The 57,671-nt window shown below is 53.1% G+C and carries 47 protein-coding genes and 2 pseudogenes (1 of these 49 running past the window's edge); 25 read left to right on the top strand and 24 right to left on the bottom strand.

Features of this window, described 5'->3' with window-relative positions:
• Positions 1-236 carry the 5' portion of a GNAT family N-acetyltransferase gene (locus tag JJB97_RS09890; RefSeq protein ID WP_238713851.1) on the bottom strand. 265 nt of this gene lie to the left of the window's left edge, so 236 of the gene's 501 nt are visible here — the first part of the coding sequence; its start codon is at positions 234-236; the stop codon falls past the left edge of the window.
• Between the two features lie 148 nt (positions 237-384).
• Here JJB97_RS09890 and JJB97_RS09885 point away from each other — a divergent pair, with 148 nt between their 5' ends.
• Positions 385-1,545: a YjgN family protein gene (locus JJB97_RS09885; RefSeq protein ID WP_238713850.1), complete on the top strand. Its 1,161-nt coding sequence runs from the start codon at positions 385-387 to the stop codon at positions 1,543-1,545.
• Positions 1,546-1,882: 337 nt separating this feature from the next.
• On the opposite strand, the gene JJB97_RS09880 is transcribed toward JJB97_RS09885, so the two are convergent.
• From JJB97_RS09880 to pepA, 3 genes are all read right to left on the bottom strand, one after another.
• Positions 1,883-4,738, bottom strand: a complete 2,856-nt coding sequence (locus JJB97_RS09880) for a valine--tRNA ligase (protein ID WP_238713849.1) — start codon at positions 4,736-4,738, stop codon at positions 1,883-1,885.
• 12 nt (positions 4,739-4,750) lie between these two features.
• The gene (locus tag JJB97_RS09875) at positions 4,751-5,200 is read right to left on the bottom strand and encodes a DNA polymerase III subunit chi (RefSeq protein ID WP_238713848.1); all 450 of its coding nucleotides are present in this window, start codon (positions 5,198-5,200) and stop codon (positions 4,751-4,753) included.
• A gap of 340 nt (positions 5,201-5,540) precedes the next feature.
• On the bottom strand, positions 5,541-7,052 hold the full coding sequence (gene pepA / locus JJB97_RS09870) for a leucyl aminopeptidase (protein ID WP_238713847.1): 1,512 nt from the start codon (positions 7,050-7,052) through the stop codon (positions 5,541-5,543).
• Positions 7,053-7,328: 276 nt separating this feature from the next.
• Here pepA and lptF point away from each other — a divergent pair, with 276 nt between their 5' ends.
• Positions 7,329-8,435, top strand: coding sequence for an LPS export ABC transporter permease LptF (gene lptF, locus JJB97_RS09865; protein ID WP_238713846.1), 1,107 nt, complete (start codon positions 7,329-7,331; stop codon positions 8,433-8,435).
• Positions 8,435-9,517 (top strand): LPS export ABC transporter permease LptG, encoded by a 1,083-nt coding sequence (gene lptG / locus JJB97_RS09860; protein ID WP_238713845.1) that lies wholly within the window; start codon positions 8,435-8,437, stop codon positions 9,515-9,517. Before lptF ends, lptG begins: the two co-directional genes overlap by 1 nt.
• Positions 9,518-9,613: 96 nt before the next feature.
• Here lptG and JJB97_RS09855 read toward each other — a convergent pair whose 3' ends face one another.
• From JJB97_RS09855 to JJB97_RS09810, 10 genes and pseudogenes are all read right to left on the bottom strand, one after another.
• On the bottom strand, positions 9,614-9,907 hold the full coding sequence (locus JJB97_RS09855; protein WP_238713844.1) for a YqjK-like family protein: 294 nt from the start codon (positions 9,905-9,907) through the stop codon (positions 9,614-9,616).
• Positions 9,900-10,298 (bottom strand): phage holin family protein, encoded by a 399-nt coding sequence (locus tag JJB97_RS09850; protein WP_238713843.1) that lies wholly within the window; start codon positions 10,296-10,298, stop codon positions 9,900-9,902. Before JJB97_RS09850 ends, JJB97_RS09855 begins: the two co-directional genes overlap by 8 nt.
• 3 nt (positions 10,299-10,301) lie before the next feature.
• Positions 10,302-10,601 carry a DUF883 family protein gene (locus tag JJB97_RS09845; RefSeq protein ID WP_238713842.1) on the bottom strand — a complete coding sequence of 100 codons (300 nt, stop codon included), beginning with the start codon at positions 10,599-10,601 and terminating at the stop codon, positions 10,302-10,304.
• Between the two features lie 432 nt (positions 10,602-11,033).
• A complete protein-coding gene (mzrA, locus tag JJB97_RS09840; RefSeq protein WP_238713841.1) occupies positions 11,034-11,405 on the bottom strand; it encodes an EnvZ/OmpR regulon moderator MzrA in 372 nt (123 codons plus the stop codon).
• 8 nt (positions 11,406-11,413) lie between these two features.
• Complete coding sequence (gene yqjA / locus JJB97_RS09835; protein ID WP_238713840.1) at positions 11,414-12,076, bottom strand: DedA family general envelope maintenance protein YqjA; 663 nt, start codon at positions 12,074-12,076, stop codon at positions 11,414-11,416.
• A gap of 912 nt (positions 12,077-12,988) precedes the next feature.
• Complete coding sequence (sstT, locus tag JJB97_RS09830; RefSeq protein WP_238713839.1) at positions 12,989-14,239, bottom strand: serine/threonine transporter SstT; 1,251 nt, start codon at positions 14,237-14,239, stop codon at positions 12,989-12,991.
• Positions 14,240-14,710: 471 nt separating this feature from the next.
• Positions 14,711-15,679, bottom strand: a complete 969-nt coding sequence (locus JJB97_RS09825) for a TerC family protein (RefSeq protein ID WP_238713838.1) — start codon at positions 15,677-15,679, stop codon at positions 14,711-14,713.
• Between the two features lie 256 nt (positions 15,680-15,935).
• A pseudogene (locus JJB97_RS09820) lies at positions 15,936-16,895 on the bottom strand (Gfo/Idh/MocA family protein).
• A gap of 80 nt (positions 16,896-16,975) precedes the next feature.
• The gene (locus JJB97_RS09815; protein WP_238713861.1) at positions 16,976-17,917 is read right to left on the bottom strand and encodes a D-2-hydroxyacid dehydrogenase; all 942 of its coding nucleotides are present in this window, start codon (positions 17,915-17,917) and stop codon (positions 16,976-16,978) included.
• A gap of 81 nt (positions 17,918-17,998) precedes the next feature.
• A pseudogene (locus JJB97_RS09810) lies at positions 17,999-18,411 on the bottom strand (metal-dependent hydrolase); the annotation flags it as partial.
• Between the two features lie 104 nt (positions 18,412-18,515).
• Between JJB97_RS09810 and rlmG the strand changes: the two are divergent.
• Positions 18,516-19,646, top strand: a complete 1,131-nt coding sequence (gene rlmG, locus JJB97_RS09805) for a 23S rRNA (guanine(1835)-N(2))-methyltransferase RlmG (protein WP_238713837.1) — start codon at positions 18,516-18,518, stop codon at positions 19,644-19,646.
• Between the two features lie 172 nt (positions 19,647-19,818).
• Here rlmG and JJB97_RS09800 read toward each other — a convergent pair whose 3' ends face one another.
• Both JJB97_RS09800 and JJB97_RS09795 read right to left on the bottom strand, forming a co-directional pair.
• On the bottom strand, positions 19,819-21,834 hold the full coding sequence (locus tag JJB97_RS09800) for an oxidoreductase (RefSeq protein ID WP_238713836.1): 2,016 nt from the start codon (positions 21,832-21,834) through the stop codon (positions 19,819-19,821).
• A gap of 334 nt (positions 21,835-22,168) precedes the next feature.
• Complete coding sequence (locus JJB97_RS09795; RefSeq protein WP_317978201.1) at positions 22,169-22,756, bottom strand: PadR family transcriptional regulator; 588 nt, start codon at positions 22,754-22,756, stop codon at positions 22,169-22,171.
• Positions 22,757-23,054: 298 nt separating this feature from the next.
• On the opposite strand from JJB97_RS09795, the gene JJB97_RS09790 reads away from it, so the two are divergent.
• Positions 23,055-23,828 (top strand): siderophore-interacting protein, encoded by a 774-nt coding sequence (locus JJB97_RS09790; protein ID WP_238713835.1) that lies wholly within the window; start codon positions 23,055-23,057, stop codon positions 23,826-23,828.
• Between the two features lie 69 nt (positions 23,829-23,897).
• Here the strand turns inward: JJB97_RS09790 and JJB97_RS09785 are convergent, their stop codons facing one another.
• The gene (locus JJB97_RS09785) at positions 23,898-24,812 is read right to left on the bottom strand and encodes a LysR family transcriptional regulator (protein WP_238713834.1); all 915 of its coding nucleotides are present in this window, start codon (positions 24,810-24,812) and stop codon (positions 23,898-23,900) included.
• A 104-nt stretch (positions 24,813-24,916) separates the two neighbouring features.
• Here JJB97_RS09785 and JJB97_RS09780 point away from each other — a divergent pair, with 104 nt between their 5' ends.
• The 12 genes from JJB97_RS09780 (at position 24,917) to JJB97_RS09730 (ending at position 38,065) form a co-directional block, all read left to right on the top strand.
• Positions 24,917-25,378 carry a DMT family transporter gene (locus JJB97_RS09780; RefSeq protein ID WP_238713833.1) on the top strand — a complete coding sequence of 154 codons (462 nt, stop codon included), beginning with the start codon at positions 24,917-24,919 and terminating at the stop codon, positions 25,376-25,378.
• Between the two features lie 4 nt (positions 25,379-25,382).
• On the top strand, positions 25,383-25,865 hold the full coding sequence (locus tag JJB97_RS09775) for a DMT family transporter (RefSeq protein WP_238713832.1): 483 nt from the start codon (positions 25,383-25,385) through the stop codon (positions 25,863-25,865).
• A gap of 76 nt (positions 25,866-25,941) precedes the next feature.
• Entirely contained in the window at positions 25,942-26,589 is a 648-nt protein-coding gene (locus tag JJB97_RS09770; protein WP_238713831.1) for an isocitrate lyase/phosphoenolpyruvate mutase family protein, read from the top strand.
• A complete protein-coding gene (locus JJB97_RS18565; RefSeq protein ID WP_263457927.1) occupies positions 26,586-26,717 on the top strand; it encodes a hypothetical protein in 132 nt (43 codons plus the stop codon). Before JJB97_RS09770 ends, JJB97_RS18565 begins: the two co-directional genes overlap by 4 nt.
• Positions 26,718-26,859: 142 nt before the next feature.
• A complete protein-coding gene (locus tag JJB97_RS09765; protein WP_238713830.1) occupies positions 26,860-28,167 on the top strand; it encodes an aldehyde dehydrogenase family protein in 1,308 nt (435 codons plus the stop codon).
• Positions 28,168-28,524: 357 nt separating this feature from the next.
• Positions 28,525-28,767 carry a tautomerase family protein gene (locus JJB97_RS09760; protein WP_238713829.1) on the top strand — a complete coding sequence of 81 codons (243 nt, stop codon included), beginning with the start codon at positions 28,525-28,527 and terminating at the stop codon, positions 28,765-28,767.
• Complete coding sequence (locus JJB97_RS09755; protein WP_399198381.1) at positions 28,764-29,711, top strand: pseudouridine-5'-phosphate glycosidase; 948 nt, start codon at positions 28,764-28,766, stop codon at positions 29,709-29,711. Before JJB97_RS09760 ends, JJB97_RS09755 begins: the two co-directional genes overlap by 4 nt.
• A gap of 1 nt (position 29,712) precedes the next feature.
• Positions 29,713-30,399: an HAD family hydrolase gene (locus tag JJB97_RS09750; protein ID WP_238713827.1), complete on the top strand. Its 687-nt coding sequence runs from the start codon at positions 29,713-29,715 to the stop codon at positions 30,397-30,399.
• Positions 30,400-30,459: 60 nt separating this feature from the next.
• On the top strand, positions 30,460-31,710 hold the full coding sequence (locus tag JJB97_RS09745; protein ID WP_238713826.1) for a questin oxidase family protein: 1,251 nt from the start codon (positions 30,460-30,462) through the stop codon (positions 31,708-31,710).
• 65 nt (positions 31,711-31,775) lie between these two features.
• Positions 31,776-35,636 (top strand): amino acid adenylation domain-containing protein, encoded by a 3,861-nt coding sequence (locus tag JJB97_RS09740; protein ID WP_238713825.1) that lies wholly within the window; start codon positions 31,776-31,778, stop codon positions 35,634-35,636.
• Between the two features lie 493 nt (positions 35,637-36,129).
• On the top strand, positions 36,130-37,446 hold the full coding sequence (locus tag JJB97_RS09735; RefSeq protein WP_167610287.1) for a tyrosine-type recombinase/integrase: 1,317 nt from the start codon (positions 36,130-36,132) through the stop codon (positions 37,444-37,446).
• A 4-nt stretch (positions 37,447-37,450) separates the two neighbouring features.
• Entirely contained in the window at positions 37,451-38,065 is a 615-nt protein-coding gene (locus tag JJB97_RS09730) for a Fic/DOC family protein (protein ID WP_172665411.1), read from the top strand.
• On the opposite strand, the gene JJB97_RS09725 is transcribed toward JJB97_RS09730, so the two are convergent.
• Positions 38,062-38,220, bottom strand: coding sequence for a hypothetical protein (locus JJB97_RS09725; RefSeq protein WP_103161909.1), 159 nt, complete (start codon positions 38,218-38,220; stop codon positions 38,062-38,064). The two genes, JJB97_RS09730 and JJB97_RS09725, sit on opposite strands and share 4 nt — an antisense overlap.
• A 514-nt stretch (positions 38,221-38,734) precedes the next feature.
• On the opposite strand from JJB97_RS09725, the gene JJB97_RS09720 reads away from it, so the two are divergent.
• The 4 genes from JJB97_RS09720 (at position 38,735) to JJB97_RS09705 (ending at position 42,584) form a co-directional block, all read left to right on the top strand.
• Positions 38,735-39,481: a hypothetical protein gene (locus JJB97_RS09720; protein ID WP_238713824.1), complete on the top strand. Its 747-nt coding sequence runs from the start codon at positions 38,735-38,737 to the stop codon at positions 39,479-39,481.
• Positions 39,482-39,995: 514 nt separating this feature from the next.
• Positions 39,996-40,232 (top strand): helix-turn-helix transcriptional regulator, encoded by a 237-nt coding sequence (locus tag JJB97_RS09715; RefSeq protein WP_046694510.1) that lies wholly within the window; start codon positions 39,996-39,998, stop codon positions 40,230-40,232.
• 123 nt (positions 40,233-40,355) lie between these two features.
• Positions 40,356-41,771, top strand: a complete 1,416-nt coding sequence (locus JJB97_RS09710) for a YfjI family protein (RefSeq protein WP_238713823.1) — start codon at positions 40,356-40,358, stop codon at positions 41,769-41,771.
• Between the two features lie 192 nt (positions 41,772-41,963).
• Positions 41,964-42,584, top strand: coding sequence for an inovirus Gp2 family protein (locus tag JJB97_RS09705; RefSeq protein ID WP_050915257.1), 621 nt, complete (start codon positions 41,964-41,966; stop codon positions 42,582-42,584).
• Between the two features lie 241 nt (positions 42,585-42,825).
• Here JJB97_RS09705 and JJB97_RS09700 read toward each other — a convergent pair whose 3' ends face one another.
• Genes JJB97_RS09700 through JJB97_RS09680 form a run of 5 tightly spaced genes read right to left on the bottom strand, consistent with a single transcriptional unit; the run spans position 42,826 to position 52,773 of the window.
• Complete coding sequence (locus tag JJB97_RS09700; RefSeq protein WP_050915256.1) at positions 42,826-43,407, bottom strand: 4Fe-4S single cluster domain-containing protein; 582 nt, start codon at positions 43,405-43,407, stop codon at positions 42,826-42,828.
• An 8-nt stretch (positions 43,408-43,415) separates the two neighbouring features.
• Positions 43,416-45,272, bottom strand: coding sequence for an AAA family ATPase (locus JJB97_RS09695; RefSeq protein WP_238713822.1), 1,857 nt, complete (start codon positions 45,270-45,272; stop codon positions 43,416-43,418).
• On the bottom strand, positions 45,273-46,418 hold the full coding sequence (locus tag JJB97_RS09690; RefSeq protein WP_238713821.1) for a hypothetical protein: 1,146 nt from the start codon (positions 46,416-46,418) through the stop codon (positions 45,273-45,275). It abuts the gene before it with no gap.
• Positions 46,415-48,835 carry a PIN domain-containing protein gene (locus JJB97_RS09685; protein ID WP_238713820.1) on the bottom strand — a complete coding sequence of 807 codons (2,421 nt, stop codon included), beginning with the start codon at positions 48,833-48,835 and terminating at the stop codon, positions 46,415-46,417. The genes JJB97_RS09690 and JJB97_RS09685 overlap by 4 nt, the downstream gene beginning before the upstream one ends.
• Positions 48,835-52,773 carry an AAA domain-containing protein gene (locus JJB97_RS09680; RefSeq protein ID WP_238713819.1) on the bottom strand — a complete coding sequence of 1,313 codons (3,939 nt, stop codon included), beginning with the start codon at positions 52,771-52,773 and terminating at the stop codon, positions 48,835-48,837. The genes JJB97_RS09685 and JJB97_RS09680 overlap by 1 nt, the downstream gene beginning before the upstream one ends.
• Before the next feature lie 286 nt (positions 52,774-53,059).
• Between JJB97_RS09680 and JJB97_RS09675 the strand changes: the two genes are divergently transcribed.
• Genes JJB97_RS09675 through JJB97_RS09660 form a run of 4 tightly spaced genes read left to right on the top strand, consistent with a single transcriptional unit; the run spans position 53,060 to position 56,860 of the window.
• Positions 53,060-54,088: a radical SAM protein gene (locus JJB97_RS09675; RefSeq protein WP_050150675.1), complete on the top strand. Its 1,029-nt coding sequence runs from the start codon at positions 53,060-53,062 to the stop codon at positions 54,086-54,088.
• Positions 54,085-54,930: a histidinol-phosphatase gene (locus JJB97_RS09670; protein ID WP_019082295.1), complete on the top strand. Its 846-nt coding sequence runs from the start codon at positions 54,085-54,087 to the stop codon at positions 54,928-54,930. Before JJB97_RS09675 ends, JJB97_RS09670 begins: the two co-directional genes overlap by 4 nt.
• An 11-nt stretch (positions 54,931-54,941) precedes the next feature.
• A complete protein-coding gene (locus JJB97_RS09665) occupies positions 54,942-56,072 on the top strand; it encodes a hypothetical protein (RefSeq protein ID WP_050915251.1) in 1,131 nt (376 codons plus the stop codon).
• On the top strand, positions 56,069-56,860 hold the full coding sequence (locus tag JJB97_RS09660; RefSeq protein ID WP_050915250.1) for a hypothetical protein: 792 nt from the start codon (positions 56,069-56,071) through the stop codon (positions 56,858-56,860). The genes JJB97_RS09665 and JJB97_RS09660 overlap by 4 nt, the downstream gene beginning before the upstream one ends.
• Here JJB97_RS09660 and JJB97_RS09655 read toward each other — a convergent pair.
• Positions 56,815-57,645 carry a glycosyltransferase family 9 protein gene (locus JJB97_RS09655; RefSeq protein WP_238713818.1) on the bottom strand — a complete coding sequence of 277 codons (831 nt, stop codon included), beginning with the start codon at positions 57,643-57,645 and terminating at the stop codon, positions 56,815-56,817. The genes JJB97_RS09660 and JJB97_RS09655 overlap by 46 nt on opposite strands.
• Positions 57,646-57,671 lie beyond the last annotated feature (26 nt).

Genomic DNA, 57,671 nt, shown 5'->3' with positions numbered 1-57,671 from the left:
CCCAATAGCGGCGCGATACCGCCGCCGCCCACGACATTTCCCTCCTGTTCCACAACCCAGTAGGCGTGGCGCGGCTGGCTGTAGGTTTCATAAAGCCTGTCAAGATTAGGGTCCGCTACGGCGTAGCCCTTATCGGCGGTCAGGCCAAATTCCGCAGAAACCTGGCGAATCAGCCGGGCAATGGCTGCGTTATCTTCCATATGTAGCCGACGTAGGGATAAGGTTGTTTCAATCATAAGTAATGAAGCTGCAAAATATGTTATAAGGCACTTGTAATACCATTCCCTATCCTGTGACGCAATAACTCGCTGCCCGCCGTTTTTATGTGTGAACACGCAAGGGCGCGTGGCCTCAGGTATGATGATATGTAAAAAGGTAATATTCATGGAAGACAGGATATCCGGTGCGATAGATTCGCATACGCTGCGGTTTTCAGGGCGCGGCGCGGAGTATTTTCCCATCTGGCTGGTTAACGTTGTGTGTACTGTGCTGACCTGCGGGCTGTTTTACCCCTGGGCGGTCGTGCGCACGCGTCAATATTTTTATCGACACAGCGCGCTGGCAGGCTATCGTTTTGACTATCATGCCAGCGGTAGCATGCTGTTTCCCGGCTGGTTAATGTTAATGGGCTTTGCTGTGCTGCTGTGGGTGGCGAGCATGGCAGGCTGGCTGGTCGTTTTACCCGTGGCGTTGGCGGTGATTGCAGGGCCTCTTCTGTTAATTCGTGGTTATCGTTTTCAGCTACAGATGACGTCGCTCAATGGCACGCGTTTTAATCATTACGCCCCTGACGCTCTGGCCTGGAGGATGCTGGCAGGCATTCCGCTGTTATGCGCTGTCATTATTGCCTTATTTATTGGTCTGGCCGCTGCGAAATATATGCAGGTTTACACATCAAGCGCGCTGATTTACGGGTTGCTGTTTTGGCCGATATTACTCGTACCGCTGGTTCTGACGGCTGTTTATGGCATCTATCGGGTTCAGCGCCTGTTATTGCTGTTTTCACAGCTTCGCTATGGGGAGATGGCTTTTAGCTGTAGCCTGAGCAGAGTAAAGCTGGGGGGGATATTTATCGTCGCCGTCCTCGCCGCAGGCGTTTTATATATTATGCCTGAGTTAGCGCTGGCTGAATTCATGTATAACAGGGATAACGTGGGGGAGGAAGAAAAGGTCGCTCTGATGATTGTTACAGGGCCGCTTGCGCTGTACCTGGCGCTGTCAGTCGGTTATGGCTGGCTGTGGGCGATGACAAGACGACATGTTTATCACTCGCTGAGCCTGCAGGGCGCGATGCATTTCGCTTCTCACGCGCGGGCGGGCAGGCTGATATGGATTATTTTCAGCAATATGTTGTTGTGTGGTTTAACGTCGGGGCTTTTCTGGCCGTGGGCAAAAGTGCGTCTGGCGCGCTATTTGCAGGCAAATACCGTTGTGAACGGCGAGCTCAGCGGGTTGATGGCATTACAAAATCACGGCGAGCAGCCTGATTGCGCGCTTGCGTCGCGCCTGTCGCGCGGGTTATCGCTTCTGTCATTTTCGCTTTAAAGCGTAGGCCGGGCTTGATAACAAAGAGGGCAAAACCCCCGTTTTGCCCTCTTTGAGGCCGCTGACAACCCCCATCCTGTCGCAGACAGGATGGATGAAACACATTAAAAAATAATAAAAATCAATGCATTGATTTTAGCCTGCTTATCACAAAGAAGGAGAAACCCCGTTTTTTCCTTCTTTGACAACAAACTGAAAGAGGGCAAAAGCCTCGTTTTGCCCTCTTTGTAGCGAATGGCCTGAAACCAGCCGGTTGAATTTCCTGATGATCTTTATGATCTTTCCAGGCGCTTCAGGCCGACAGGCGTCGGCCTTTTTACCGTAATAGCGACCGGCCTTAAAGCGCCGCGATAGTCGCCTGCTGTTCAATCAGTTTTGCTTTGGCATCGTGGCAGCCCTGCAGGCGTTCGCGCTCTTTCGCCACGACCTCCTGCGGCGCGCGGGCCACAAAACCTTCGTTGCTAAGTTTGCTTTCGATTTTGCCGATCTCCATTTCAACTTTGCCGATTTCTTTGGCCAGGCGCTCCAGCTCGGCAGCTTTATCGACCAGGCCCGCCATCGGGATCAGTAGTTCAGCGCCGTCAACAAGCTTCGTCACGGAAACCGGGCCTTTATCAGCGGCGGGCAGCACGGTGATGCTTTCCAGGCGCGCCAGCGTTTGCAGAAAGCTCTGGTTAGCGCTCACGCGGCGCTGAACATCGAGGCTTGCGCCGCGCAGCAGCAGGGCGAGCGGTTTGCCCGGAGAAATGTTCATTTCGGCGCGGATGTTACGCACGGCAACGATCGCCTGCTTTAGCCACTCGGTATCCACCGTAGCGGCGTTATCCTCCTGCGCGCTGTCATACGTCGGGAACGGTTGCAGCATGATGGTATCGGCGCTAATGCCTTTTATTGCCTTCACGCGCTGCCAGATGGTTTCAGTGATAAACGGAATGATCGGGTGCGCCAGGCGCAGCAGCGCTTCCAGCACCGTCACCAGCGTATTGCGGGTGCCGCGCAATTCGCTTTCGCTGCCGCCGTTCATCACCGGCTTGGTCAGCTCCAGATACCAGTCGCAGAACTGGTTCCAGGTAAACTCATACAGGATGCCGGCTGCGATATCAAAGCGGTAGTTATCCAGCGCCTCGCGGTATGCCTTCACGGTGCGGTTGAATTCCGCCAGGATCCAGCGGTCCGCCAGCGATAGCGTCATCTCGCCGCCGCCAAATCCGCAGTCCTGCTCTTCGGTATTCATCAGCACGAAACGGCTGGCGTTCCACAGCTTGTTACAGAAGTTACGGTAGCCTTCAAGGCGCTTCATGTCCCAGTTGATATCGCGACCGGTAGAGGCCAGCGCCGCCAGCGTAAAGCGCAGGGCGTCGGTGCCGTGCGCCTCAATGCCGTGTGGGAACTGCTTCTCGGTGCGCTTGCGTATCTTCTGCGCAAGCTGCGGCTGCATCATGTTGCCGGTGCGTTTTTCCAGCAGGTCGGCGAGCGAAATACCGTCTACCATGTCCAGGGGGTCGATGACATTGCCTTTGGACTTGGACATCTTCTGGCCTTCGTCGTCGCGAATCAGGCCGGTCATATAGACTGTTTTAAACGGGACCTGCGGCTTACCGTCTTCATCTTTAATAAAGTGCATGGTCATCATGATCATGCGTGCAATCCAGAAGAAGATAATATCGAAACCGCTGACCAGTACGCTGGTGGGATGGAACGTTTTCAGCGCCTCGGTGTTTTCCGGCCAGCCGAGCGTGGAGAACGTCCACAGCGCGGAGGAGAACCAGGTATCCAGCACATCTTCATCCTGGCGTAAGGCAACGTGCGCCGGAATGTTGTTCTCGTTACGCACTTCGTCTTCGCTACGCCCGACAAATACATGGCCTTCGTCGTCGTACCACGCCGGGATGCGGTGCCCCCACCACAGTTGGCGGGAGATACACCAGTCCTGAATGTCGCGCATCCAGGAGAAGTACATATTTTCGTACTGCTTCGGCACGAACTGAATATCGCCGTTTTCCACCGCTTCGATTGCAGGTTTCGCCAGCGGCGCTACGCGTACATACCACTGGTCGGTCAGCATAGGCTCAATAACAACGCCGCCGCGATCGCCGTAAGGCACGGTCAGATCGTGTGGTTTCACTTCTTCGAGCGCGCCCAGCGCATCAATGGCAGCCACGATCGCTTTACGGGCGGCGAAGCGCTCCATACCGCGAAACTGCGCTGGGATCTCATCGCTATAAACGTTGCTTTCGACGCCGTTGGAATCAAATACTTCTGATTTATCGCGAATATCGCCGTCGAAAGTCAGGATATTGATCATCGGCAACTGGTGGCGTTTGCCCACTTCATAGTCGTTGAAGTCGTGTGCCGGCGTGATTTTTACACAGCCGGTGCCCTTTTCCATATCGGCGTGTTCATCGCCGACGATGGGAATACGGCGGTTGATGAGCGGCAGGATCACAAATTTACCGATCAGATTTTTGTAGCGCGGATCGTCCGGGTTAACGGCAACGCCGGTATCGCCCAGCAGCGTTTCCGGGCGGGTCGTCGCCACGATCAGGTAATCTTTGCCGTCAGCGGTTTTTGCGCCGTCGGCCAGCGGATAGCGAATATGCCACATCGAACCTTTTGATTCGCGATTTTCCACCTCCAGATCGGAGATAGCGGTACGCAGCTTCGGATCCCAGTTAACCAGGCGCTTGCCGCGGTATATCAGGTTTTCTTTATGCAGGCGAACAAACACCTCTTTTACCGCGTTGGAGAGGCCTTCATCCATTGTGAAGCGCTCGCGCTCCCAGTCCACGGAGTTGCCGAGGCGGCGCATCTGGCGGGTAATCGTGCCGCCGGATTGCGCTTTCCACTGCCAGATTTTATCGATAAAGGCGTCGCGGCCGTAGTCGTGGCGGGTTTTACCTTCTTCGGCGGCGATTTTACGCTCCACAACCATTTGCGTGGCGATGCCCGCATGGTCGGTCCCTGCCTGCCAGAGCGTGTTTTTGCCCTGCATGCGCTGGTAGCGAATCATGGTGTCCATGATGGTCTGCTGGAAGGCGTGGCCCATATGCAGGCTGCCGGTAACGTTCGGCGGCGGGATCATAATGCAGAAGCTGTCCTGGGTGGTATCGCCGTTGGGTTTGAAGTAGCCCTGCTGTTCCCAGTGCTCGTAGAGCGGCTGCTCGATATCTTGTGGGTTATATGTTTTTTCCATTTTTGCTATTCGTTACGGGGCCGCCCAGGTGGCCGTGGTCAGATGAAAACCGGCGATGCGATAGGCTTTGTAGCGTTCGCGCGCCAGTGGTTTCCGGGATTCGTCACAGGGGACGAAGTCTATCACTTCATGAAAAGCGGTAGCAAAATCCGCAAACTGCGGCAGCAGGCTAATCAGAAGATCGCGCGAGCTACTGCCGCGCCTGCCAGGCCAGGCCAGTTCGACCGGCGCGCCGGCGCGCGGCCCTTCGCCTGCCAGATTATGCGGCACAAAGCTGTGTGGATCCCGCGCCCATAGCGCTTCGTCGAGCCGGATGGCCTGCTGCTCGTCTTCACAGGCTATCAGAATGCGCTTGCTGTTACGCCAGTGTACTGCGGCAAGGGCGCACGTCAGTTGCTCTTCGGCGCTAAGGCCGTCTGTGACGGTATCGTTGTCCAGAAGGTAGAACGTAGCGTTTTTCATGGCCTGAATGCTTTTCATGCGATAGCGGCAGGAAGCCGCAGGAAAACGCAAACATTAGCATAAAACGACGACGCTTTCGCGTCGGCGNGGAAGCCGCAGGAAAACGCAAACATTAGCATAAAACGACGACGCTTTCGCGTCGGCGTTTGAGACTGCTGACAAACCCCATCCTGTCGCAGACAGGATAGGTGAAACACAATAAAAAATAGGGGAAATCAAAGCATTGATTTTCGACTGCTTACCACAAAGAAGGAAAAACCCCGTTTTTTCCTTCTTTGTCAACAATCTTAAACGACGACGCTTTCGCGTCGCCGTTTAAGAGGAGCCCCATCTGCGCGAATTATTCCTCGCCGCTCATCCCCGCGCGGTTGAGCAGGAACTGCGACAGCAGCGCGACCGGTCGGCCTGTAGCCCCTTTGGCTTTACCGGAGCGCCAGGCGGTGCCGGCAATATCAAGGTGCGCCCATATATACCGGCGGGTAAACCGCGCCAGGAAACAGCCGGCAGTAATCGCGCCGCCGGGCCGCCCGCCGATATTAGCCATATCCGCGAAGTTGGATTCAAGCTGATCCTGGAACTCATCGCCAAGCGGCAGACGCCAGGCGCGGTCGCCGGATTGCTCAGAAGCGCTGATAAGCTCATGCGCCAGAGGGTTGTGGTTTGCCATCAGGCCGGTAAGGTGGTGGCCGAGCGCAATAACGCAGGCGCCGGTAAGGGTGGCGACATCGATAACCACATCGGGATCGAAACGTTCAACATAGGTCAGCACGTCGCACAGCACCAGACGGCCTTCGGCATCGGTATTGAGCACTTCCACCGTCTGGCCGGACATGGTAGTCAGTACATCGCCAGGCCGATAGGCGCGCCCGCCGGGCATGTTTTCGCAGCCGGCCAGCACGCCGATTACGTTCAGCGGTAGTTGCAGTTCGGCAACCATACGCATTACGCCATACACCGCAGCCGCGCCGCACATATCATATTTCATTTCATCCATTTCCGCGGCAGGCTTGATGGAAATGCCGCCGGAGTCGAACGTCAGCCCTTTACCCACCAGCACAATCGGTCTCGCCTGCGGGTCGCTGCTACCGCGGTATTCAATCACCGACATCAGTGATTCATTCTGCGAGCCGTGCCCTACCGCCAGATAGGCGTTCATGCCCAGCTCTTTCATTTGCTGCTCGCCGATAACGCGCGTGACGGTGTTCTGGCTGTAAGCATCCGCCAACTGGCGCGCCTGTGAGGCAAGGTAGGCGGCGTTGCAAATATTAGGCGGCATATTGCCCAGATCTTTTGCGGCGCGAATCCCTGCGGCGATGGCCAGACCATGCTGAATAGCACGCTCCCCGCAGGTTAGCTCCCGGCGAGTGGGGACATTGAACACCATTTTACGCAGCGGGCGACGGGGTTCGGCGCGGTTGGTCTTCAGTTGATCGAAACTGTAAAGCGTCTCTTTGGCGGTTTCCACAGCCTGACGCACCTTCCAGTAAGTGTTGCGGCCTTTAACGTGCAGCTCGGTCAGAAAGCACACGGCTTCCATCGATCCGGTGTCGTTAAGCGTATTGATCGTTTTTTGTATGACCTGCTTATACTGTCGCTCGTCCAACTCACGCTCTTTGCCGCATCCAATCAGCAGAATACGCTCGGAGAGAACGTTCGGCACGTGGTGAAGCAGCAGAGTCTGGCCCGCTTTTCCTTCCAGTTCGCCGCGGCGCAGCAAAGCGCTGATATAGCCGTCACTGATTTTATCGAGTTGTTCAGCAATCGGGGACAGGCGACGCGGTTCAAAAACCCCTACAACGATGCAGGCGCTGCGCTGTTTTTCCGGGCTACCGCTCTTTACACTGAACTCCATGCACTACGCTCCTGAAACTTAAAGACAACAATGACGGCTGCGATTAGAATTGGCAGCTCGGTAAACTCTTGTCCGCCCAAGCGCGGACTTCGTGTTAATCTTACGCATACTGTTTTACGGGTTTCGGCCTGTTTATTAACGTTCGACCGATGCGCAACGCCGCTCAATAGCGTAATCTTAGCGGCGTTTTCGACGTCTCAAGAGAATAAATGACGTTTAAGCGTTGAAACAAGTGATTTTCCTGCAAAAAGACTCGTTTTCACAGGCGTATTTAATGTGATAATCATAAAATATCTTGTCCGGGAGACGCTCAAAAGCCAACTGGCGATTCTTTTCATCCTGTTGCTCATCTTCTTTTGCCAGAAGTTGGTCAGGATACTGGGAGCGGCGGTTGACGGAGAGATACCCACTAATCTGGTTCTGTCGTTGCTGGGCCTCGGCGTGCCGGAAATGGCGCAACTGATTTTGCCGCTCAGCCTGTTTCTCGGCCTGCTGATGACGTTCGGCAAGTTGTATACTGAAAGCGAGATAACCGTAATGCATGCCTGCGGCCTCAGTCGCGCGGTGCTGATTAAGGCGGCGATGATCCTGGCGTTGTTCACCGGCCTGATGGCTTTGGTCAACGTGATGTGGGCCAGCCCGTGGTCGGCGCGGCATCAGGACGAAGTGCTGGCGGAAGCCAAAGCGAACCCTGGCATGGCAGCGCTGGCGCAGGGGCAGTTTCGCCAGTCGACGGACGGCAACTCCGTGTTGTTTATCGAAAGCGTGGACGGCAGCCATTTTAACGATGTTTTCCTTGCTCAACTGCGCCCGAAAGGCAATGCCCGGCCGTCGGTCGTCGTGGCGGATTCAGGTCAGATTTCGGTGCGCAAAGACGGCTCCCAGATTGTTACGCTCAACAAGGGGACGCGCTTTGAAGGCACCGCGCTGCTGCGCGATTTCCGCATTACTGATTTCCAGGATTACCAGGCCGTTGTCGGCCATCAGGCGGTATCGCTCGATCCGAATGACACCGATCAGATGGAACTTCCCGCACTGTGGGCGTTTTCTGCAACCAACAACCATGCCAGGGCGGAATTGCACTGGCGCATTACGCTGGTATTTGCCGTGGCGGTGATGGCGCTGATGGTGGTGCCGCTTAGCGTAGTGAACCCGCGTCAGGGCCGTGTGCTGTCGATGCTGCCCGCTATGCTGCTGTATCTTATTTTCTTCCTGCTGCAAACGTCGCTGAAGTCTAACGGCAGCAAGGGCAAGCTGGATCCGGTGCTGTGGATGTGGGCTGTTAACCTGTCTTATCTGGCGTTGGCCGTGTTGCTCAACGCCTGGGATACGGTGCCGATGCGTAAGCTTCGCGCGCGCTTTGGGCCGGGAGGGACCGTATAATGTTTGGTTTTGGCGTACTCGATCGCTATATCGGGAAGACCATTTTCAATACCATCATGATGACGCTGTTCATGCTGGTGTCGTTGTCGGGCATTATTAAGTTCGTCGATGAGCTGAAAAAGGCCGGAAAAGGCGCTTATACGGCGCTGGGCGCGGGAACCTATACGTTGCTTAGCGTGCCGAAAGATATCCAGATTTTCTTTCCGATGGCGGCTTTGCTTGGTGCGTTGCTGGGGCTTGGGATGTTAGCTCAGCGTAGCGAACTGGTTGTGATGCAGGCTGCGGGCTTTACCCGTATGCAGGTGGCAGGTTCGGTTATGAAAACCGCGATCCCGCTGGTTTTGCTGACGATGGCGATTGGGGAGTGGGTGGCGCCGGCGGGTGAACAGATGGCGCGTAACTACCGCGCGCAAATGATCTCCAACGGCTCGTTGTTGTCCACCCAGCAGGGGCTGTGGGCGAAAGACGGGCAAAATTTTATCTATATCGAACGGGTAAAAGCGGATAATGAGCTGGCCGGGATCAGTATTTATAGCTTCACGCCGCAGCGTCGGCTTGAAACGGTGCGCTATGCGGCATCGGCAAAGTTCGATCCCCAGAAAAAAGAGTGGAAACTGTCGCAGGTCGATGAATCCGATCTGCGCGACAGCAAGCAGATTACCGGCAGGCAAACTGTTAGCGGTATCTGGAAGACCAACCTGACGCCTGATAAGCTCGGCGTAGTGGCGCTCGATCCGGACGCGCTTTCTATCAGCGGTCTGCATAATTACGTGAAATATCTCAAGTCGAGCGGTCAGGATGCGGGCCGTTATCAGCTCAATATGTGGAGTAAAATCTTTCAGCCGATGTCGGTCGCAGTCATGATGCTGATGGCGCTGTCGTTTATTTTCGGGCCGCTGCGCAGCGTGCCGATGGGCGTGCGGGTAGTAACGGGAATTAGCTTCGGCTTTCTGTTCTATGTGTTGGACAGGATCTTTGGGCCGCTAAGCCTGGTGTACAACATTCCGCCGCTGCTGGGGGCCATTCTGCCGAGCGCCAGCTTCCTGTTAATCAGCCTTTGGCTGCTGACGAAGCGTGCATAAATCGAAACTGAACGGTTCAAAAAACGCATACTGACGGTGCGCCTGAACATATCATCGCCGGCCCCAGGGCCGGCTTTTAATTTTGCAGCACGAGGCTTAAGTTCGCATATTACGTAATGCCTTACGCAGCAGCCGCCAGGAACTCCACACCCCAAGCGCGCGTTTGCCCCAGCGCATCAGGAAGCGCGGATGACGAACGCTCCAGATAGCCGCCAGACTACTGCTGGCAATAGCCCAGGTACGGACATTGAGCAACCGTTTCCAGCCGCGATCCAGCGGTGAGGTAACATATTCCCAGTCCCGACAGCCTGCGCTGAGATCGAGGCGCTGTTGCTGGATTTGGCTTAGCAGATCCGCAGTACGGCGCGCGCGTTCTTTACTGCTATTCACCGTTGTTCTCCAGCAAATCGCGATCGTTTTTTAGTTCGCGACGCGTGTGGCGCAGCAGTGAAATACGCCGCGCTTTGCGTAGCGTCCAGACGCCCAGTATCAGCGCAAGAATTAATAGCGTTGCCGTGGTGCCGAGCATGACCGTCAGGCGGTACTGGGGATCGACGGCCCAGATAATCAACACCATCAGGCTCATCAGCCCGAACGCGGTGAAAATCATGGTCAACCCCAACATCAGCATGATTTGAAGGAGGTTTGCTTTTTCTTCCTCCAGCTCCACCACCGCCAGACGCAGGCGGGTTTCCACCATCTGAATAAGAATAGTGAGGATGCGTTGTCCGATACCCAGCACGCTTTTACCGGGGCCTTCGTGTTGGCGGTATTCAGCCATAGCTTATCGACGCGCCAGCAGAACGCCCAGAACGACGCCTACCGCAGCGCCGATGCCGATACCGGTCCACGGGTTATCGTGTACATATTCATCAGCGCGCGCGGCGGCCTCACGGGTCTGGCGCGCGAGGGCGTCGCCGGTTTCACTCAGGCGCTGGCGGCTGTCTTTAAGCGCGCGCTGTGCTTTTGTCCGCAATTTTTCCATTTCTTCTTTGGATTTATCGCCAGAATTGCTGAGCACTTCCTCCAGCGTATCGGCCAGTGATTTCAGTTCGTCACGTAAAGCATCGGTATCTTTTGCCATTGTTATTTCTCCTGCTAAGTTATGGTCCCTGCGTTAGCCAGACGTGCTTCTAACGCTTCTGTTTCTGGTTCGGCCTGCGCCCGTTTGGGCGGGGTGCGTATGGATACGTTTGCTTTGGTCTTCAGGCGCGCTTTTCGGCTGACGCACGCTCACGCCGTAGATGACGCCGGGAAACGTCCTTCGTTTTACAGCCCGTTAATCCTGTAGCATCGATTATTGCGCTCAGCATAATGGCGCGGAAGTTTACTGGTCCGTGTTTGCCGCAGGCGAAAAACGTCGTTGCCGGTGTAGCTTAGCGTTTCATTAACGAAAACGCTCCTGCCCTGTTGTGCAAAAGTGCTTGCGGCATTGCGGCCAGGATGACGTTGTTAAAGCATAGCTGATTCGGCTAAAAACCCAAAAGCGGCTGAAAAAATTCAGAAAAATAGAATGCTAACCGAGACGATGACGATCGTGGCGCAGACGGGAAAGCAGAGAAAGGGCGGCGTTGTCTTCTTCCTGTTGGGCAATGATGTAGCCCTGGGGCAGAGTGCGGTTGAGCACTTCGCGCGCGGCATCGCTTTGGGCGCTGGAGTCGAACCTGATAATAAGGCCGTTGCCCTGCGGCGTAATGCTTTTGAACGGTATGCCGTTGGCATCAAGATGGTGCCAGACGTAGAAGCCGTCTGGCGAGCTGACGCCCGCCCGCGTAGCGCGAATTTCCAGCGTTGATTCCGGGTGCTGCAAGGCTGACCACAACAGCAGCGCAGCCAGCGCCAGCAGCGCCGTTAAAATCACATTACGCAGAAAATGCGGAAGTCGCATGATGGTTCTTACCCCCGGCTCGCGTGTTTCTTTTTCCAGAGCATGACCAGCGATCCCACCAGCCCGAAAACCAACAGACAGATCGGCAGCAGCATTAGCCCAGCCATCAGTTCGCCTTCATACTTAAGGAATACCGGCGTCTTGCCCAGTACATAGCCCAGCGTAGTCAGAATTAAAATCCACAGCAGGCCGCTCATCCAGTTAAAAAACTGAAAACGCGCATTGCTCAAACCAGAGATACCGGCAATGGTAGGGAGCAGCGTGCGCACAAATGCGATAAAACGGGCAATTAACAGCGCGGACAGACCGTGCTTATGAAATAGATGATGCGCTCTCTGATGATAGTGGGCCGGCAGATGTGAAAGCCATTTTTGCACAGTCCGGGTATTACCTAACCAGCGTCCCTGAACGTAACTTAACCAGCATCCCAGGCTTGCCGCAGCGGTCAGTAAAATGACGGTGAGTGGAAAACCCAGCGCGCCTTTGGCAATCAGCACGCCAACCAGCACCAGTAGGCTGTCGCCCGGCAGGAAAGCGGCTGGCAGCAGGCCATTTTCAAGGAACAGGATCATGAACAGCACAAAATACAGCATCCCTATCATCGAGGGATTGGCAAGTGTTTCGAAATCCTGGCTCCACAGAGCGCTAAGCAGTTGCGTCAAAAGTTCCATTCATTTTTCCTGGGCACATCGGGTAAAACCAACCGCAGGGAGCGGCGAAACAGGGGTACATTCGGTTGCCGTTGTCTTTGTTGAACGGATGTACTGACAAGTAAGCTGTCATACGCTGACGCCCAAAGCGTGGGGGATAAATCCAACGCCCGGAGCGAAGAGCGCGGCAGTAGCGCATCTAATTGTAACAAAGCTCTACGGCATGCGTCACAATAATTGTGGCCGCTGTAAGGATTTTGCTTGCGCGCGGCATATGTGGCGAGGCTATTTACACACAATGACACTATACAAGATTTTACTGACTCACCCGGCGGGGCGCTCTTTTCCTTGCTGCGCATGGCGCTCAGTGTAACTATCGGTTTTTTGTGCGAAAAGGACGCGGCTAAATAAAACTCTGCCTGGCGCGCGCCTGCGCCTGAAGCGTAATGAGCCTGAAGACATTCGGCCGTGCCGCCCGAAAGTCGGCAAATTTAGCGATATTGCTTTTAATCAACGGTTGCCACAGAGAAAAACAGGCTGTGGCCTTACGCCAGTAAGATATGGCTCGATAAAAAGCGCGACTGGCCCGGAAAATGTAGGGAGCTGTAAGACTGATGACAAACCCATCCTGTCGTAGACAGGATGGATGACATGCAATAAAAAATTTCGCCTGCTTACCACAAAGAAGGAAAAACCCCGTTTTTTCCTTCCCGGGCAATAATCTGCTGTCATATGCGGTTGCGGCTGCTCCACGGGCGCAGACGGTGAGCAAGGCGGACAGGTAACTTCTTTATCGTGACGTCTCTGTAAGCAATCTTTTGATTTATCTTATTTTTGTGGGGGCTACTGCTGACGTTTGTCGACAGCGTCAGCCAAAGACGCAGGCGCAGCGTTAATGCTTGCAGGCTTCGCCCGAAGGCGAAGCCTGTAACGTCAACTGCGGACTGGATTTTTTGCCAGCCGCGCTTCTTCGCCCTGGCAGACAGCGGCGGTAAATAACACATCAGTAGAGGAGTTGAGCGCTGTTTCGCACGCGTCCTGCAAGACCCCGATGATGAAACCTACCGCAACAACTTGCATAGCGATTGAGTTCGGGATGCCGAACATGCTGCACGCCAGCGGAATAAGCAGCAGAGAACCGCCAGCCACGCCGGATGCGCCACAGGCGCACAGCGCAGCCACCATGCTTAACAGAAGCGCGGTCGGCATATCTACGGGGATGCTCAGCGTATGGACCGCCGCCAGCGTCAGCACGGTAATGGTGATGGCGGCTCCCGCCATGTTAATGGTCGCGCCAAGCGGGATGGAGACAGAGTAAGTGTCAGGATCCAGCTTCAGCTTCTCGCACATGTTCATGTTAACCGGAATATTTGCAGCGGAGCTGCGGGTGAAGAAAGCGGTAACGCCGCTTTCACGCAGGCACATCAGCACCAGCGGATATGGGTTGCGTCGAATCTTCCACCACACCAGTAAGGGGTTTATTAGCAGAGCAACGACCAGCATACAGCCGATAAGCACCACCAACAGTTGTGCATAGCTAAGCAAGGTTTTAAAGCCGGTTTCGGCAAGCGTGGAAGAAACCAGGCCGAAGATCCCCACGGGCGCAAAGCGGATCACCAGCTTCACAAGGAATGTTACCGCCCCGGAGAAGTCGTTTACCAGACCTTTAGTGGAATCGCCGGCGTGGCGTAACGCAAAGCCCAGGCCGACGGCCCAAACCAGAATGCCGATATAGTTAGCGTTTATCAGCGCCTGGAAGGGGTTTGCGACCGTGCTCATTAACAGCCCCTTGAGCACTTCCACGATACCCGATGGCGGCGAGACATCGGTTGCGCCGGCTGCCAGGATGAGTTTGGACGGGAAAAGAAAGCTAAACAGTACGGCGGTCAGCGCGGCGGAAAACGTACCGATAAGATACAGAGTCAGTATCGGCCGGATATTCGTTTTTTGCCCCTGGCGATGGTTAGCGATAGATGCCATTACCAGCATCAGCACCAGTACAGGCGCTACAGCCTTCAGCGCGCCGACAAACAGCGTGCCGAGCAGACCTACGGCAATGGCCGCCTCTTTTGATGCCAGCGCAAGCAGAATACCCAGCGCCAGGCCTACGAGGATTTGTTTTACCAGACTGCCTTGCGCAAGGCGCGAAAGCAGTCGGTTGGGAGTATGTTGCTGTGTTGTCATTCCTTATTCCTGTCATTCCGTTATTTGTAGCGGCGTTGCTGCCTGCCGCTTTGGTTTATAACTTATGTTTGTAGATGTAAGAAAACGTGTTTGCCCATTCGAGTATAAAGAAATGCGCGGCGGCGAAAAGATGTAATACCGCTATTTGCGCTAAAAAACAGCTTGTTTAACCTTTTTTTTACTGTTGCCGGGTAATTGTTTGTTATTTCCCCTGCGGCTCTGACCTGAAGCGACAGGGATATAAACAAGAAAAACAAAAAGCTAAATTAGGCGCTTCTCCACACGAAGAGGGCGAAAGCCTCCACAGGTTGTTGTCAAAGAAGGAAAAAACGGGGTTTTTCCTTCTTTGGGATAAGCAGGCGAAAATCAATACTTTGATTTTCCTTATCTTTTTATTGTATTTCACCCATCCTGTTTGCGACAGGATAGGGTTTGTCAGCAGTCTCAGGGGGGCGAAAGCCCCCACTGGCGTTAGCGAATAGCTTTTTTGGCGTCGTTGCGCTTGTTGACCCACGCATTGATAAGCAGCGTCAGCACCAGAATGCCGCCTACTACGCTGAGCGAAACAGCGATGGGGATGTGGTAAAACTTAACTATCAGCATTTTGATACCGATAAATACCAGTATCACGGACAGGCCATACTTCAGCATGGAGAAACGTTCTGCAACGCCTGCGAGCAGGAAATACATCGCGCGAAGGCCGAGAATGGCGAACAAATTGGAAGTCAGCACAATAAACGGATCGGTGGTGACCGCGAAAATAGCGGGGATACTGTCAACGGCGAAGATAACATCGCTCAGCTCTACCAGAATCAACACCAGCAGCAGCGGTGTGGCGAACAGTAAACCATTTTTACGCACGAAGAAGCGCTCGTCCTCAATGCTGTCCGTCATGCGCAAATGGTTGCGAATCCAGCGCACCATGGGTTTGTCGCCAATGCCGGACTCATCGTCTTTCGCCAGCGCCATCTTAATACCGGTAAACAGCAGGAAGGCGCCGAATACATACAGTAGCCATTCGAACTGAGAAATCAGCCAGCTACCGGCAAAAATCATAATGGTGCGCAGCACAATCGCGCCCAGCACACCGTATACCAGCACCCGGCGTTGTAACGATGCAGGCACGGCAAAGTAGCTAAACAGCATCAGCCAGACGAAGACGTTATCAACCGCAAGGGCTTTTTCAATAAGATAGCCGGTGAGAAAGGCCAGCGCCTGCGGATCGGCAACGGCGCGCCCCTGGGTTGTGGAGAGATACCACCAGAAGGCGGCATTAAACAACAGCGACAGCGTTACCCACACCAGCGACCACGCGGCGGCCTGTTTCATTGACATAGCGTGGCTGCCGCGTCGTCCCTGAAGAAAGAGATCGATAGCCAGCATAATGACCACGACAACGGCAAATCCACCCCACAGCAGGGGAGTACCGACAGTATTCATAAGCAAATTCCTGTAAAAACAAAAACGGCCAACGCGGAAGGCGCCAGCCGTTTTTGCTGTGCTGCAAGCATACCTCGCCTCCCGGCAAGGTCTCACTTACAACACGGACGCAGTTTCTGCCCATATTGCCTGGCGACCGGAAGCATGCGCTTCGTAATGACGATCGGCCAGCAGATGAAGTTACTCCCCTTTGCCGTAACAAAATATGTCAGGCGCTGCGGACGGTCAAGGCCGCGCTGTCGTTATTTTGCCAAATTTACGTAAGCGGGGCCGGCGCAATAGCGTCTGCCGGGAAAATCACGCCGGTCTGGCGGCGAATGTCAGTCAACAGTTTTGCCGTGATGCGGCTTACCGACAGGCCCGGATGATCCACCTCGTTGTTTTCCACCAGACGCGCAAAAACCTCGGCTTCATACAGCATAGTATTAATATGCTGGGGCTGAGTCAGATCCTGCGCCGCCGCGCCGCGTGGCAGAAAGGTAACGCGCTGGCATTCGGAAAACTTTTCGATAACCAGCGCCCCCGCCTCGCCCTGAATTTCGCTTGCCAACGCGCAATCGCTGACTTTGAAGTGTATCAGCGTAACGTCGAAATCACCGTAGCTCAGTATGACCGTACCGTGCGCATCCACGCCGCCAGGCAAAAGGCCTGCGCTCGCCTGAACGCGATGCCCTTCTCCCCACAGCGCCGCCGCTGAGGCAGGGCAGTAAAAGCCAATATCCATCATGGAGCCGTTGGAAAACCGCGGGTTGAACGTATTGGGGTTTTCACCGTTGAGATAGCGCGAAGAATACTGGCAGTAATTGAATAGCGCTTTGCGCAGTTTGCCCACTTTCGACAGCGCCTGTTGTAGCGTAAGGAAGTCAGGCAAACAGGCGGAGTTAAAAGCTTCGAACAGGTCAACCCCATGCACCTGCGTAATGGCGCGCTCGGCTTCATACAGACTCGAGGCCAGCGGCTTTTCGCAAGATGTGTTTTTTATGGCGCAGAAACAGGCTGGTTTGGGCAAAATGCAGTGAATTCGGTACTGCGTCAACGCTATCTCAACCGGTGAGCGAGGTGAACGGGCGCTCTACAGGATAGTCGCGGGCAAAAGCCTGCGCCTGCTCAGCGGCGCGCGAGTAGACGGCGGTCAGGCGAAATTTGCCGCTTTCATGGCGGCATCAATGAACTGGCAGGTGATCCGGTTCGTGCCGACAACAGCGAAACGTATCATAACAGGGGGCGTTCTCCATACGGGATAGCGACTTAAACAAAAGCCGGTTTGCCGCGCGGCAGCCCGCGCGGCGGTAATTATCAGGCAACGCGATTGCGTACGCTGCCGGCAAACCAGCCGGACAGATTATCACTGAGACCGGCCATTAAATTTTTGACGCTGCGCCGGCTGGCCCAGCCTACATGCGGCGTCATGATAAGGTGTGGTATATCCTGCGCCAGAAGCGGCGTTGGCGAGCGCGGCGGTTCTTCCGCCAGCACGTCGAGCGCGGCGCCGCCGAGCTGCCCGCGTCTGAGCGCGTCGGCCAGCGCCGCGTCGTCAACCAGGCCGCCGCGCGCGGTGTTGATGAGCAGGGCGCCCGGTTTCATTTTACCGAACACATCGGCGTTAAAAAGCTGGTTTGTTTGGGCAGACAGCGGGCAGTGCAGCGTCAGGATATCGCTTTGCGCAAGCACATCATCAAACGGCAGATAGCCGTCACGCGCCTTTTTAGCGTCCTGTCGCTCGGCAAACAGCACTGTCATACCCAGCGCGCTGGCTTTGCGCGCTACGGCGCGGCCAATATCTCCCTTGCCGATAATGCCAAGCGTTGCGCCTTCAATATCTTCAATGGGGCTGCCGTGAATGCAGAAATGCGGCGCGCTGCGCCATTCGGTCATCGCGCGCTGGTGATATTCCAGCAGGTGGCGGCGTAAAGCGAAAATATAGCCGATGGCGGCTTCCGCCACGCTCACCGTCGAATAGCCCGGCACGTTGCTAACGGCAATACCGAGCTTGCGGCAACAGGCCACGTCCACGCAGTCATAGCCGGTGGCAGCCACGCAGATATAACGCAACTGGGGCAGATTTCGCAGCACGTCTGCGGTGAGTTTGACTTTATTCGTGATAGCGATTTGCGCGCCCTGGAGCGCATCGGCGACTTCACCGGCGGGCGTATCGCCGCGCCAGATCCATTCGTCGCATTCGTTGGGTGGGGTGAGGGAAGAAGGGAGGGTATCGCCGTCAAGCGTCACTATTTTCATTGTGCGTCCTTCGTTGTCGGTCAGACCCACTACTACACCATAAAACCTGGGGCGCGCAAAAGAGGCGGTTTCGCCTGCGCTCAGCGCCCGATGCTGCAACCACAGGCGGGTATCGAACTCCACCTGATGGTAAGCGGGTTCCATATGGCAGCAAAACGGGTAAAACGCTTATGTTGTGCTCCTTTACTTTAAGCTGTGCCAGCTTATGTATCACGAGCGTCCGCAGGAACGCTTCAGGCGTATTGTGAAATACCCTGGTTTTGCCTTCAGGCGGCTGTCCCGGACCCGGGAAATGGCGGTATGCAGTCCCAGCGTATGCTTCATTACCTTGATTTTATGGTTATCTAACTTTATTAAGCGGCGGCGCGCTACGCATATAGCGGTTTTTGAGCGCCTGCGTACAGGCCCACAGCGCGCAGTCGCAGGCGATAGCGTTTTTCCAGCATCGCGCCGGGCTTGCGTTGTTCGATAAGCGTTCGAACCTGCGCCAGCAGCGTTTCCGGCTAAGTAAGTGTGGGCACCGCAGCCTGAAAAAAAGGTTTACTGTTGCGCGTAATTAAGGGATAAAACGCGCGAATTTTAGCACCCCGGAGAGTCAATGAGCCAGTTTGAAACAGGTGGACGCACGCTGAAGTTGCAGCGTTTTCCCGTCACCGATGACGCATCGCCGCTGCAGGCGTGGGACGCGGCGGATGAATACCTGCTTTCGCAGGTGGAGGATACGCGTGGGCTGACGCTCATTTTTAATGATACCTTTGGCGCGCTTGCCTGCGCGCTGGCAGAACGCCAGCCGGTCAGCGTGAGTGATTCCTGTATGGCCCGACAGGCGACGCTCAGTAACCTGAGTTTGAACGGGTTAGCTCAATCGCAGGTGACGCTGCTTGACAGCATGGCGCCGCTGCCGGCCTCGCCGGCGCTGGTGTTGATAAAAATCCCTAAGCAACAGGCGCTGCTGGAGCAACAGTTACGCGATTTGCGTAAAGTGGCCACGCCGCAAACGCGTATTATCGCAGGTGCGAAAGCGCGCGATATTCACAACTCAACGCTGGCGCTTTTTGAGCGCATCCTTGGGCCGACAACCACAACGCTTGCCTGGAAAAAGGCGCGCCTGATTAACTGCGCCTTCAGCAACCCGCCGCTGGAAGATATGCCGCAGACGCAGTGCTGGCCTCTTGACGGTACGGCCTGGACAATCCATAACCACGCTAACGTTTTCTCCCGCACAGGTCTGGATATCGGCGCGCGCTTCTTTATGCAGCATCTGCCGCAAAACCAGGAAGGCGAGCTGGTGGATCTTGGCTGCGGCAACGGGGTTATCGGTATGATGCTGTTGGCGCAAAATCCGCAGGCGCAGGTGGCGTTTATCGATGAGTCTGTCATGGCGGTGGCCTCCAGCCGGCTGAATGTGGAGCTTAATCTGCCGCAGGATGTGGCACGCTGTCGTTTTGAGGTGAATCACTCGCTTACCGGCGATGCGTTCGATCGCTATGACGCCGTGCTGTGTAATCCGCCATTCCACCAGCAGCATGCCATTACCGATAATATTGCCTGGCAAATGTTTCACGATGCGCGCCGTAGCCTGAAATATGGCGGCGAGTTGCGCATTGTCGGCAATCGTCATCTCGACTATTACCGTAAGCTGAGGAAGATTTTCGGTAACTGCGAAACGGTGGCGTCTGACAACAAGTTTGTGGTGTTGCGGGCCGTGAAAACGCGCAAAAAGTGGTAAAAAAGCGGATATCCTGAAGCCCGCCGGATTACGCCAGCGGCGGGGGGCTGAATAAATCTATGGACGGAATAATATCGAAGTTAATTCTTCTGGCGGCGTGAGGCCCGTTGTCGCGAAAGCCGCTCAACCACAGGCTGGCAATACGCGGCGCACTTTTTGCGGCGCGTATGCGCTATATCTCCAGCGCAAGGCGGGTGCCTTGCGCAATCGCCCGGCGCGCATCCAGCTCCAGCGCGACGTCGCAACCGCCGATAAGGTGGACAGGGCGCGTATCGTCGAGCGCATCCGCCAGCGCGCGCGCGGGCTCTTGCCCGGCGCAGATCACCACGTTGTCTACTGCAAGCGTCTGTGTTTCGCCGTTGATGCTTATGTGCAGGCCTGCATCGTCGATTTTTAAATACGTTACGCCGCCGTGCATTTTTACGCCGCGCGCCAGCAGCGTTGCGCGGTGGATCCAGCCGGTGGTTTTACCTAACCCTTCGCCGGGCCTGCCGTTTCTGCGTTGTAACATCACAATATCGCGCGGGCTGCGCGGCGAACGCGCCCCGCCGGGCAGCAGGCCGCCCCGATGTTTAAGCGTTCTGTCAATGCCCCACTCTGCGCAGAAGGCGGCAATATCCTGGCTGGCGGCCGATTCGGGCTGGCTTAGAAACATTGCAGTATCAAAACCGATGCCGCCGCAGCCGATTATCGCCACGCGCTGGCCGACCGGTTTTTTATCGCGTAGCACGTCCAGATAGCTCAATACACTTGAGTGCGTTATGCCTTTGATAACGGGAATACGTGGCGTAATGCCGCAAGCCAGGATTATCTCATCAAATGCCGCCAGTTTCGCAGGTGTCGCCGTTGTGTTAAGGCGCAGTATCGCTTTGTGTTTTACCAGCAAAGTACGGTAGTAGCGCAGCGTTTCGTTAAACTCTTCCTTACCCGGGATCTGGCGGGCCAGAGTGAATTGACCGCCGATGTCGGCGTTTGCGTCGAACAGCGTAACGCGGTGGCCGCGCTGTAGCGCTGTAAGGGTAAACGCCAGCCCAGCCGGGCCAGCGCCCACAACGGCAAGGTTTTTGCGTGTGCCGGGCGGCCTGAGCGGCATTAAGGTTTCATGGCAGGCAAAGGGGTTAACCAGGCAGGAGGCGATCTTGCCTGCGAAAATGCGATCGAGACATGCCTGATTACAGCCGATGCAGGTATTAATTTCGGCCTCCCGCCCTGCAAGGGCCTTACTGAGCAAGGCGGCATCCGCAAGAAACGGGCGCGCCATCGATACCATATCGGCGTCGCCTGCGGTGAGAATCGCTTCTGCCACGCCCGGATCGTTAATGCGGTTGGTGGTAATCAGCGGTAGGTTCACATGGCCTTTGAGCCTGCGCGTAGCCCAGGTGAATGCGCCGCGCGGCACCGGCGTTGCGATGGTGGGAATACGTGCTTCATGCCAGCCTATGCCGGTATTAATCATCGTTGCGCCCGCCGCTTCCACGGCTTTTGCCAGCGCCAGCGTTTCATCAAAGCTGGAGCCGCCTTCCACCAAATCCAGCAATGACAGGCGGTAGATAATAATAAATTCGCCGCCTGCGCTTTCACGCGCTGCGCGCACCGCTTCCACAGCAAAGCGCATGCGTTTTTCAGCGCTGCCGCCCCAGTTATCTTCACGCTGATTGGTGCGTACTGCGAGAAACTGATTAATCAGGTAGCCTTCGGAACCCATAATTTCTACGCCGTCGTAACCGGCCTCCCGCGCCAGGGCCGCACAGCGGGCAAAATCGCTGATAAGCGCCCTAATTTCGCTTTCATTGAGCGCGCGTGGCGCAAAGCGGTTAATCGGCGCGCGCAGCGCTGACGGCGCTACAAGCTCTGGTTGATAGCTGTAGCGGCCCGTATGCAGGATCTGGAGCGCTATTTTTCCTCCAGCCAGGTGAACGGCTTCAGTTAACGGGCGATGATGCGCCAGTTGTTCAGGCTGGTTTAACACAGCGCCGCCCGCTACGGCTACGCCGCTGGCGCACGGAGCAATGCCGCCGGTAATGATTAGCGCCACGCCGTGGCGAGCGCGCTCGGCATAGAAAGCGGCCAGGCGGGCTACGCCGTCAGGATGTTCTTCCAGGCCCGTGTGCATGGAACCCATCAGAACGCGATTTTTCAGGCAGGTGAATCCCAGATCGAGTGGAGCAAAGAGCGATGGGTAGCGCATAGCGTCTTCCGAATAATTGTTCTGTATAAGTGGTCGGATGAGTTTACTGTAGCCGCAAGCGCCGTTTCTGGCATGGCCTGCATAGAAGTTTGTGACGGGATTCACGCGTCAACGTCTGCGTATACGCAGACGCTAAGACTGCTGACAAACCCCATCCTGTCGCAGACAGGATGGATGAAACACAATAAAAAATACGGAAAATCAATGCATTGATTTTCGCCTGCTTATCACAAAGAAGGAAAAACCCCGTTTTTTCCTTCTTTGTCAACAAACTGAACGTCTGCGTATACGCTGCGGGCCGTGCGAGGTGCCGCCGGGCGTTAGCTGGTAAGTATTAGTCCAGTTGCGCCAGCTTTAGCGCGGCATGGTCAATAATTGCGATAATTTTTTTAATCTGCGCATTGTCGATATCTTCCCGGTTAGCCTTAAGATCCAGCACCGCTTTGAAGTTATCCAGCGCGCGTTTCATTTGCGGATTTTTGCGCAACTGTAGCCCAACGGCGCGCGCTTTCATACGCTGGCGAATATGCGCCAGGTGCGCCATGCTGGCTTCCAGCCAGCGTCTGCCCTTATCCGTTATTGCCAGCCGTTTGCGCGCGCCTTCGCCTTCTTCGCTGACGGCTATCATGCCGTGTGCCTGTAGCATATCCAGCGCCGGGTAAATGACCCCGGGGCTTGGCGTATAAAGGCCGCCGGTTTGCTCTTCTATTGCTTTAATCAGTTCATAGCCGTGACTGCCGCCTTTTGACAAAATGTCCAGCACCACCAGGCGCAGTTCGCCGTGGCCAAAGAAACGCGGGCGTTTGCCGTGGCGCTCCTCGCCGCGCTCGTTTTCAGAGAAGGCGTGATCTTTGTCATGCGGGTTGCCGGTATCGTCATGGCGGGTAAAAAAACCGTGTGGGCGATGGTGTCTGTTTTGCATTAGCCTGCCTCTTTTTTAGATATATCTATTTATAACTGAGATCGGCATTTTAGCAATACGCAATATCGCCATTAAAAATGGGGTCATGAAAACAATGTGTTGTTAGCTGACTACATTTTTGGCGATTTTTCGCGCAAAAAAAGCGCTTGCGTTAAATGTAATTAAAAATCATTATCAATAATCTGCCTTTTTAGATATATCTGTTAGCGGCAGGCGTATGTTAAGCGTGTGTAATAAGCGGATAACGCTCAACTGGCCCTGAAGGGCGGCAATAGCGAGTAGAATAAAGGTGAATGAGATGACAGGTCAGAAAGAAAAATATCCGCGCCGCGTGCGTAACGCGCTGCGCTTTCGTACCCTGAGCGTGTTACAAAGCGTGCGGGTTGCGCCGGGTTTTCAGCGCGTTATTGTTGGCGGCCCGGCGCTGGAGGGGTTTAGTTCCGCAGGCTTTGACGATCACATTAAACTCTTTTTTCCGGACGATCCGGCAAGTTTTCAGCCTCCACAGGCAACAGACGAAGGCATTGTCTGGCAGAGCGATGAACGGCCGCCTTCGCGCGACTATACGCCGCTTTATGATGCCGGGCGTCACGAACTGGCGATCGATTTTTATCTTCACGATGACGGCGTCGCCAGCAACTGGGCACAGCGGGCGCGTCCTGGCGATAAGCTGTTTATCGGCGGCCCGCGCGGATCGCTTATTGTGCCTGAACAGTATGGCTGGCAGCTTTACGTATGCGATGAAACAGGCATGCCGGCGCTGCGCCGCAGGCTTGAAGCGCTGAGCGTATCAGGCCATGCAGCGCAGATAACCGCCATTGTTGCCGTGGCCGATGCAGCCAGCAAGGCGTATCTGGCCCATCTGTCCGGCTTTAATATTGAATGGGTAGTTGGCGGCGATGAGCAGGCCATCGCCCGCCGCCTGAGCCGCCTGACGGTGCCGCGGCAGGATTACTTTTTGTGGATTACCGGCGAAGGCAAAGCGGTTAAACGGCTGAGCGCGCGGTTTGAAACGCCTGCGATTGACCCGCAGCTTCTGCGCGCCGTCGCTTACTGGCATGCGAAGGGGTGAATGCCCGGCGGGCGCGGCGGCGCGGCCGGTCGTACACGCAGGCGATGCGTGGAAAAGTTGGGCCGTGCGTCAGTTTTCGTAAGTTAACCGGTATGCGGACGTTTCGTTAAACTGCTGCGCGAAGAACTCCAGCAGCAGGCGCATCTTTTCCGGCATAAAGCGGCGCTGCGGGTAAACGGCATACACGTTGTGCAGCGGCAGGTGATAATCCGGGAGCAGCGGCACCAGCCGCCCGTCTGCCAGCGCCGGGCCGATAATAAATTTTGGCATCTGGCAAATACCCATGCCAGCCAGCAGCGCTTCGTAAAGCACTTCGCTGTTATTGACCTGATAGTTGCCGCGTGGAATAAAGCGTTCCAGCCCGCCAGGGCCGGTAAAGCTCCATGCCGCGCCGCCGCGAAAATAGGAGTAAAACAGGCAATTGTGGTGCTGTAAATCTTCCAGCGTTTTCGGTTCGCCGTGCTGGCGCAGGTAATCAGGCGAGGCGCACAGCACGCTGCTGCATGGCGATAACGGACGAGCAATAAGCGAAGAGTCGCTGAGCTGGCCGATGCGTATGCCCATATCAAACCCTTCTCCGACCAGATCGACCATGCGGTCATCCATCGACATATGAACTTCTATCTGCGGATTTTCCTGTAAAAATTTCGGCATCAGCGGCGCTATGTGCAAACGGCCGAAGACCATTGGCACCGAGATTCTCAACAGCCCCTGCGCCCGGTCCTGCATACGTGAAATGGCGTCTTCGCCCTCTTTTGCCAACTGGCTGGCGGCACGTACATATTCGTAGTACTTCACCCCGGCTTCGGTCAGGCTGAGTTTGCGCGTGGTGCGGTTTAGCAGGCGGATGCCCAGATCGTCTTCAAACTGGCTGATGCGTTTACTGACGGCGGATTTGGTAATGGACAGTTTTTTGGCAGCGGCGGAAAAACTGCCTGTTTCAACAACCGCGATAAAGAACGGTATAGTTGCGAAATTATCCATTATTTTGTCAACGCCTCGTAAACAATCTGTTTCTTCCAACCCTGGTTATACCCCATTTGCCTTTTCTTTAGAATAGTAACCCTAACGTAAAGGAGTTATAGGCTATGCGTATCCATAGCAGCATTCTACTGTTGGCAGTGGGCGCTGGCGTGCTGTTAACGGCCATGATCACAACCAACAGCTACCTCGCCATGTGGAGTTCGCCGCTGATTGCGTCCTGGTTTGCCCACGGTTCCGGCGCCGTCGTTGCCTGGCTACTGTTATTGGTGAACCGGCGGCCGACGCAGGCGGGCGTCAGGCCTGCCTTTGTGAAGAAGGCGCCGCTTTGGAGCTACCTTGGCGGTATTCCCGGCGCGTTAACTGTGCTGCTGGCGGCTATTGCGGTTAACAGCCCGCTGGCGTTGGCAGGATCGCTGGGGCTGATGCTGACCGGACAAATTCTTTTTGGCCTGGTTTCCGATCTTCGCGGCTGGTTTGGCGTTATCAAATGCCGCTTTACGTTACTGGATCTGTTTTCCGTCGCCCTGATTTTATGCGGCAGCGCCCTCCTTATTATGTACAGATAATTTTATGCTTATATATATCGCTATCGCGCTGCTTAACGGCGTATGCATTAGCCTGAGTCGGTCGGTAAACGGGCGGCTGGGTATGGCGCGCAGCGCCTTCTACGCTTCGCTCTGGAACCACATCGTGGGTTTTTTATTTTTAACCGTCGTCATTTTTGCGATGAATGACGGTTTTTCTGGTTTTCACTTTAACGCGCCGTGGTACGCCTATGTAGGCGGAGCGCTGGGCGCGCTGTTTGTCACCATCAATAGCTACATACTTCCTCGTACAGGATCCACACAGGCCGCTATGCTCATTATCAGCGGGCAAATGATTTCTGGCGTGGCTATCGACCAGCTTCTTCATTCCACAGGCAGTCTCTGGATGAAATTTGCAGGCGTCACGCTAATTATCGCGGGTATTTGGGTATCCAAACTTTCGGCATTGAGAAAGGCCAGAGCGACGATACAACCAAATCCCGCGCCGCTGGCGGTGAAAAAGATTTAGGGGAGCCGGTTTTGGCCGAGTCGTTATGTGTCGTTAGTCTCAATATGCGCCAGTGGCGCATTGCAGGCAGGGTGAAATGAATAAAGTAGAAGGATTAAAGACCGTCTTCAGAAGCTCAAAAATGGAATTTCTGCCGGGCGTTTACGATGAACAATCTGCTGCGTTAGCGGAGCATGAAGGTTTTAAGGGCGTCTGGATTTCTGTTGCAGAGCAGGTCCCGTGTATTAACAGCGAGCTGGCGTGGCGCAATGTGCTAAAACGCGTTGGCGCGCTGTGCGGCATGCTGACAATTCCCACTTTGCTGGATATAGGCAGAGGATACGGCGATCTGGTCATTACGGTTCAACAACTGCGGCGGCTTGGCGTCGCCGGGGTGTGTATCGAAGACGGGGCAGAATCCGATCTGCCGTGGGCTTCGGATACAATAAATGAGAACTGCCGGCAGATACGGGCGGCGAAGGCGGCGGCGGGTAACGATATTCTCCTTATTGCCCGCTGTGGCGCGCTGGCGAGCGGCAAAGGGATGCAGGCGGCGCTCGACCGCTGCGACGCGCTGCAAAAAGCGGGTGTGGATGCGGTATTGCTGCATTCTCAGAAAGCGCACGGGCTGGAAATTGCGGAATTTATGTATCGCTGGCGTCACAATGTGCCGGTCATCATTGTCTCAAGCCAGTACTCCAGCGTGCCGCTACAGGTTTTGATAACGCAGGCGTTTCCGTTGTGATACGCGCAACAAAAACCCTGGATGCCGGTTACGGCGGCGCGCAAACGTCGGACTGGTTACATGCTGATGGCGGCTTTGGGCAGAATTTTCCAGCGATGGAGCGCCTTGCTGCGCATAGCCTGCGATGAGGCCGGCAATTTACGGCTTTTCATATTGAGGCGGGCTTCAGGAAAAAAACGTTCGTTACGATTCGCGTAAGCGTCAGGCTGTAATCAGGAATTTTCTATTCCGGCATACCGTAGAACAGTTTTCTTCTTCAGGTGAGAAGTTATGTCAGTAACGAATTCTGGCATTGCGGGTGAGATGCTGGCCCAGCAGAGTATCGTTGTGCGCAACCCGTGGAATAACGAAGTGATTACCGAGCTTGCCACTGACGGCCGCAAGCGCGTGCTTGAAAAGCTGGATGCCGCCTGGGCGTTTCGGCCCCGGTTAACGCCCGAAGCGCGACGGGAGATCCTAAGCCGCGCCCGTCAACTGCTGATACAGCGTAAACTGGATATAGCCCGGCTTATTAGCGCCGAATCGGGGCTAAGTTTGCACGATAGCGTATATAAAGTGGATAACGCCTGCGCGCTTTTGAACCACAGCATGCTGGTGGCGCTGTTCGGGCAGGAGGCGGCGCTTTGTGATGGCGTTCTTCCCGTAAATAGTTCGCTGGCGCGCCATTTCTGTGGCGCGTTGTGCGGCGTGGCGGCCGTGGTGACCTCTTTTCACCATCCGTTAAGCCGGGTGTTGTATAGTGCGGCGCTGGCTATTGCGACCAATAACCGCATTGTTGTGAAACCCTCCTCAAAAACCCCCCTCAGCGCTCGTGCGCTGCGTATGCTGCTGCTGGAAGCGGGCATGCCTGAACCTGTGTTCACCCTGGTTAACTGCGCCGATGCGCTGTTTATTGAAGTGGCGGCTGCACATTACGGCGTTGATTTCATCTCTTTTACCGGTATGGAAACGCAGGCGCGTGAAATGGCCTGCCATGCGCCTGCCGGGCGGCTGGTTATGGAGACAGGGGTCAGCGATGCCTTAATTGTTTGCGCTGATGTTGATTTACAGGCGACGGCGGCGCTGGCGGCGCGCGGCGCGTTTTTTTGTTCAGGGCGGCGCTTTGGCGCTGTGAAGCGGCTTTGGGTCGATAAGCGTTGCCATGATGAATTTGTGCGCTGCCTGGCCAAAGAGGCGCGCGCGTGGCGCGTCGGCGATCCTCTGGATCCGCAGGTAAGGCTTGGAACGATGATAGACGCCGTGAGCGCGGCCGAAACGGAGCAGCGTATCGCTCTTTCTCTGGCGTTGGGAGCAACCTGCGTTAGCGGCAATGAGCGTTGCGGCGCATCGCTGTCGGCAACGGTATTGACGCGCATTACGCCGGATATGCCGGTTATTACCGGCGAAACGTCCGGCCCGGTCGTTTCCGTTATGGCGTTTACTCATGTGGAGGAGGCTATTGAGCAAGTTAACGGCGCAAAACAGAAGCTTAATGCATCATTCATCACAGGCGATAAGGCATTACCTGTCCGCGATCCCGACGCAATGGCTGAAAATAATCTTAAAAAGCGATTTCCTGGCAGAGAACATTGCCGATAAATGCGTTAAATAATCCTCTTCGGCCATTAATAATATTCGCAGGCTGCATAAATGAAAATTTATGCAGCTTTTTTTTGGGATGAAATAGAAGCTAAAGGCATGAATTAATTTGTGGTTACCTGTAGTTTCTATGATTTTACTTAAATCTTTTTCTTTTATTACTTATATTAATTGTAAATTTGTCTCCATTATATGCCTGTATGATTTTTTGTTGTGCTTTTCATAACAACAGGTTAAGTAATATTGTTTACCGCCCGGAAACTATTATTTTCCATATTGGCGGCTGTTAAAACTATTTCAATCCTTTAACATTCCCTGCGAATTAATTCATAACCCACTGTGATTAAAGGGAATAAAGTGCCGCATATTAATATGAAACATTTTCCGTCATTAACGGATAGTCAGCGCGATCGTCTCTCTGAATTATTTGTTGAGGCTATTGTGAATGTCGTTAAATGTCCGCGAAGCGCTATTTCTGTTGCGTTCAAACCTGTTGCGCCAGAAATATGGATGACGGATGTTTATGAAAAAGAAATTCTGGGTGAAAACGCGTTTATACACACGTTTCCAGATTATAACGCCACTAATGAAACGGTATGAAAATGAGTAAATATACAAACACAGAGTTATTACAATATAGCGAAGAGGTGCTTGATGCGCTCAATTCCGGCAAACCGGTTGTTGCGCTGGAATCAACGGTGATAGCGCATGGTTTGCCTTACCCGGAAAATGTCGCTACGGCCATGAAAATTGAGCAAGCCGTGCGTAATGAAGGCGCTGTGCCTGCCACTGTGGGCATTGAGAACGGCAAATTCGTAATTGGCATGACCGAACAGGATATCGATCGCTTTGCGTCGGTGAAGGGAATTCCTAAAACTACCAGCCGTGATATTCCGGTTATCCTGGCGCGTCGCGGCATGGGGGCGACAACTGTCGCGTCATCAATTGTGGCGGCAGACCAGGCGGGCGTGGCATTTTTCGCTTCAGCGGGAATTGGCGGCGTACACCGCGGCGCGCAAAAGAGCATGGATATTTCTGCCGACCTGATTCAGTTTACACGCTCAAAAGTGGCGGTAGTGTGCGCGGGGGCGAAGAGCATACTCGACCTGGGGTTGACGCTGGAATACCTGGAAACGCAGTGTGTGCCGTTGATAGCCTGGCAGTCCGACGATTTTCCGGCGTTTTATTGTGAGAGCAGCGGCTACCGCAGCCCGCATCGTATGGATGATGCGCTGGAAGTCGCAAGCGCCATTGAACATCACTGGCGCCTTGGCAACAACAGCGCTGTGCTCATTACCGCGCCAATTGATAAAGAAAACGCCATCGATCGCGATGAAGTGGAGGAGATTATTCAGGCCGCCGCCAGGCAGGCGGAGCGTGAGGGCATTCGCGGGCCGGGCGCAACGCCGTATTTGATGCGCGCCGTAGCGCAAGCGACGCAAGGCCGCACGGTAAAAGCCAACATGTCGGTGCTTATCAGCAACGCGGCGGTAGGCGCGCGCCTGGCGGTCGCCCACGCTGAATTTCTCAGGAGCGGGGGCTGAAATGGCGAAGTTACTGGCGATTTTCGATCTTGACGGCACGCTGGTGGATACGCCGTCCGGTATTGTGCGCGCCTTTGGCAGCGTGCTGCGTGATAACGCGCTGGATGCGGTGGATGAAACGGCGATTCGCCATACCATCGGTCTGCCGCTGGAGGTGGCGTTTACCCGCCTGATGGGGATGGCGAAAGAGGATCCGCGTATTCCGGCGCTGGTGTCGGCCTACCAGCAAGCCTTTCGCGAGCAGGTGCTGCCGATTGCGCCGCAGTTGGTCTTTGCGGGGGTGATTGATGGGCTGGAAAAACTGCGCGCCAGCGGCGTAACGCTGGCTGTCGCCACCAGTAAAGTCTCAAAGAGCGCGTTTGCGCTACTGGATGCGGCGGGGCTGCTGCATTACTTCGCTAAAGTGCTTGGCGCCGATGACGTAGCTAACCCCAAGCCGCACCCGGAGATGGCGCTGACGCTGATGGCGGCGTTTCAAACGCCCGCATCGTCGACCTGTATGGTTGGCGATACCACGCATGATTTGCAGATGGCGCGCCAGGCAGGCATCCACGGCCTGGGCGTCACCTGGGGCGTACACGGGCGCGAGCAGCTTGAGCAGATAGCGCCGCTGCATATCGCCACGCAATTTGATCAGACCGTTGAGACAATTTTGTCTTTACAGCCTCAACCTCTGTTGTCTGCCTGAACATGATTCAAACCCGGCGAATGCCGCCAGGCATTCGCCTTTATCCGGAGTAAACATACTATGACATCTTTTATCTCTTCCCCGGAGAGGACGGTTGACGCCTGTCAAAACCGCCTCGCCCGCATTGACGCGCTGCTCGCAGATGCCTCGCATCATATTGAATTTAATGGCCATTTAACCAATCACAACAAGCATGCCGTGGTGGCGCTGGCGGGCCTTAACGCCAGCGCGGAGCGCATTGAGGCGTATTACCGGCAATACGCGCATGAAACTACGTACGGTTTCGGGCTTGAGCCAAAGCGCCCCTCACGCGTTGCGGTGACGCAGGCAAACTGCCTTTCGCTACGGGGGCAGCGCACCAGCTTTTCCAGTCTGTGCGAATTTTTTGACGCCGCCATCGCGCGCGATGGCCTTGATGCCGTGCTGGCCCGGTGGATGCCGGAACTGCTGCCCGGCTGGGCCGGAGCATTTACTCACGCCACCATTCATCTTGGCTGGGGGCTGGATTACGGGCACCCGCGCATGATAACCGAAGGGTTGGCTTATATGGTGTTTTCCTGGGTGTCCTGCCATCCGCAGCGTCAGCATGATAGCGAACGGGTTGCGGGCGCTAACGCAATCGAATCGCTGATTGCCGTAGTGAAAATGCTGGAGCAGGATCCGGCCGCGTTTCAGGCATGGGCCGCGCAAATACAGCGCGGCGATATTGCGCCGGAAAAGGCGCAGTGCCATCCGGAGCTTAAGCGTTCCGGCCTGCAATACCGTGTTGCTATGGCGCTGGCGCAGGGGCACCCGCTGATGGATGCGACGCCGGGCTGGCTGCTGAACGCTTCGCTGGATGATGTCTGGCTGGGGCTGCACTACTGCGCGGCCATTATCTACCTGGCGCGCCCTGGCGATTTTGTGAATCTGCACCTCATTACCTCGCTGCACGCGATGGAAGAAATTGCCTCTCGTTTGCCAAAGGCGCAGCGCCGCAGCGTGGCCCGCTGTTTCTGGCAAGGCATGCTGGGCATTTTGTTTTCCAGCGGCGATGTGCCAGACAGCGCGACGCTCGCAAATCTCCATGCGCGCTGGCGCGCGGCTGTGGATAACGCCGATGCGCCCGCCGTTCGCGCGCACTGGGAAGAGACTATCCAGGCGGCGATTGCCGAAGCTGAAGAGCACAACCCGAAGCTGGTCTACGTGGCGCAAAAACTATGGCGACGAACCGGCTACCGGTCGGTGTATCGCGCTGCCGCCAGCTTTTTTACCACTACGCCGGCGCTGCCGCCGAGCTTTGACGAAATGGACGCCGATAGCGGCATATAACCCACTCACTATGACTCACTTTTTTATTTATCAGGCTATTAACAGGTAGGAACCAGGTAATGATCATGTCTCCTTCTTATAAGGATTATCAGCAAGTGATTGACGATGTTAATCAGACGGACGCGCCGTTTGCGAAATGCGGCAGCGTGGTTGAGCTTTTATGTAAACAGGTAGCCCTGGCGCCCGATGCGCCGGCGGTGGTTTTTGGCCCGCATATCCTGAGCCGCCAACAGCTATGGCGTCAGGCGCAGGCCGTGGCCGCCTGCCTTGGCCGGTTGTCCGCCGACCGCGACGGTTGCGTGGGGTTGTTTGTAGAGCCTTCGCTTGCGCTGATGTATGGGGCCTGGGGTATTTTGCTGTCCGGCAACGGCTATCTGCCGCTCTCCCCTGAATACCCTGAAGATCGCCTGCGATACATGCTTGAAGACAGCAAAACGCAGATTATTTTTACTCAGGACCATTTGCGCGAGCGCCTGGCGGAACTGGCGCCGCCGTCGGTGCGTATTGTCTGTGAGCGCGATATCGCGCCGTTTATCGGCCAGCGCGTGGACGCCAGCGTTCGTTCAGACAGCCTTGCTTACGTTATTTACACCTCCGGCAGCACCGGCAAGCCGAAAGGCGTGTTAATTGAGCACCAGAGCGTGGTCAACCAGATGAACTGGCTGGCTTGTGAATACCGGCTTGGCGAGAATACGCGCATCTTACAAAAAACGCCGATGAGCTTTGACGCCGCGCAGTGGGAAATGCTGGCGCCGTGCTGTGGCGCTACCGTGGTAATGGGGGAGGCGGGAATATATAAAGATCCCTCGCGCCTGATTGCCGCCATTCGCCGCCACAGGGTGACTGCGCTACAGTGTGTGCCCACGCTGCTTCAGGCCATCCTTGACGATGACGATGTGCTGCACTGCGACAGCCTGACGCAAATCTTCAGCGGCGGCGAAGCGCTGCATAAACGGCTGGCGAATTTGTGTCTGGAAACGCTGCCGTCCTGTCAGTTGATCAATCTCTACGGGCCTACGGAGTGTACTATCAACAGCTCTGCCTGGACTGTGACGCCGCAGAGGCTGGCGCAGGAGCCGGATATTGTTTCCATTGGGCGGCCGGTGTTTAACACCCGCTATTACCTTCTCGACGAGGCCCGTCGTCCGGTCGCGCCCGGCGAGACAGGCGAACTGTATATTGGCGGCGCAGGCCTTGCGCGCGGCTATCTGCATCGCCCGGAGTTGACCGCAGAGCGCTTTATCGCCAATCCTTTCGAGCCTGACAACCCGCAGGCCCGCCTTTACCGAACCGGCGATCTGGCGCGCTGGGGCGAACAGGGCCAGGTGTTTTACGCAGGACGCGCGGATAACCAGGTGAAGCTGCGCGGCTACCGCATTGAGCTTGACGAGATCCGCTCTGCTATCGAGACCCACCTGTGGGTGCGCCACGCGGCGGTGATGGTGAAAAACGATCCGCACACCGGCTATCAGAACCTGGTTGCCTTTGTTGAACTTAACGAAAAAGAAGCGGCGTTGATGGATCAGGGCAGGGCAGACAGCCACCATCAGACGAAAGCAAATAAAGCGCAGGTGTATATGCAGTTGTCCAGCCCCGGCTGTCGCGACGTTTTACCCGGCGAGCGCGTTATCGCTCTGCCCGGCGCGCAGGATACCGCCCGGCAACGTGCTATGGCCTTTGGCCGTAAAACCTACCGCCATTATGAAGGCGGCGCTGTGTCAGCGCAGGATTTGTTGAACCTGCTGGCGCAACGCCCGCCGCGCGGCGAACCGCGCGCGCTGGCCTCGCTGACGCAGGAAACGCTGGGCGAGCTGCTGCGCTATTTCGGCTGTTTTACCAGCGATGAGCGCATTTTGCCGAAATATATCTGGGCTTCTCCCGGCGCGCTGTACGCCACCCAGCTCTATCTGGAGCTAAATGGCGTGGCGGGCATTGATAGCGGTATTTACTACTATCATCCGCTCAGGCACCAGTTGGTGCGGTGTGCCGATGCGCCAGCGCGCGGCGAACCCTATTTCTGCTGCCATTTCATCGGGAAAAAATCGGCTATTGAGCCTATTTATAAAAATAACATTCAGGAGGTGTTGAATGTCGAAGCCGGCCATATGCAGGGCGCGATGGACGCCGTGCTGCCCGGTTTTGGGCTTGCTATCGCAGCCCGGGAACATCGCCCGGAAATGAAAGCGCTGCCGGGCGTGGCGCAGGAGGATTATTACCTTACCAGTTGCCGTATTGACAGCTATTGCGAATGTGAAGCGCTGCCGGTTGATGTGCTGGTCCAGGCGATGCCTGGCAAAATCGCCGATCTTCCGGCCGGGACATATCGCTATCGGGACGGTGTTTTTAAGCCGCTGAGTAAATCGTTTATTGAGAAAAAACACGTTATCGCCATTAACCAGAAGGTGTATGAGGATGCGTCTTTTGGCATCGCGCTGCTCAGCCAGGGGCGCCGGAGCTGGCAGGAGTACGTCACGCTGGGCCGCCAGATGCAGCGCCTGCAAAGTAACGGGCTGCTGCTGGGGCTGATGTCTTCCGGGTACAGTTCAGAAAGCGGCAACGATTTGCCGACGGCGCGCGTGCTGTACAGGCTGTTGGGTGAAGATTGCGGCGCGTCTTACTTCTGTATCGGCGGACGTATTTCCCAGGCGCAAAAGCGCAGCGAAGGTATGAAAGAGGATAGCGTGCATATAAAGGGCCCGGCGGAAATCCTGCGTGACGATCTCGAAACATTCCTGCCTGCTTATATGCTGCCCAACAAAATACAGGTGCTGGATAAATTACCTCAGACCGCTAACGGTAAAATCGATCTGAACCGGCTGGCGGCAACGGAGATTGAGCTTGCGCGTAAGCATATCGTGGCGCCGCGCGATGAGACTGAAAGCCTTATCGCCCATATCTGGCAGGAGAAGCTTAAACGCCCGCAGTGCTCGGTTGACGATAACTTCTTTGAAGTAGGCGGCAACTCCCTGATCGCCGTGGCGCTGATCGCGGCAATCAATAAGAAACTGAACTGCCGCCTGCCGGTGCAGGCTATTTTCACCGCGCCGACTATCGAGAAGCTGGCGCAGCAGGTGCGTGAACTTGCCGGGAGCGGCGCGACGCGCCTGATACCGCTGCAACAGCGCGGACGTCAGTTGCCTGTTTTTTGCTGGCCGGGGTTGGGCGGCTATTGTATGAACCTGCGTACAATGGCGGTATCGCTGACGCCCGCCCGTCCGTTCTTTGGCATCCAGGCCAGCGGCATTAACGCAGGCGAGCAGATTTACGGCACGATAAAAGAGATGGCGGCGCGCGATATCGCGCTTATCAGGCAGCAGCAGGCGCACGGGCCTTACACGCTCTGGGGCTATTCGTTTGGCGCGCGGGTGGCGTTTGAAGCCGCGTGGCAACTGGAACAGGCGGGTGAACAGGTTCAGTCGCTGGTTCTTATCGCGCCGGGCGCGCCAAAGGTGCGCCAGCAGCAGGCGCAACTGCATTCGAGCGAGGCGAGCTACGATAATCCCGCTTATCTGACGATTCTGTTTTCGGTGTTTATGGGCAGTATTCACCACCCGCTGCTTGCGCGCTGTCTGGATGAAGCGCAGGATCGCGAGCTGTTTATCGACTTTATCGCTCGCCACCATCAGGCGCTGGGGCGTGATCAGATTGCGCGCATTACCGATATCGTTAGCCAGACGTTTGAATTCACCTACAGCTTTAATGAACTAAACCAGCGCCAGATTCAGGTGCCGGTTACGGTAATTAAGGCGCAGGGCGATGATTACGCGTTTATTGAAGGCAGCGCTCGCTTCTGCGCGCAGCCGCCGAGGGTGGAAACGCTACAGGCCGACCATTATCAGTTGCTAAAAGAAGGGCATATTGATGAGCTAATGGCCGCGCTGGCGAAGGCTGAAGCCGTAGAAGAGGAGGCAGACGCGGCGTTCTGACGAAAAAGAAATGCGAACCGGCGGCGCAGGCCGCCGGTTTTGTCTGGCCGGGAGCGAGGCGTGGTTTCACTTCCCGGCGTATACCCCCGTTCACAATATTTCGTTGGCGGTTTCTTTAACTTCGCCCGCGTTTGCGAGGGCTGATGATTGACGATAAAAATGCGCTCCGGCAGCGTGAAGTTACGTAACCTGAGTGCGAAAGCGGCCCGCTTTCGGCCCTGGCTCGCAGAATATAGTTAAGCAAGCGCCCGTCCTGCGCCTGCCGGCGCTGGCCGACCAGCAGGATATTATGAGTCATAAAATTGGCATGTTTTTAATTGTTCGCCATTGTCTCTGTTTGTGTTTTTAATTGCCTATAATCAATTGGTTATTAAGTTATTTTTGTTTCTGATTGGTTCTCTCATTTCCCCATTGTACTATCCTTACCTGACCCATTACCTGACCCGAAATGGGCATCGGGTCAGGTAACGCTTATTCTCATAAAGGTAAACTCATGGCCGCTAATCTTACCGAGACTGCTATACGTGGATTGAAGACAAAAAGCACGGCGTACTACGTGTGGAGCAACAGTGCTCAACGTGGTACCGGCAGGCTTGGCGTTAAGGTTCAGCCTTCAGGCAGCAAGGTTTTTTATTTCCGTTACTACGTTGATAAAGGGAAAAAAGAGAAGTTCATCCAATTGGGCATCTGGCCTGAGATGAAACTGGTGAAGGCCAATGAGCTGGCGAAAAAGTATGGTGCCTGGCTTGTTGAAGGAAAAGAGCCCCAGCAAGAGCTTGAGCAACAGCGCCTGGCCGAACAGCACATCATGCAGATCCATCGTTCTCAAGGATCATTTGAAGAACTGGTGCATGGCTACGTTAACAAGATGAAGCTCGACAATAAGCGGACGTGGGCTGATGTATTGAAGCGCATGGAAAGAGAGTGCTACTCGGTTATTCCTCGTGATACCAAAGCGAAGGACGTGACGTCTCTGCAGATCAAAACCATTCTCTCAGGCATTATCCAGCGTGATGCGGTGGTCCATGCGAACCGAATTCGTTCCTACCTGATGGCGGCATTTAACTACGGTCTGAAGGCTGATAACGATCCGATGAATACCAGCGTGGGTATTACGTTCGGCCTTGAAGTTAACCCGGTATCGGCCATACCGAAGCAGTCTTCGGCGGAAAAAGTGGGTGATACATGGTTAACGTTGGAAGAGCTGCATGTTGTCATAGAGCAATTCGCAGAGGCAACCAACGTTGGGCCGCTGATGCAGCATTTAATCCGCTTCTGCGTTTATGCTGGTGGGCAACGTCCTTTCGAAATGATTGCCAGCCAGTGGAGCGCGATTGACTGGCAGCAAAAGACGTTACTAGTCATTGCCGATGTATCGAAAAACAAACGTGAACATCTGATCCCGCTGACTGAATCGGCATTGAGTGAATTAGCCTCAGTGAAAGAACTGACTAAGGAAAGCAACAGTCCCTATATCTTCCCACTCTCGACCAATGGAGATCGACCGGTACGTACTGATAGTCTGGCGCGTTCCATCATGTATTTCCGGGCTTTTAATCCTGAGTTTAAAGTTTTCACAGCGCGAGATTTACGTCGGACCTGTAAGACTCTGATGGGGGAGGCGGGGATCAGCAAAGAGATCCGCGACCGTATTCAGAATCATGCTCTGAATGATGTCAGCTCGAAACACTATGACCGTTATGATTACCTGACTGAAAAGCGCAGGGCGCTTGAGATCTGGGAAGACCGAGTTAATAACTATCAACGGCAGCAGGAAAACAACGTTGTGAACTTGTTTGGGCGGAGGTAAAAGCTTGTCAAAATATGAGCTTAATTCTGCAGAGGAACGCTATCAGCCGGGCTCTGGAGACTTAGTGCTGGCTAATAAGCTGGGATTTATTGATGAACAGGAAATGGAGGCGCTGGAGTCTGGCTTGCTGCTGATGCTGTATGAGCAGCTATTTATTGAGGGCCAGCCGCCTGAGGCGCTGGCTTTTGAGCACATCAGCAGGTGGCATCGCCAATGGCTGGGGAATGTGTACGACTGGGCGGGGAGGCTGCGTAATGCCAACCTAACTAAGGATGGCTTTCAGTTTGCGGCTGCCGACAGGATTCCGCTGCTGCTTGATGGCTTCGAGAAGCAGTTTCTTTCTCGGTCTGGTGAACTCAAATCCCTGGCTCGTCTGGAGCTGGTAAGTTATCTGGCTGAATGCCATGTGGAGTTTATTTTGATCCACCCATTCAGAGAAGGTAACGGGCGTCTGTCGCGGCTACTTTGCGATGTGCTGTCGGTTCTGGCAGGGAAGGGCTTACTTGATTACAGCCTGTGGGATGAGCACAAGGCGTTTTACTTCAAGGCAATACAGGCGGGTGTCTCAGGGAACTACAGCCCTATGATGCAACTGGTGAGCGACATCTTGCCAGATTAACGGGCGAGGCCAACGGCTTTTGCCTGTGCCTGATTTTGTTTGAGTTGCTGCTCAATTTTTTGCACAGAGACACCAGTTTCGATCGCGGTTGAGCTGGCGACGGCACGGTAGATTTGAGTCCTGGTGATCTGAGTATGTGATGTTTTTTTTGTCATGTGAGATCCCTTTTTACTGCACTGATTCTAGTTCGGAAGGAGAATGCTAGCAAGGTTATCATTAATAGATAGAAGGGCGGCGTATGCTTGTCTTGCCCAAAATTCTGGTTCTTTATTCTCCATTCGCTGCAGAAGGCAAAGAGTTTTCTAGTCATCTGAATTTTTCGACTGTTGCGTGATTCTTGAATTGTCACCATATGATACACGTCTATTTTTTTAGATTAATTTATACAGTTTGTGATTTAATTCACATTAATGAATTTGTTTTTTTGATTCTAAAAACGATGTATTTTTATGTTTCTCTTAATAGAAATCATGTATGATAAACGTAATAGTTAAAAGCGCTATCTTTATTATATAATTAGTGGGGGGATGTTTGTTTACTTTAGATAACAAAAATAATAATGCAGTCGAGACTGGCATTTTCCTTTCAATCACTGACATATGTGAACGGGAAAATATATCTATTACGAAAGTTATAAGCGATTGGTTGAATTTTTCGAGGAAGCTATTTGTGAAATTAGATGCTGTTCCATGTTGCTTGAAAAGAACATTCGAAGGGGATGACAATTCGGAAATAGAAAATATTACTTCAGGTTCTGATGAGTACCAAAGCGTTTTTGGTTCAACGGCTTACAGGGTCTTTATTCCTCTAAATCCACAAGAATGTGAAATTGAAAAAAATAAAGATCAAAATGAAATTGTTTCATCTTATATTTCTTACCAAGGTCTGGCATATGGCTTTTGGGAAGTAAAACCAACTAAAATAACTCGTTTTGCAAATGAAGGGTATCATATTGCAAATGGAACCTCACGTAATGCTATTATTAATACTCCCGGAGCAGTAATTATTAATGGCAATGTAAGTGATCATATTTTATTTTTTAATCATTCTTTTGTGATTTTCAAAGAAGACTTCTTTGTTGGACCTAACATTGAAGCTGTTTTAGATGAGTCTTTATTTACCGAAGGTACAGTTGAGATTTCACCTCAAAATATAAAGTCAGTAGTTCCCGGAGCAGAAAGTAACGTTGATCAAAATGTGAACGCTAAAGAAATTGTTAAAGGGGCTAAAGAAAGGGTATCTAAGGCAGAACGGGATGCTATATTTATAATGTTAAGTAAACACTATAAAAGTAAAAATGGTAAACTTGAGGCTGCACCAATCGCGAATATGTTGAATTCGGATGCCAAGGATATATTACCTGGACGAGAATTCAGCCCGGAAACTATTCGCCGCTGGTTGAAATCAATTCAATGATACTTCAAGTAATTTATTTTTTTATGGCAAATATAAAAACTTGTTAGCATTATTCATGAGTTCTAATATTTATCATTCTCAGCAATCTATGGTGGGAAAGTTATAATAACTTTTTTTGTTGACTAATCCTTAATTATGCAAAGCTAATATAGAGTATAGCCATAAATGGAAAAGTTAATATTGAGAAAAATGTATTTATGAGATTTTTTCATTATTGTGAGTTGCATGATTAATACATATCTCTTAATGAATATCCCTTTTAACCTTTTCAATATTTATGTTTCAGGTTTTACTAAAAACGTAATGACGCAAAGGAAAAACGGTAAACACATCGAATATTCTATTTAAGAAGCCTCAAATGTATCTTAAAGCTCCCACATTAAGCCACCGTAAAAACCACATCAAGCCACTGTAAGCACCACAATAAGCAATGTGCACCTTAATAAGCCGTCAACTTCTTTTATATTAACGCCTGCTTGAGCCATGCTGCATCCATCGAAACAAAGGAGGCAGTATGAAAGCAAAATTCAACAGTCCAACATCAGAAGAACGCTTACAGGTATTACGCAACAATGGCGAACCTCATGATCGCCTTGTACGTGAAAAAGAGCGTCAGCACATTACATCTGTATCCCGTTCAACGGCCTGGAAACTAGAGCAAGTCGGTCAGTTTCCACTGCGTAAGTCTATTGGTCTGAAATCCTGCGGGTGGCTGTTAAGTGACCTGCTGTATTGGATCAGTGAGCGTTAACATCAGGTGTTTTTTGCATTTATTTTTTGGATGACCCGAGTTCATCCTGCTATTTCTACTATTAATAGCGGAATAGCAATATGAGTGAAATCGTTTTAAACGTTAACTGAATGAGAGGTATCTATGCTGTGTGGTCGTCCTTTTCCTGTACATGTGTTCCCACAGATCATCAGAAATGCAGTTTACGAAGTAGAACAGCATACGCAGGCTCCTCAGGCTTTGATTGCCGCATCAGTACTAGGTCTTGCCTGCCAGAACCGGATTGATGTGTGCAGACTGAATAATCTGCGCAGCCCGGTATCGCTTTTTTTACTGACACTGGCGGAATCGGGTGAACGCAAAAGTACGGTGGACAAACTGCTAATGAAGCCATTGTATCAGCTGGAAGATGAATGGTTTGAAAAATATACCCAGGATCTGATTATCTGGCGGAATGAGGAAACGGCTTTTAATGTTGAAAAGAAAGCCTTGATGTCAAAACTGAAGTCAGAGATTTCCCGTAACAAAGAACATTCCACAACGAATGAACGACTGAAAGCGCTGTTGGCAACATACCCGAAAGCACCGGTCAGGTTCAGACAGATATTCAATGATGCCACACCTGCGGCGATAAAAGACTATCTCAGTGGGCGCTGGCGGTCTATCGGGCTTATGTCTGATGAAGCTGGCACCATTTTTAACGGCTATGCGCTGAATGAACTGCCTTTCATCAATAAAATGTGGGATGGCGCAATGTTTCCCGTGGAAAGAAAAAGCGAACCAGATAAATTAATCAAAGATGCCAGAATGACGCTGGCACTGATGGTCCAGCCTGATGTGCTTAAAAAAGGATATCTGGAACGAAAAGGCGATACAGCGAAAGGGATCGGATTCTTCGCACGGTGCTTGATGTGTCAGCCTGGTTCAACACAGGGCTACCGGCAAATTACCAGCCCGGTTGTCTCAAGCGAGCATCTACCGGTATTTCATCTACGACTGATGGGGATCGTTAACGAGAGTATTACCAGAAATGATGAAAATGAACGTCAGTGTCTGTACTTCTCCCCTGAGGCTGAAAAACGCTGGCTCGAATTTTATAATAAAGTTGAGTCGGAAATGGGGATTCTTGGAGCGCTGTCTAATTTTAAAGATTATGCCTCTAAAATGGCTGAAAATATGGCAAGAATTGCGGCATTATTGCATTACTTTAATGGTGATGAAGGTGATATATCTCTTCTTACTACGGAGGCTGCTGTGGAGATCAGTGCCTGGTATGTTGATGAGTATATTCGACTTGTTTCTAATCCCCCGAGATTTACACTGGTTAATTCAGAAGCGGATGAACTTTACTTCTGGATTAAAGAGTATTGCTGTCGGTGCTTTGTACCCTACATCAGGAAAAACACTATACTGCAATATGGACCCAGTAGGTTTCGAAATCGTAATAAACTGAATGAGTTGTTAGGTGTACTATATTCTAAAAAAAGGATACTCGCTGCTAAAAAAGGAAAAACAGTATTTATAGCACCCGCTAATATCGAATTTAATATTTATAGTTAAATTAATTGCAGAGTGGATTGGTAAAGCATTGGTGTTACGCAATGTAATTTTTTTGATGAATTTAGTGTTGGATAGGTAATATATTTCTATCATCTTTAATATTATATATACCCTACAATCAAGTAATGCTTGTATCTATTTAAATCATTAAAATTAAATGGTGTTGTAGGAATATACATAAGGATTTAATCTATGAATTCATACCCAGGATCGCATGGTGAGCATGTACTCGCCTATAAAAAGCATATTGAACGAGTCGTCAATGATGCTGTAAGTGAATTCCCTAGAACAATGGCATTACGTATTGATGCCCATTATCCCCCTATTTTAGATAGAGGAGATACAGTTTGCTGTTTCCCAAATCTGGAGCCTGGAGCGATATCCCGTTTCCGTAATGCGTTAAATGCAATGCTGGAGGCCAATGCGAAAGCCAGAGCAGCTAACGGCAAGAGAATATATCCAAACCGTGTTCGTCATGTTTGGGTTCGGGAATTCTCAGAAGAAGGTAAATGCCACTTCCATCTTAGTCTTTTTTTTAATAAAGATGCCTATTATCACTTGGGAGATTATGAAACCGAAAGTAATCTACGAATGATGATTGTAAGAGCATGGTATAGCGCACTGGGATTGGAACTGGATGATTATCCGGGATTAGTTCACTATCCTGAAAATTGTCGCTATATCTTAGATGTGAATGACTTTAACTTTGGTGATGTACATAATAAACTGCTGAACCGTCTCGACTATCTAGCAAAACTCGATACAAAAGTATTTGGTGATGGTGACCGCAATTTTGGATGTAGCCGGGGATAGTTTGTTTTTTACAGGACAGGCCTTTTTTATGGAGGAAAGGCCTGATTTGTTTGTATTCAAGTAACGGTAACTTTTTAATGCTTGGAACCCCTTCCCGTTAGGCGTGCTACCGTACCACCGACCCGCAAGCGTCATAATGGGTCTGACCGCATACAAAGGCTTAAACTACACAATCAGATCGCGTTAAGGTGCCGCGATCTGATTGTGTAGTTTATCACGGACTTATTCGAACCTACGGCAGTCATTTAATAGCATAAGGCCAGCCGTTGACCACAATGCGGCCATCGTCGCTGATCCGCCATTCCATGGCGCGGTCTGGCAGGGTTGAGCCTTCTATCGACTCGCTGTACCTGTTGGTTAAATAGTGAAACTGCTGGTTCGTAGAACCGACCCAGTTACGTGTCCGATCGGGGCTGGATGACTGATAGGGGCCATCAACTATCACGTCCGTCCATTTCAGCAATGCCTGCGTGCCGTGCAGATTGAGTTCATTTAGTTCACCCATCGTGTAGCCAGTGAATACCATCACCGAAAGCCCGGCGTATGAGACACCTTCTGCCACTGCTGCCAACCCTTGCGCCTGTAGGAAAGGTTCTCCTCCCAAAAAGGTTACCCCTTCTAGCCCCCATTCTTCATGGGCTGCGAGCAAACGATCAATCATAGTATTCGCGTGAATAATTTCACGCTCAATGATTTTCAGGTAGCCGGGATTGCAGCACCCGACACAGCGTTTGTCGCAGCCCTGAACCCATAGAGCAGCGCGTTTTCCCGGCCCTTCAACCTCGGTGCAGGGGAGCCATGAAGCCAGATTCAGCCAGTTCATAGGATGACTTACTCCAAATCGAAGTCAAAATTGGGTTTGGTCCCCCCCTGAACAACCTTTATTGCACGACCCAGGGAGTGCTCAGGTGAACCAACCTCTTCAAACAGGAATCGGGACAACGGATCAAACAGACAGCGGATTAAAACATTGAGCACACCGCGCCCGCCGCTGCTGCGATCAACCATCTTAACGATCGATCTAAGCGCTTTCGTCTCATCCTCGAAGTGCATTCCCGTTATGCCCCATTTCTCGTTAAGGCGATAGCGGAGCGGTTCCAGTTTCGATCGTGCGATATCAATCAGGAAATTTTCATCGGTCATAAAGTTAAACGGGATAATATTTCCCTCACCGATACGCCCAAGCAATTCTGGCCGATTCAATTCACTGACAAAATGATTACGTACTTCCTCAATAAAAGCCCCTTTGACATCCGGATTGTCCACCGCGATTTGCGCCGCCCCAATGTTTGACGTAAAGACTATAACGGTATCAGAAAATTGAACCGTATCGCCCTTACCGTCAGTCAACCTTCCGTCTTCCAGAATTTGCAGGAATTTGTCGAGTATTCGGGGATGTGCTTTTTCAATTTCATCAAACAGCAACAAAGAGAATGGCCGTTTTTTTACCGCGTTGGTTAATTGGCCACCCTCTTCGTAACCCACGTAGCCAGGAGGTGCACCAACCAGTCGCTGGTCGGCGTGTTCATGGTTGAACTCCGACATATCGAAGCGCTGGCAAGCCTCATCGTCGCCAAACAAAAACTGGGCGAGGGCTTTTGCCAGCTCCGTTTTCCCCACACCGGTTGGGCCGACAAAGAATAAAACGCCTTTTGGGGTTCTTTGTTTGCTGGAATGCTGTAAACCGGATAAGCCGGTATACGCGCGGATCAGGATTTGGTTAACGACTGCCAGCGCCTGATCTTGTCCTTTCACGCGCACCTTCAACGTTTCGATCGCTTTGCTCAGTTTGTCGCGGTTCAGCTCTTCCCACGGGCTTTTTTTCTCACCATAGCGGTACATGCTGACCAGCGATTCGGCGCTCATTTTTTGCGGAAGTTGTCGGGATAGTTTCGCAATATTGTGAATATCACGCAGCGTAAGCCCTTCCAGCGAATCCACAAGATCCGCAAGCACCCGGCTCTTATTCAGTATTGGGGTGTTAAGGATGAGGACGTTATTAAGACTCAGCACGGCGTTTTCCCGCTTGGTGCGGGACGGAAGCGGCACATTGATTTCTTTGAACAGCGGGTTATGCAGGTATAACGACGGCGGCAATACCGATAAGCCCTGACACAAAAAAACCATCAACGTTTGCGGTTTATCGATATCCGCAGCGTTGAGCGCTAGCTGCGCGTCACGCGCGGCTTTACCCATCATCAGTAGCAAGCCCCGTTCCGCTTCACTCAGCGCGTTGGCTTGCCCAAACAACAGGTGAGACCAGTCCAGCACGAAGGCAATACGATCGGGGCCAGAAGACTTCATCAGCCGGGCGACGACTGTCAGAAAGTCTTGTGGATTCACCTCTAATACATGGCTAGTTTGTGTGGCCCTTGCTGTCGGCAACGGCGTGCCCATATCATATTCGTCGCCTTCTGCTGGTGAGGAAGCGGGCGTCGCGGCGCTCATCAGATCGGTCCATTCCCGGGCATTGACACCAGATACGCCAGAGACACGATCCCAGCGGATAACATGCCGGTAACCGCGCTCTTTGAGTAGGGCATCGATGGTTTCCGGTATGCTTCTCCACTGGTCTGTAGCGGATTCGTCGTAGACCACATCGACAATGTTGCCGTGCAGGATGATCCCTCGCCGGATCCCGCATTCGCGGCGGAAATTTTCTTGCCAGGATTGTTGTCCGGAGCTCATTTATTTCTCCCTTGTCATGCCGGGTTGTGGTCTGGCGTCGCTGTCCTTGTCGTCCGGGTTTTCCCAAACGACCCGTTCTGTGGACAACTGAATGCCATAAATGGATTGCAGTCGTGGAAGGACCGTATCGATATCTTTTTTACATGCAGAACCCTGGTAATGGTCAAACTTGTAATTCAGTTTTCCGCTAAGCTCTATTTTAAATTCCGCTTGTGCGCCCGCAGGTCTCATCGCGCGGATAACCACTTCGTTGCTGTCATCTTTGTTCACCAGACGCGGTTTTTCCATTACAAACCCAGCGTCCTCAAGCGAACGATAAACCGCCTGCACGACTTCACGGCGGCAGCTTTCATCCACCACCGCTGTATCGAGTTCGCTAGTGACTTCAACCATTCTCCGGGAGAGTTCTTCTGGCGACAGCGAGCTTGCCGTATCAAGAGTTGCGGCCAATGCTGCTGCGTGTTCGGGAGCCTGACGGCTCGCTGCGGCAATCTGCTCACGGCATAATTGCAGCGAATCCTCGGTTGTACTGGCCACCGCCGTTTGATACTCCTGCGCTCTTCTTTCCTGAGAACGCTGTTCGTATTCGTGCTTAATGTTGCCTAATTCAGCCCGCAGTTGTTCAACTGTGGTGTGGTGATTGGCGTCGAGGAGATGACGACGAAGTTCCGCCAGCGCTTTGAAGGCTAATTGCCTGGCCAGCGGATCGTCCCAGTTTGTCAGTTCGTTCTGCCAGACGGTTTCCACTTCTTCGCGGGCTTTGGTTTCTTGCTCAACCCTTTGCCGAACGGCTTCCCGCGCCTCTTCCTGGGCAACGTGCTCCGCCACACGCTCTGCTTCAACAACAGCCTGGCGCATTGCTCTGGCGTGTCTGGGTAACGCATGTACCTGCTGGCCTAGGGCAATACTCCGATCGCGCGCGTTGGCCGGATCGGAATCAACTAGCCATGTCAGAGTCTCCAGTTCGCGTTGCAGTGCGGAAAATTCAGCCTGCACATACTTGCTGATCCCTTGGTTTTGTACGTCATTCAAGATGTTGCGATAGCGGTCGAGATACACCCGCGTTGTCTCGCTGACCCGCTGGTTAAAAAGCTCCTGACGCCGCTGACGCTCAATCTGGTAGCGTGCCTGCTCATGTCTGCTCATTTCACTATTCCTCCCATATTGCGCGGCCTGGTCTTGCCGCGCGACATATCTTTATATTCGCTGGGCAGAATCGCCGTAATGTTTTCAGCGCGTGCTATATTGCGGAAACTCTTATCAGCGGTCACCAGGATGACATCGCTGAGCCGCAGGTATAGCGCCACCGACAGGATGCGATTATCGGACGTCGGTTCAAGGTCAGCAGGTAGAAGCTCCATAACTTCGGATTCGTAACGAACGATTTTGTTTACCTGTTCCAGCGTCCGAATCGCCTCCCGTGCTTGTCGGGCTTTGTTGGGGTTGTCTGATGTTTTGAGATGATCCAGCTCCTGATGAACGCGCCTGGCAATGACTGGCGTGTCATTCTGCTGCAAACGCGAGGGCAGATTGGGGTACTCTATTAATGCGCTGGTATCAAAGATGACAAACCGTTTGCCGGGCGCTTCGGGATGGGCGAGCTTTTGCGTTGCCAGTTCTCGCCAGGCCTGAACTTGCGTATCGAATGCATCGATACGCGAAAAGGAGGCGGACGTTACGGCCGCACGTAATGTACCGAGTCCTGTAACAGCGTTCTGCCACTGTGTCACGCTTGTCAGTGCCGATGTTTTCACGCTTTTAAGGCTTAAATTGCCCATAGCGGCATCCGTCAGGGATTTCACACCCACGTTGCGTAACACGTCTTGCTGCGCATTTCTGAGTGTTGTTAGCGACTGGGCAAGGGCATGAGGCTCATGCAAAGTGAGCGGCGCATCCGTTAATACCTCTGCCAGCCATATTTGCAGCAACGTGCTGCTGAAAAGGGAATTAGGCAGAACCCATGTCGGGCCAACAGCCTTACGCAGTTGTTCGAGCGAGGCCACATCAGTAAGCGGACTGCAGTGATCCAGCAAGAGCGCGGAAAAATCACTGCTATGGTCAGGCACCAACTGATTCAGAACGGTGAGGTAATAGATCGCTTCTTCAGGTTGGATCGGGGTTTGCAAACGTGTCACTCCGGCCATCAGCGCTTTAAGCGCGTTAAGCCAGTATGGTTGCCACTGTGCACGCGAGTGGGGGGTAAACCTCTCCAGCGCCGCCGCGAATTCGCTCGCGTCGGCAAGCCATTCCGCAACAGGACGTACCTCATTTCTGGATTGCCAGTGCGTAATCGTCTCCTGCGGAGTAAGCCAAAGCGAAGTGAGGGCGTGCGCTATGGCACTGTGCGTGGCATTCAGACCGGATTGTAATTCCGCTTGTAGTCGTTGCCAGATTTCGGCACTGATGGTGCTGTCCGCAGTGAGGCTGAGCGCGGCACGCTGCGCTTGCCCTCGCCAAAAGACGTTGCCCCATCCGGAAAAATGCGCCTGCGGTGCGCCGTCCTTTTTCAGGATACGCAGAGTAGCCAGTCCTGCAGGTAAACCTTCAGGCACTGTCATTTCAAGCCACAGACTTCCCTTTTTGCTGTCAAGCTGGCGGATTTCAGGTTCGGCGTTCCTGAGCAGAATTGTCATGCCCAGTATGGAACTCTTCTTACTGTGCAGCAGGATTAGATTTTCACCGAAATAGTTATCTTTTTCTGCATCATTTGTGATGACGTGCAGCAGGGTGGCGGAAGGATCAGTTGTGCTGTCTGCTGCGCGACTTAATGGCGCTATTTCTGTTGCATGGCGAATACTCTCATCGCTGAGTCTGGGCCAGTTTGCCGCAGGTTCGCTCGTCATGATCGGCTGCAAAATGTGCTGCCACACGATATCTGCAGCGGCCATTTGCAGCCATTGTTCAAAGTTGGCAGAGCCGGGCGCTTTAACGGAAAGGACGCCGGACCCGTCACACTCAACGGTGATTTGGTGCTGCTCCCACACTACGCCAACTACGCTGGACTGAACGGAGTGAATCTCTGTATTCGCTGTTTTCCACGGATGGCGCTCTTTTTCTAACTCTTGTCGTATCCACGCGGAACAGTCCTGCGGTTCAAGCACGTCCTTGCTGATAAATACTGTGCTGGTGGGCGTGCCAGGCAGATTGCTGGCGCGCAATGGCTGAACGGTATTTGATAAAGGTAAAAACAGGTGCTGGACCTTGGTTTGTTGCTGGCGCCCAGGTAACCGTTCGCGAGCAAGAAAGTTGAGCCCCTCAGGGGTTAACGATATGTCGGCCAGACGAAGCGACATATAGTTCTCTGATGCCGGGCAGGCCAGCACCCCAAGGTAAATCAGATCCTCGACGCAAGGGCCGACCAGCGCGCTGGCCGATGTGACTCCCAGTTGCTGCTCGAAAATCTGCACCAGCGTCAATTGCGCAATTTCCGGCGTTTTCCGGTAGCTTTTACACAGTCTCATCAGCATACGCTCAAAGACCGTGGGGGTTCGTATGGTCTGGTAGATCACCTGCGTTTCAATTTTGTACTGCGGTACACTGACAGCAAAAGATCCTAACTTCATCACTTATTCCCTCTGTGACGCATGCCGGATGACGGTGGAGAGTTACGCTTACTCTGCGGTGTATTTCGCATCAGGCGACTCGCCGGAATCAACTGAGCATTTCTGTCCAGTTGATCCAAAATGTCTTTATAGACCGTGCGGGTTGTTACACCCTCGCTGTCCATATGTGGAAGCGTGACGTCATAGGACTCGTACATATTTCGTGCGCCAAACACAATCAGTAGCTCTTGCGCGCGTGAGAAGGCGACGTTGATAAATTCGTAACGCGCGACGTTGGCGCGGCTGGAGCGGCGTCTTACCTTCCCGCCATGGCTTTGGGTATCCACGCCATCATTGCGCACGAGGCTGACGAGAATGGTAGGTTTCTCCTTGCCCTGATAGCGGATAACGGTATTGATCTCGACATCCAGGCAGTCAAAACGTCCGTTAGGTTTAACCTCGCGGATGGCCTCGCGAATCAACCGACATTGACGGGCATAGAAAGAGACGACACCCACTTGGTAGCGTTTTTGCGCTGAATAGCCAAGGCTGGCGCACTGTTTATCAATCTGTAACAGCGTGTGAGCAATAAGCTGTGCTTCCAGCCAGTTGCTGCGCGCGGGTTTACCGCTGGCGTCCACATCTTCTTTATGAAGTTGGCCTTGCAGGTCACGGGATGTATCCACCCACAGCACATGGTCGCCCTCAGTTACCGCTTTTTCTTCCCGTGGGATGGTTGAAGGCGAGCGCTGGATATCTTTGACGACCCGCTCTCCGGCACTATTTCGTGCAGGCTCCACGATGGTGTTGCCGTCGGTATCGACCAGCACCAGACCGTGGTTTCTGTCGTAATTGGGGAACTCCAGCCCACAGCTCAGGCGGCGTTCATAGAAATGGTTTACCATCGCCATGATTTGTGGGTGCATTCGAAACTGTATTTCCAGACGCGCTTTGATCGCATCATCAGCCGTTTCGAAGTGGGATTTGAATAATGATGCCGTCACCATTTTTTCAAACCGCTGAAGATTATGCCGGGTCAGCGATGTTCGGGTATTCTGCCCGTCTTCGTCCGCTTCATCGACGGCATCGCTAAAGGTTTGCGCATCGGTGCCTTCCTGAAACAGCGGCGGTAATTGCCGGTGATCGCCCACCAAGATTGAACGGCGCGCGCGCATCAACGGCAGTAACATCTCCAGCGGCGTTGCTTTGCTGACTTCATCGATAATGGCGACATCAAAACTGACCTGGCCCGATTCTTCTAATGTTTGTTCACGCTCGTTACAGGTAATCGCAACCAGGTTGCATTCAGCCACAAACGTTTCTTTAAAGTGATGCCAATCGTTTTGGTGCGAAACCTGACGGCGTAGATCGTTGCTCCAGTCCTGCAACAACGGCTCCCAGACCTCCTGAACCGCCTGCTGTTCCGCAAGGCGCGACGTCAGCGTACCGATCGTTTCTTCGCAGGACGCCATCTCTTGCGCAAAGCGCACGCTTATCTCCGCAGAGGGTGAATCAGGCAACGTTGCCAGCGAGACACGCCGGGCCAACCACTCCGCCTGCTGGCTAATGCAGTCTTCCAGAGCCTGGCGAATCTGTGGCTCCCGCTGTTGCTGATGGGCGGTTTCTTGCTCGCGTTGACGCCACTCAGATTCATCAATATCCGGCACGTGAGAAAGCGCAATAAGTTCGTCAGTCTGAGCCAGAAGTTGTGCTGATTCCCGTTCAATCACGGTGCTGCTCGCCACCAAGGCGGCAACTCGTGCCGCCAGTTTCTTACCCGTCAGCTCCGCGTTTTCAATCGGCTGACACCAGGATTCCGGGTCAAGGAACATTTTGCCGTACAGCTCCGGATTTAAGCCACCGGCAGAACTGTCGCGAAGCTGTTTAATCTCCTGTCGTTTGGCTTTCCATACCGGAAGCAGACTTTCATCGTCGTCAAGTTTATCGGCAAGTGCTCGCTCTTCGGCCTCCAATTCGGCAAGGTGAATGGCCCTATCCGGGCTTTGTAGTGCAGACGGCCCTGTGGCCCGCAAGCGGGCCACATCATTTTCCAGATTGGTGCGGTGCGCCCACAACCTGTGCCAGAATCGCAACAGCCCAGACAGCATCTGGGGTTGTTGCGACGGTACGGCGGTCCAGTCGGCAACGGAGACGGGAAGTTTCACCTGCGCGCTGGCAAGATCGAACAAAGCAGATGCTAGAGTGGAGGTGGCGGGTTCCGGTAGCGGGCAACGCTCAGGGATCGTTTCCTCGTTCTGTTCGAGGAATGCCTTCAGCGCCAGTAACCGGGTTTGCCGCTGTTTCGCATCTGCGTGTTTTTGCCCCTGCTCCTGCAATTTCCGCCACGCCAGAGTTCTGTTTTGTTCTGCCTTCTTTAGCGCATGTTCATGCGCGGTAAGCGCCTGCCCGGCGTGTTCTGCGTCACGGCGTAAAAACTCCGCCTGATTAAGCCACGATTGCAGTTGGTTGAGCTGATCTTTTGTCTCACGCCAGGGCGTCAGAAAGCGTTTCTCTACATCCTCAGCCAGCGAGGTGTAGTAGCGGGATAAGGAGGTTTCCTGTACGAACGCTTTGCCCTCGCCGGAAATTTTGCTCAAATCACGTGCGAGACGAATAACCCGCAAATCCGGGTGTTTGCCCAGACGTTCCAGCGCGTTATCGACCGCCGTATGCGCCTGGCTAGCCAGCAGAACCCGCTCCCCTTTACGCGCCAGTTGCATTATGGCTTCTGCAATCACCGTTGTTTTCCCCGTGCCAGGCGGTCCCTGAATCAGGCAGAGATCCGGCGCCGTGAGGATTTTGTTGACGGCCTCTTGCTGGAAAATGTTCAGATCCTCGCGAAACCAATCGGTGATGGGTTCGAACGTGGTGGGGCTTTTGGCTTGCCGCGCATCAAAGAGATAGGATGAGAGATAAGGGGCGTAACCACCCTGATCTTGCAGGCGTTTGAGTGCCTGCTCGTGACGGCGGATCAAGGCTAAATCGCCCGCCGCCGACACCGAAAGAAAGCCTTTTTCAGGGATCCTGGCCAGTAAACTGTCGCGGGCGCTTTCATGATCTTCTGCCGTCGAAAGTTGATTCTGGTCATCTTCTGACAGGCTGACAAACACATCGACAAGACACGGTACGGGCCACGGACAACCCTGGGGGATGCTCCTGTTTGGCGCAAGCGTTGGCCTGACCTCCGGTTGCCCGAGTTCAATCCCTTTTGGTGTACGTTTGGCGCTGTCTTTATCACTGATTCGAAACAGCCACTCATCTTCAGAAACTGCAGGATCGAACGCCACTACATCCTGGCGCGACAAGGCACGCAGCACGTCACGGATATATTGTTCGCTTTCACCAACGACCTGGAAAACCAATTTGTCTTCCTGCCATCCACGTTTTGTAAAATGCAATCCACGGGTTTTTTCGGAAACCAGCTTGCGTTTCCATTCCAGAAACTCGCGCCAGTCAACCAGTTTACTTCGTGTGTTGGCGGAGATTGGCGGTAGCTCGTGGGCTAACTCCCGGCTCAGCGCATTATCGGTTCTTTTGATTCGAGGCTGTAGGGCGGGGTTATCCTGATAAACCACCACGGGAAGCCTTTTTTCATAGACCTGTGCAGGCGCATCTGCAACCTCGAAAATATCCTGAATCTTGAAAAAAGGCGCACCGGTTTTCCAGAAACCTTTTGCAACCAGTGAGCAAACTGGCGGGAACGGCCAAGGTTGTCCCGGACCGAGCACAGGACGAAAGGCTAAATCTAAATTCTCTTCCGGCCGCTCATCAATGCTGAGGTTGGAGATGAGGTACTCCATCGGCATGCCGTGAGGAAACAAAAGATTGAGGGTATTTTCAATTTTATCTCCGTCACGCAGCAGCGCTTTAAAATCTGGATGTCGCCGCGCCAGGTTGTCGATTGTTCGTATGAGGTTATTGCGGTTTTTATCGTCAACCCAAATGTAAAGATTGGACATAATTTAAGGTATCCACATCCGATAGTATTCAGAATGAAAGACGCATCCATGTCATGGATGGGAAACAGGAAAATCCATTATTAGGCTACTTAGTGATGAATTCAACCATTGGTTCAGGTTGATGCCGAATTGATTTATAAGCATTCTTTCTGATGCTACGATTCAGTTAGGATCGGAACTTACTCTCTTAAAATCCTTGACACTTGCTTAAAATACAGCTAAGTGGGTATTTTGTGAACAATAGAGTGTGCAATTGCTTTGTTAAAATAAAGGCAGAATATTATATATGGAATTACATGGTCATTTGCTTTATGTGGATATCACCCAGATCTGTGGCATCGGCTGTGCGTTCTGCATGTATGCGGATAAGCACGCAACTGGTAAGAGTATGGTGCTGTCAATACAGGCACGTGACAACCTGTCGGCGCTCATTAATGATCCGGCCGTAAAACGTATTTCCGTGAGTGGCGAGGGCGAACCGCTCAATAACATTAATACCTTTTACGAATTACTGGCGTTGTCCCGCGGGGGCAACAGCTTTGAGTTTATTACCAGCGGTTTTTTTCGCCATGAGAAGCTGGAGAAGATCTTTGATGAGATCAATCGCCTTGTCTCCGCCAATGGTGATACCTGTAATATTCGCCTCAGTTCCGACAGTCATCACATTGAAAAAGTAAAATGGCGAGCACATGGATTTAGCCTGGACTATGTTCAGCGCAAAAAACCGTCATCGATCAGCTTTTCATTTCGCTCAATCGATACCGATCGTGCCTTCACGCGCGAATATCTGGTGAATGAACTGGCCTCATGGGGAATTAACGCCAGCATAAAACCTGTCAGTGTACTGGAAGACAAATTATTGATAGGTTCGGACACGTTTAACATCGACTACAAAAACCTAGTACATCCGGCAAGAGATACGCCGGAAGGTTATCTGGATTTGCAGGGATATATTGCCGCGATCGAGTCCAAAGTCGATAAACCTTTTACCTTTGGCAGCCTGAACCATGCGCCCCTGCCCAATGGCATGGACGTGACAATTAAACCCAATGGCGATGTGTTTCTGTACGGTATTGAGACCGAGCGTGTTGCGAATATCCATTCTGATGTGATCGACTGGCATCATCTGGCGAGCCATGTGTGGGAAAATCCCTTGTCGCGCGCGTTATATACCCAGCCGTTAACCGAACTGCTGGCGCGGCTGGAAAACACTCCGCAGCTTCGTGCGATCATCGCGACAGCCAATAATCCTTACTGGCTGGTTAAAGAGATGGCGAAGCATTCCGGGTTGCTTGAACAATGGAAGGCCGCATGATTGATTCGCACTGCCACTCGTTCTACTCGAAACATGCTGTAGGCACCATCGACGAACTTGTTTGTGCGTCGATTGCTGCGGGTGTGACAGTACTCACCATCACCGATCATGCTCCGTTCCCGGTGGATGCGCAGAACCGTTTACTGGAAGCGGAACTGGAGCGCTATTTCGCCGATATTGATAAGGCGCAGCAGACTTATAAAGGCGAGATCACGCTGCTACGCGGTCTGGAACTCGATTATATGCCGGGAACTGAGCGTTATAACCGGCAATTACTTGCACACTATCCGATGGATTTTGTCATCGGTTCAATTCACTACGTCACTGTTGCCGATAAGGCGATGGTGAAGGTCTGGGAACTGCCCCGGTTAGCTGCAGCCTCCTTTCTGGACAAATACTTTGCTCAGCTTGAAGCATTGCTGGAAAGCCAGTTGTTTGATGCGGTTGGGCACGCTGATACGCTGCTGCGCGCAATCCCAGAGGATGTGTTTTTGCGTCGCTTTGAACCGCTGATTACGCCGCTCGTACGCAGCGGTATCGCATATGAGCTGAATGCTTCGGGTCTGCGTAAATCCAGCCTTGATCCGACGACGGGTAAAGAGGTGACTGGAAGATGGTCCTATCCCTCCCGCGCTTTGCTGGAAAAATTACTGGAGAACAATGTTCCATTAACCATCGGATCCGATGCCCATGATCCGCGCGATGCCGGAGCGGGGATCGCTGAACTGTTGGCGGCACTCAGGCCATTAGGGCTTCAATCCCTCTGCTATTATCAGCAGCGTCAACGCATTGATGTTTTGCTTAATGACCTTCAATTTCACGCTGCGCTAGCATCTCGCTAAGGATCTTCACCATGAATGGACTAAAAACTCCGCATTCACTTGCGTGGAACACGTTGCACAACGAACCGCTCGCAACCCAGTTGGCAATGTTTCGCCAGGCCAGTGCACAGATCAATGCGCAGGATGTTAAATCCGGTTTTCGCGCGTTCGCGACCGATTTGCTGGCGCGCGGTTTGATCGACATGTCCGATTACGTCGCTATTTTTGGTGGTAAGGCGCTGCATTATCTGACGCCGAATGCGACTGGATCATTTTTCGATATGCGCACCGGTGCTGACGCTACAACATTGGCGGGCATTTATAGCCGTGCGAAATATGGCGGAGTGAGCGAGATACACTATCTGGCACGGTGCGTTATCGACTATCTTGCCGCAGAACTGGATGACGCCTCCTCTTCATGGTCAGGGTTGTTTTGCAAGGCCAAAGAGGAGGGAGAGAGTGTTGTGATGATGACCACGGGCTGGCGTAATGTGCCTTCCACGGCCAATGTGCTCTACGATATCGTGGTTGAGGAAATTAATCTCACGTTGGCGCATAAAGGATTGCCCACCATTATCAACGTTAAACTGCCCAGGATTGCGCCGCCGTGTGAAAATTACGCTAGCCTTAGTCAGGCCGAGCGCGATCGGGTCAATCTTGTGCAGGATCATGTGATTCCAGCGGAGAATTTTTACCGCTGGAGCGGCGTGCATGTCATTTTCGGAGATGACGTGCTGGTGACTGGGGCAACGGCGGACAAAGTGTTGTATGAATCGCTGTGTAACGGCGCCCGGTCATTTCGTGCCATTTACCCAGTCGCACTAGATCCCCGGGTGGCATTAACTGATGCGTCGGTGGAGGATCGGCTAAACAGCGTGAGCGTAAAGCAGCATTTGGATGAAAACATCGCGCAACTGCTCTCTGCTCCGGGCTATCAGCCCATTCTGCGTGCGTTGCGTCTGTTATTTGGCGAAGACAACCGGGATAGTTTACCGGCTTTCCTGCCAAATGTGCCGGTGCTGACCTGGCTTAATCTGTATAAATCAGCGTTAAATAATGAGTTTTTGGCTCAGCCTGCATGCGCGCCATCACTGGTGATGCTCAGAACATATCTGATGCAAAATGGGCTGTTGTGTGCGAAAGGTAAGGTGCTGGTGAAATGATGTCCGACACTACCCATTACGTTAGTTACTGGGAAAACGCACCGGGTCAGACCATGCCGGCTTATGTTGCCCTGGCACTGGTTTCTATGCGCAGAGCTCTAGGCGATCGTTTTCTTCTGCTTACGCCGCGAACGGTAAGCGAGCACATCGATGCTGACATCATGAATAAAGCTTGGGCTTTTGAACCGCTGAGCTTTACGCTGGCGAACGGCATTGAAGCTATTGTGGCGAAGAGCGATTTCATTCGCATGGCGTTTGTACATCGCTGGGGCGGGGCATGGTTGGATGCGGATACGTTGCTGTTTAGAGATCCGAGTGTTGAGTTATTTCCGACAGGGCTGAGCCATAAATTGCACTGGCATAGCGAGTGTATTTTCGCGTCCCTGCCGGGAAACCCCATACTTGCGCAAGCCTTAGCTATTGGGCTTGAGAGCGAGAATCACGCTTGGGGTAATCCTGGGAGAATCAAAAATATCATTGCCCAGGCTGCCGATGCTGCCATCCCGATTGGCGGGGAGGTCATCGATCCCGGATACCGCCCTCTTTACAACTTTGCTGGTTGCGAGGTGATGCGTCGCACCGATATTGCCGTCGGGGCATTTTTGATTAACGACGTGGCCATTCTCAAACTTTACAACACCTATTTCCGGCGTACAGAAGCCCGGAGAGAAACTGTGGCTGAATTCCTGGCGGGTGGCTCGCTGCTGGCAAAACTGTTTTTGCATATTGAGGCGAATGCGGATTACTGGGTTGATGAAAGTGACAAATTGATAGCTTCTGTTGCCTGAGTACCGCTTTCGCCCAGTACGATAGCCTCAGCGGGTAAGTGGAGTCGACAGTGCGTGGCGCCATTGAGGTTAATGCGCGGCGCGATTGCTTCGTGAATGGTCGGCGTCCGGCGGTGTGGCGAGCTGTGGGCAATGTACAGCCATGCGGGGATGCGTTCAGTTAAATGGCTGAATTCAAGTTCAATGCGCAGTAGATCGAATATCTCGGTAGTGCGTCCACTGGGAGTCCAGGCCAGCGGCGCGGTACGGTGATCGGGCCGCACGACTGCGACAGGAATGCTGAATTCAAGGTTGATCGTCCCGGCATAACAGCCTGCAACTTCAGGAAATTTTTCACAGATTAAGGGCAGTTGCCGCGCCAGCGTGCCCGTCGCTACCCCTAGCCCAGGGATGATTCTGGCGTTAAGCGACATGCTGTTTTTCGCTTCTGCTGGCAGTGTTAAGAGAGTCTGCAATGCGTTCATTAATGACGTTAGCGAAAAAACATCCATATTTTTTTTGCCCGTACGACGGAGTGTGTCTGGATGTTGCTCGCTGTAGATCACTTGTGTAAAAGGTGAACGAGGCGGCAACCATGGGTTGTGTTGATCTGCAATCAACGGGTAGATCGCCACCAGCTTCGCTTTCAGGCCAACAGCCATATGCACAATGGCAGTATCCACACTAACAACTGCCCGCGCGCGGCGAATATAGCCTGCAACCTTTTCGGGCGTTAGCCCGTCGTGCAAGACTGCCACATTATCGCGTGAAACTGCGTTTTCCAGATGCTGTGTATTAGACGTCAACTAGTTTTGCCGACTGGCGCCAACTA

It is taken from the genome of Tenebrionibacter intestinalis (assembly GCF_016632365.1).
In the GTDB taxonomy this organism is placed as follows: domain Bacteria; phylum Pseudomonadota; class Gammaproteobacteria; order Enterobacterales; family Enterobacteriaceae; genus Tenebrionibacter; species Tenebrionibacter intestinalis.
Note: the sequence above shows the minus strand (reverse complement) of the source record. Positions and strands in the feature narration are given on the sequence as shown.

Coding starts and splice junctions, on each gene's coding strand:
- JJB97_RS09885 (WP_238713850.1), top strand. CDS start 385: ATGGAAGACAGGATATCCGGTGCGATAGATTCGCATACGCTGCGGTTT.
- JJB97_RS09880 (WP_238713849.1), bottom strand. CDS start 4,738: ATGGAAAAAACATATAACCCACAAGATATCGAGCAGCCGCTCTACGAG.
- JJB97_RS09875 (WP_238713848.1), bottom strand. CDS start 5,200: ATGAAAAACGCTACGTTCTACCTTCTGGACAACGATACCGTCACAGAC.
- pepA (WP_238713847.1), bottom strand. CDS start 7,052: ATGGAGTTCAGTGTAAAGAGCGGTAGCCCGGAAAAACAGCGCAGCGCC.
- lptG (WP_238713845.1), top strand. CDS start 8,435: ATGTTTGGTTTTGGCGTACTCGATCGCTATATCGGGAAGACCATTTTC.
- JJB97_RS09850 (WP_238713843.1), bottom strand. CDS start 10,298: ATGGCTGAATACCGCCAACACGAAGGCCCCGGTAAAAGCGTGCTGGGT.
- JJB97_RS09845 (WP_238713842.1), bottom strand. CDS start 10,601: ATGGCAAAAGATACCGATGCTTTACGTGACGAACTGAAATCACTGGCC.
- mzrA (WP_238713841.1), bottom strand. CDS start 11,405: ATGCGACTTCCGCATTTTCTGCGTAATGTGATTTTAACGGCGCTGCTG.
- yqjA (WP_238713840.1), bottom strand. CDS start 12,076: ATGGAACTTTTGACGCAACTGCTTAGCGCTCTGTGGAGCCAGGATTTC.
- sstT (WP_238713839.1), bottom strand. CDS start 14,239: ATGACAACACAGCAACATACTCCCAACCGACTGCTTTCGCGCCTTGCG.
- JJB97_RS09825 (WP_238713838.1), bottom strand. CDS start 15,679: ATGAATACTGTCGGTACTCCCCTGCTGTGGGGTGGATTTGCCGTTGTC.
- JJB97_RS09815 (WP_238713861.1), bottom strand. CDS start 17,917: ATGAAAATAGTGACGCTTGACGGCGATACCCTCCCTTCTTCCCTCACC.
- rlmG (WP_238713837.1), top strand. CDS start 18,516: ATGAGCCAGTTTGAAACAGGTGGACGCACGCTGAAGTTGCAGCGTTTT.
- JJB97_RS09800 (WP_238713836.1), bottom strand. CDS start 21,834: ATGCGCTACCCATCGCTCTTTGCTCCACTCGATCTGGGATTCACCTGC.
- JJB97_RS09795 (WP_317978201.1), bottom strand. CDS start 22,756: ATGCAAAACAGACACCATCGCCCACACGGTTTTTTTACCCGCCATGAC.
- JJB97_RS09790 (WP_238713835.1), top strand. CDS start 23,055: ATGACAGGTCAGAAAGAAAAATATCCGCGCCGCGTGCGTAACGCGCTG.
- JJB97_RS09785 (WP_238713834.1), bottom strand. CDS start 24,812: ATGGATAATTTCGCAACTATACCGTTCTTTATCGCGGTTGTTGAAACA.
- JJB97_RS09780 (WP_238713833.1), top strand. CDS start 24,917: ATGCGTATCCATAGCAGCATTCTACTGTTGGCAGTGGGCGCTGGCGTG.
- JJB97_RS09775 (WP_238713832.1), top strand. CDS start 25,383: ATGCTTATATATATCGCTATCGCGCTGCTTAACGGCGTATGCATTAGC.
- JJB97_RS09770 (WP_238713831.1), top strand. CDS start 25,942: ATGAATAAAGTAGAAGGATTAAAGACCGTCTTCAGAAGCTCAAAAATG.
- JJB97_RS09765 (WP_238713830.1), top strand. CDS start 26,860: ATGTCAGTAACGAATTCTGGCATTGCGGGTGAGATGCTGGCCCAGCAG.
- JJB97_RS09755 (WP_399198381.1), top strand. CDS start 28,764: ATGAAAATGAGTAAATATACAAACACAGAGTTATTACAATATAGCGAA.
- JJB97_RS09750 (WP_238713827.1), top strand. CDS start 29,713: ATGGCGAAGTTACTGGCGATTTTCGATCTTGACGGCACGCTGGTGGAT.
- JJB97_RS09745 (WP_238713826.1), top strand. CDS start 30,460: ATGACATCTTTTATCTCTTCCCCGGAGAGGACGGTTGACGCCTGTCAA.
- JJB97_RS09740 (WP_238713825.1), top strand. CDS start 31,776: ATGTCTCCTTCTTATAAGGATTATCAGCAAGTGATTGACGATGTTAAT.
- JJB97_RS09735 (WP_167610287.1), top strand. CDS start 36,130: ATGGCCGCTAATCTTACCGAGACTGCTATACGTGGATTGAAGACAAAA.
- JJB97_RS09725 (WP_103161909.1), bottom strand. CDS start 38,220: ATGACAAAAAAAACATCACATACTCAGATCACCAGGACTCAAATCTAC.
- JJB97_RS09715 (WP_046694510.1), top strand. CDS start 39,996: ATGAAAGCAAAATTCAACAGTCCAACATCAGAAGAACGCTTACAGGTA.
- JJB97_RS09710 (WP_238713823.1), top strand. CDS start 40,356: ATGCTGTGTGGTCGTCCTTTTCCTGTACATGTGTTCCCACAGATCATC.
- JJB97_RS09705 (WP_050915257.1), top strand. CDS start 41,964: ATGAATTCATACCCAGGATCGCATGGTGAGCATGTACTCGCCTATAAA.
- JJB97_RS09700 (WP_050915256.1), bottom strand. CDS start 43,407: ATGAACTGGCTGAATCTGGCTTCATGGCTCCCCTGCACCGAGGTTGAA.
- JJB97_RS09695 (WP_238713822.1), bottom strand. CDS start 45,272: ATGAGCTCCGGACAACAATCCTGGCAAGAAAATTTCCGCCGCGAATGC.
- JJB97_RS09690 (WP_238713821.1), bottom strand. CDS start 46,418: ATGAGCAGACATGAGCAGGCACGCTACCAGATTGAGCGTCAGCGGCGT.
- JJB97_RS09685 (WP_238713820.1), bottom strand. CDS start 48,835: ATGAAGTTAGGATCTTTTGCTGTCAGTGTACCGCAGTACAAAATTGAA.
- JJB97_RS09680 (WP_238713819.1), bottom strand. CDS start 52,773: ATGTCCAATCTTTACATTTGGGTTGACGATAAAAACCGCAATAACCTC.
- JJB97_RS09675 (WP_050150675.1), top strand. CDS start 53,060: ATGGAATTACATGGTCATTTGCTTTATGTGGATATCACCCAGATCTGT.
- JJB97_RS09670 (WP_019082295.1), top strand. CDS start 54,085: ATGATTGATTCGCACTGCCACTCGTTCTACTCGAAACATGCTGTAGGC.
- JJB97_RS09665 (WP_050915251.1), top strand. CDS start 54,942: ATGAATGGACTAAAAACTCCGCATTCACTTGCGTGGAACACGTTGCAC.
- JJB97_RS09660 (WP_050915250.1), top strand. CDS start 56,069: ATGATGTCCGACACTACCCATTACGTTAGTTACTGGGAAAACGCACCG.